The organism is Shimazuella sp. NTD248, assembly GCF_059510395.1.
The window spans coordinates 230,687-287,516 of sequence record NZ_JCAJZT010000004.1 but is presented as its reverse complement, the minus strand read 5'-3'; the positions used below and the strand labels follow the sequence as shown (position 1 = coordinate 287,516).

The following is a 56,830-nucleotide window of genomic DNA, read 5'->3' as shown; positions in this document are numbered from 1 at the left end:
ATTAACACTAAGCGGCTTAAGCGGAAGAGATTATCCGGGAACAATCATATCTACTACAGAGGTCGAAGTTTTATTTGTTCGCAAAGCCAGTTTTCTAAAATGGGTTCTCCAGTATGAATCCATACGTCATCACATATTCGGTGATTTGTTGACAGGAATGCTTCGCATGGGAGAAAGAAAACAACAAGAGGAAGAGTCTATTGATAAAAGACTAATGAGAACACTATTACAACTAGATACAATCCATAATGGAATTATTCCAATAACACATCTTGAATTAGCAAAGGAAATAGGAACTGCTAGAGAAGTGGTGAGTCGATATCTCACGCAATATAAACGGAAAGGATGGATTGAAACAGGGCGGGGAAAAATAATAATTTTACACAGAGAACAATTAGAAACCTCTGTTATGTAACTAAGTTACAGAGAGAATATGTTCACCTTAGTTAGAATGATAAAAAACATAACAGGAGGATGAAAATGAAAACTCTTATATCTGGTGCAATTGCTCCCGATTTTCAATGTGTGGATCAAAATGGAAAACCTGTCTCGTTAAAAGCTTTTCGTGGAAAAAAAGTATTGGTATCTTTCTTTCGCTTTTCTGCTTGCGCTTTATGTAACTTACATGTACACCAGCTTATTCAACGTTATCCAAATTGGAACAAACAAGGCTTCGAAATCATTGCGTTTTTTGAATCCCCAAAGGAAAACGTACAAGCACACGTCGGAACACAACAAGCTCCCTTTTCTCTGATCGCAGACCCGAAAGCCGAAATTTATAATCGATACTACGTAGAGACTTCCATAGAAAAAATAGAAGCAACCTTAAAAGACAAACAAAAAGTTCAATCTTTAACTACAAAAGCAGAGGCCGCTGGATTCCCACTTATTCATGAAGAAGGTTCTAACTTCTACCGTCTCCCTGCTGAGTTTCTCATCAACGAAAATGGCATTATTGATACTGCTCATTACAATCACTCTATTGAAGACCATCTACCATTTGAAGTAATAGATCAATTTGTAATAAGTAAATGATTAATTGAAGAAGTAGACCTAGATGTATCCTTGTATGCGACACTGCAAGATAAAGCCTCTTGCTACTTGTAAGAGGCTTTACTTTAAAACAACCAAAAAGCTACACCAAAACCAAACGCAAACAAAAGTAGAAAAATGATAAACAAACCAATAATTAGACCAGCAAACCAAATACCCAATCCAGGGATAGAGATACTCTGTGTGCGATAAGTACGTTTTAAACCGACATACAACAACTTTCCAAATAAAAATGCCAATATTGGCAAAAGAAAAAGTAGTATTTTTAGAATAATCATTATCTTCTCTTACCTCTATCCTCTTTCAAAATAACCTTCTTCCCTCTTATTTTACAATGAAAATGGAGATGAAATCATATATCATTTCAGAATAACATGATAATAATTACATTTTCCTTTATTGACTATTTTCATATGGCAATAGACGGTTTATCGCTACAAAAAAAGCCCTTTATAAAAAGGACTTTTTCCATAACATTTCTTTCTACTATGTCACTCGCTTTAACTCTTCCAAATCTCCACTAATAATCTTATCAATGTTTGCAGTTATAAGATCGACATCCCAATCCCACCACTTTAAAGTTAACCACTCATCAATTTTTTCTTTCGAAAATCGTTTTTTTATCTCCTTTGCAGGATTCCCACCAACAATCGAATAGGCTTCTACATCTCTGGTAACAACTGCATTGGAAGCGATAATTGCTCCATCACCAATTTTTAATCCTGGCATAACAGTCACGTTTCTTCCAATCCAAACATCATTGCCAACAGTGGTATCACCTTTATATGGAAGATCGTCCAATGACGGCACATACTTTTCCCATCCATTTCCAAATAAATGAAATGGATATGTTGAACCATCCATTTGATGATTGGCCCCATTCATAATAAAAGTTGTACCTGCTGCGATCGAGCAAAACTTTCCTATAATCAATTTATCCCCATAAATTTCATAATGGTACAACACTTGACCCTCGAATGATTCCCTATTATTGGAATGGTAATAAGAGTAGTCCCCTACTTGTATATTGGGACTAGTAACGACGTTTTTTATGAACTGTACGTTTGGATTTTGCTCCATTGGGTATTTTGTATTTGGATTAGGTCCCTGCATTATGATTCCTCCAGTAATCGTTGCAAAAATCAGATGAAAATATATGTTACAATAATAACACTCATTACGTTTGGAGGGATGAATATAAATACCGATTTTATTCACATCAAACGATTTTCTGGAGAATTAGTTATTTCTCAGGTGAAATATCCTTATCGATTTACTCTGACAAAAAAAGAATTTATCTTTCAAAAACCGAACATGACCTATCATCTCATGCTCTCTGATATCATTGGGATGATTCCTTATACACTTCCCAAAAATGAACTCCAACACCCTACATGGAAACATTATCAGATTCGTGCCAAAGCATTACATGTACTAAATCGTAATGGTACATTTGAAAAAGAATCTGCTGATTTGATCCTTCCACTTCATCCTCGAATGGTTCAAGCCTTAGCAGAAACGGATAACTTTGTACAAATTGGCGATTAATGTGTTGATAAAAAATCCCCATCTACTAAAGATGGGGATTTCTGCATTATGATATCCAGGTACTCAAGCTTTGTAAGACAAAACTTGGCATAATTCCAAATAAAAATGTCCCTATAAGCGTTATTGCAATTACAATTCCTGTTGACCAATGAATCTCATCCAGCGATACTTTGTCATCCTCTTTCCAGTACATCTGACGAATTAATCGGAAGTAGTAGTAATAGGAAATGACAGTCGTGAGCAGCATAGTGCCAGCGAGCCAAAACAAACTATTGCCAAATGCGTTGATGAGTATGGTAAATTTTCCAATAAAACCTGCCGTAAAAGGAATTCCTGCTAGTGACAATAAAAATACGGTCAGACAAAAGGCAAGCCATGGTGATCTCTTATACAGACCACTCAACATTTTTTGATCAGGACTACGATCTTTGGCGATTACTTGCAAAGTAGCAAAAGCACCTGCACTAGCCAATAAATAAGCTACAAAATAATAATATAAGCTGAAAAATGCTTCTTTCTCTTTACTCAATAATAAACTTATGATCGCAACAAGCATATAACCTGCATGCCCGATACTAGAGTATGCCAATAACCGTTTTAAGTTCGATTGTTTAAGCGCCACAACATTTCCAACGATCATAGACAACATAGCAATGACCAGCATTGCGGGGATAACCACCATATGTACAATTGGCTTTAGTCCATCCGAAGGAAACAATCCACTAAACAATCGAAGAGCAAAGACAAAACCAGCGATCTTAGAAACTACGGCTAAAAAAGTAGTGATTGTCATAGGCGCACCTTGGTAAACGTCAGGTGCCCACATATGAAATGGAACGGCAGTGATCTTAAATCCAATCCCAATGAACAGAAGAACTAGTCCCAAATATAGTAACAACTCGTGTTCATTATTGTAGGCAGTAGTAAGCGAATCAGTCATACCCACTAACTTTGTGGTACCTGTTAAGCCATAAAAAAATGACATTCCATAGAGCAAAAAGGCAGAAGATGCTCCACCATAAACTACATATTTCCAAGCCGCTTCACTTGAAATCATTCGATCCTGATGCATGCCTACCAGTACATAGGAAGAGAGACTGAGTAGTTCCAAACTGACAAATAACGAAATTAACTCAGAAGAGCTTACTAGTGTCATAGCACCTAATAAAGCGGATAAAAGAAGTAAATAATATTCTCCTTTGGCAGAAACGATTTCGGCAAAGGAGAGAATGAGCACAAGCAATGTCCCCACAATCAGCAGAATTTTAATAGATCGAATAGTGGGATCACTCATGAAACTCCCACTAAATATGTTGATAACTTCTTTGTCTTGTAGTAACACAAACAGCCCTGAAGCAATCACCGTTAAAATAGAAATAACACCTAGAACAAACCGTGAACTATCTTTCTTTAGCAAAATCTCCCCAACTAACACTAAGGCAATCCCTACTAGTAATATCCACTCTGGAGAGAGTTGCATGATCATTTCATTCATCTTTAACCCCTCCATCCAGATGCTATAGTATTGAGCGCACCATTTAATGTGCTGCTTATTAGTTCAGGATAGATTCCTATTGCAATGATAAGCAGGACCAATACAAACATAGGAACCCATTCTTTCCAATCGATGTCCCTTGTTTTAAAAGCTTTTTGTTGCTCTCCAAAAGTGACTGACATCAAAGCCCGCAGCGTATACACAGCTGCTAAAATCAAGCCTAATGTCGCTACAGCAGCATAAATTGGATGTTTTTCAAACAATCCCAATAAGGAAAAAAACTCACTTATAAATCCTGATAAACCAGGAAGTCCTAATAACCCCAAGCTCGCTACCATCAAAATACCTGAAAAAATCGGCATTGACTTTGCAAGCCCTCCAAGATCCTCAAATTGAGTTGATTTGGTTCGCTGATAGAGAGAACCAACTAAGAAAAAGAATAGAGCCGATAACAATCCATGGGAGATAGATTGAAAAACAGCACCTTGCAATCCAACTTGATTTACTGCTGCTATCCCTAATAGCACGATTCCCATATGACTGATACTTGAATATGCTAACAAACTCTTTAGTTCCTGCTGAGCAAAAGCTAAAATAGCTCCATATAGCAAATTGATAAGTCCTAACACAGCTAAGACAGTAGAAAGGTACTCCATATAGTTTGGAAACATACTAACACCAAATCTAAGCATCCCATAAGCACCCATTTTTAATAAAATCCCTGCGTGAATCATGACAATAGAAGGCGGTGCTTCTACATGGACAAGTAACATCCAACGATGAAAAGGGAAAATTGGCAGCTTGATCGCAAAAGCTATCAATAAAAATGCCAGCAATGTCCAAATAATTCCAGAAGGGGGAACAACAGCTATTTCGTTCTTCAAAACTTCGTAATCTACTGACCCAAAAATTACATATATCCCCACAATACCAATGAGTAAAAACGCTGAACCTAATCCGTTGTAAATCAAAAAATGATATGCTGCTTTTTCTTTTTGAGAATATCCCCAAATTCCAATCAAGAAAAACATGGTTACTAACGTAACTTCAAAAAATAAGAAAAACAAAAACAGGTTGGAAGCTAGAAAAACACCCATCATCCCTAATTCAAGTAATAAAAAAAGTGAAAAATAGGTCTTTGTGCGTTCCTTCATATAGATAGAAGCCATGGACGCGATAAAACTAACTAATGTAGTGAGGACAAGTAATGGCAGAGATAACCCATCTAAACCAAGACTATAGAAAAAACCATCTGTTGATCCAAAATGAAACCAAGGTATATTTTCTTTAAACTGCAACCCTTGACTCGCTTGGAAAGGAAAGTATAAGTAGAGGCTAAAAACAAAAGCGATAAAAGTAAAGACAATAGCTAAACCACGATGTGCGCTAACTGCTGTTTTAGATAAAAATTGAAGTACTACCACACCTAAAAGTGGAATACATAGCAAAAATGAAAGAAGTCCCATCAGAAGATCAACCTCCCCGCTGTGATGGTTAGGAGAAGAATCAGAAAACCAAAGACACTTATCAAAAGATAGCGTTGAACTTGACCATTTTGTACATAAGAACCAATCGTACCAAGCTCATATGGTAATGATTTGATGAAACGAGCGATACCTCCAATAATAAAACGATCCCAACCCGTCAATAACCAGCCTAATCCTTGAAGAGACCATACAAATAACGCTTGGTAGCACTCGTCTATATAAAACTTACGATAAGAAAGTCGATAGCCAAAACTACTAAACTTCATGAGAGATGCGGCAGATATCCATTGTTTTTGGTACACCGCATAAGCCAAAAATATTCCTGACAGAGACACGAATGTGGCTAGAAGAGCTATCCACCATAAAGTTCCACTTTCTGCTCCCTTCAACCAGTGTCCTAAAATAGGTTTGGGAAATTGCAGGAAACCCGAAATTACAGAAAAAACGGCTAATACCCATATAGGTACTTGATAATGCCAAGAGAAGGTCTTGGCTTGCTTAACCGCTCCTCTTCCAGTAAAAACGAGAAAATAGACTCGAAATATATAAAAAGCGGTACAAAAAGCGGTTAGCAATGCTGCTACAAACAAGTCATATTTACCGCTTTGATATACTACTGCAAAAATTTCATCTTTTGAAAAGAAACCGGAAAATGGAGGAATGCCGGATATACTAAGCCCACCGATCAGAAATGTAATTCCTAGGCATTTCTGTTCTCTTCCTAATCCACCCATTTTTCGAATATCTTGTTCCTTGTTATATGCAACAATGACTGCACCAACAACCAAAAATAACAAAGCTTTAAAGAATGCATGGGTAAATAAGTGAAATAAGCCTGCCGTTAAGCCTAACGAACCGAGCCCCAACATCATATATCCTAGCTGACTTACAGTAGAATACGCGAGCACTCGCTTGATATCCGTTTGAGTCAAAGCGATAAGAGCTGCAAATAATGCTGTAAATGCCCCTATGTACGATACAACAGCTAAAGCAGTAGAAGATGCTTCAAAAAACCAAAAAGTTTCCGCCACAAGAAAAACACCTGCTGCTACCATTGTCGCTGCATGGATTAAAGCACTCACCGGTGTAGGCCCTTCCATAGCATCAGGCAGCCATGTATGGAGCGGAAATTGACCAGATTTTCCGGCCGCTCCTGCAAAGATCAAAATAGCGATAAGGGTAATCATACTAGCAGATATCTGATTGGTATCTACTGCTTCTTTTATGATGGAAAAATCGAAACTACCAACTTCCCAAAACAATAGGCAAATCGCGATAAATAAACCAACATCACCGATTCGGGTTACAATAAATGCTTTCTTGGCAGCTTGTTTTGCTGATTCTTTATAAAAATAAAACCCAACTAGCAAGAAGGAGCACACACCAACTAGTTCCCAGAAAAAGTAAAGTTCCAAAAAGTTCGGTGCAATTACTAAGCCGAGCATAGAAAACGTAAATAACGATAAATAAGCAAAAAAGGTATTACTCCGCCCATCATCCTTCATATAGCCGATCGAGTAAATTTGAACCAAACAACTAACGAAAGACACAATAAAAAGCATGAGCACTTGTAGAGGAGCAAAACTAGCTCCAACAGTAACGACTTTTGAACCAATATGTAGCCAGTTAATTTTCCATGCTGGGATGTCGTGATTCCAAAAGAAGCTCTGTGCAACGAGATAAACAGCAAACACAAAAGACAAAAACGTCAGCCCAACTCCAATGAAAGATACGAGTTTTTTCGTCCCTTTTGTTCGCAGTAACAATTGCACAACAAAAGCAAACAGTGGGAGCAAGGGAACTGCCCATGCGAAACCTGTCATTGTCATCAGCCTCCTAACCTTTCAAGGAATTATATTGATCCGCTTCTGCTGTTTCTTTTTTACGATATAAGGAAATAAGGATTGCTAGCCCAACCGCAGCTTCAGCTGCCGCAACGGTGATGGTGAAAAAGGTAAAGATTTGCCCATCTATACTCGGAAATAACCCTAAACGCGAAAATGCAACCAGATTTAAATTAACAGCGTTTAGCATCAACTCCACGCTAAACAGCAACATCACTGCATTCCTTTTGCTCAATACTCCATAAAGACCAATACAAAATAAAATAGCTGCCAAAGCCAAGTAAGAAGTCAAATACATATCACTTTTGCTCCTTTCTGGCTAGTACAATAGCCCCGATTAATGCAACCAGCAATAAAATAGAAGCTAACTCAAATGGAATAGCAAATTGTTTAAATAAAATACTGCCTATCTTTTGCACACTTGGACTAGATACCTTTTCGGAAGGAGTAAAGATCGGTGATTGATAAATAATGACCATGATAATAACAAAAAAACTTGTTACTGTAGCAAGACTAATCCATTGATGGTACTGAAAAGATCGACTAGGACTTCCTTCTTCCGGCTTTGTCAGCATAATTCCAAATATCATCAAAATCGATATTCCACCTGCATAGATCAACACCTGTACAACAGCTAAAAACTCTGCTTGTAACAACAAATAGATTCCGGCAAGACTAAAGAATGTAAATGCAAGAGAAATAGCCATATGCATCACGCGGACTGAGTTAAGAAAAAAAACTGCGCCTCCTATAGCAAAAACCGACAAAATGGAAAAAGCGAAGAACTCAGCATTCATGAAGGAGATCCTCCTTTTGGCTTTTTTGCTGGCAGAGGATTCAATGTGTTTTCAGAACGGATATTTTCATTGTTAGCAAATAACCATTCACTATTTTTAAACAATTCATCACGGGAATACGTCGATAACTCAAAATTATTGGTCATCACCACTGCTTCTGTAGGGCAAACTTCTGTACATAAGTCACAGAGGATGCATATTTCAAAATTGATATCGTACGTATCAATCACTTTCCCTTTTTGCTCAGGATCAGGATTTTTTTTACCAGTTAAAGAAATGCAATCAGTTGGACAGACACGAACACATTGATTGCAAACGATACATTTATCTGGATCAAAATATTGTATCCCGCGAAATCGATCAGGCATCTTTAGGGGTTCCTTGGGATAGTTGTAGGTTACTTTTGGTTTCACCATATTTTTCAAAGTAACATTTAAACCTTTCATCAAACCCAGCATTTTTAAGACCCTCCTTTTAGTAGTATGGAGCAAAAAAAGGAACTTCTTTTAAGATAGTAGTGATCACAATATTTGCTAATGCTATAGGAAGCAGTACTTTCCACGCAAACTGCATCAATTGATCGACGCGAATCCGAGGCATCGTCGCTCGTACCCAGTATAAAAAGAAAACGACCAAGCAAAATTTTATGATAAACCAAACAATTCCCGGCACAAATGTCAGGCCAAAAGGGGCATTCCAGCCTCCTAAAAATAAAACCGTAGTGAGGGAAGACATAGCAAAAATATATACATATTCTGACAACATAAAGAAAGCAAAACGAAAACCACTGTACTCCACATGGTAACCTGCTACCAGCTCTGATTCTGCTTCAGGCAGATCAAACGGCGTACGATTTAATTCTGAGACAGAAGCAATGATAAACACAACAAATCCAATTATTTGAGGAAATACAAACCATGTCTTCTGTTGCGCCGCGACGATTTCATTTAAATTAAGGGAACCAACTGTTAATACGATTCCAACTACAGATAAAACAAGCGGAATCTCATAACTAATCATTTGAGCCGCTGAGCGCATACCTCCTAATAGAGCATATTTATTATTGGAGGCCCATCCGCCTATCAATATGCCGATAGTAGTAATACTAGAAATCGCCATATAGTAAAGCAGACCAACACCGATATTCGCAAACTGTATCTGAGAACTAAATGGCATCACTGCAAGCACGGCAAAAGAGGGCACAAATGCAAGGATAGGAGCGAGTTTAAACAGGCTGTGATCTGCATTTTTTGGAATGGTATCTTCTTTGATCAACAGTTTTAAAATATCCGCCACTGTCTGTAAAAGTCCCCAAGGTCCTACTTGGTTAGGGCCTATTCTTCCCTGTATCCAGCCGATCACTTTTCGCTCTGCTAAAATGGCATAAGTGACAAAACCGAGCACGACGAACAATAAAATAACAGGACCTAAGTATAGGAGCAATGTATTCATCAACCATCCACCTCTCCCAATACAATATCGATTCCACCCAAGATAGCTACTAAATTAGAGATGTTCTCATCTTTCAGCAATACAGGGAGGATTTGCAAATTATAAAAAGATGGCCGACGAAACTTGAGCCGCCAAGGTTTATCCTTCCCTTTACTAACGATGTGACATCCTAATTCTCCGCGTGGAGATTCAATTCCAACATACACTTCTCCTTCTGGTACGCGCAGAACACGCGGAACTTTTCCCATGATCTTTCCTTCAGCCGGAAAGTCAGCAACTGCTTGAGCTACTATTTTTAGTGATTCATCTATCTCTCTCATTCTACAGAGATACTTTTGATAGAGATCACCTGCTTCACCTACAGGGACTTCAAAAGTAAATTTTTCGTAGATGGAATAGGGTGAATCCTTGCGTAAATCCCAACTCAAACCGGTAACTCTCAGATTAGCTCCTGAAAGAGCAAAGCTTATAGCAGTCTCTTGGTCATAAACGCCAATTCCCTTCGTTCGCTGCATGAATATTTCATTCCCTGTTACCAGTTGATGATACTCTTTCATTTGCTTTTGCAAGTAGGTAACAAAATGTTCCACTTTGCCTATCCAACCGCTTGGCGCATCCCATTTTACCCCGCCAACACGCATATAGTTGTATGTCAGCCTCGCTCCACATAACTCGTTAAATAAGTCCAAAATTTGCTCGCGATCTCGAAAAGCGTAGAGAAAGGGACTCATTGCTCCAATATCGAGTAGGTATGTACCCATCCAAACCAAATGACTCGCAATCCGATTTAGTTCCATTACGATTACTCGTAAAAACTCAGCTCGTTCTGGGATTTCCAACCCCATCATCTTTTCTGTTGCATGTACAATGGCATAATTGTTGGTCATTGCAGATAGATAATCCATTCGGTCTGTATACGGGATGATTTGCGTATAGGTTAAATCTTCGGCTAATTTTTCGGTACCACGATGTAAGTAGCCGATTACTGGTTCAGCTTCTACAATACGTTCTCCATCCACTTTTACTAATAAGCGAAGTACACCATGTGTACTAGGATGCTGCGGTCCAACATTTAAAATCATTTCTTCTGTTCGAATCAAGGCTACACCTCCTTATCCAATGCTACATAATCTTTTCGCAGTGGATGGCCTACCCATTCATCTGGCAATAAAATTCGTTTGAGTTCAGGATGACCCGTAAATTGAATCCCCATTAAATCGTACATTTCCCGTTCATTCCAATTTGCAGCTGCAAATAAATGGGATGCACTCGAAAGAACAGCTTGCTCACGGTCGAGTTTTACTTTTACTGCGATTCGCTCTTTACGATTTAAATCATAAAGGTGAAAAACTACTTCTAAATGTGTTTCATAGTCAATGGCCGAGGCATTTTGTAGATAGGTAAAATGCAGACTAGGCTCATTTTTTAAAAAGGATAAAACATCACTCCACATTTCCTGGGAAATAAGGAGAGTAGGTAAATGATCATTTGGCTGGTTAATATAACCCTCTAAGACTGCCCGTTCTCCGAACTTCCTTTTCAGCTGAGTGACGAGCTCATCCACAACAGGTTGTTTTGGGGAAGGTGGCAACGCTTTCTCTTCTACTGCTTTTTTGGCGGCTGGCCTTGGTCGAACAGGTGGCTTTTTTTCTTCCTCACTCACTGACTCGTCACCCTCTTTCCTGTTTTTGCTTCATAACGTATTTTCTCTTGCAGTTTATGGATGCCATAGATAAGAGCGGCAGGATTTGGTGGACATCCAGGAATATAAACATCCACAGGTACGATCTGGTCGACACCTTTCACGACTGAATATGATTTGATATATGGTCCGCCCGCAGTCGCACACGATCCCATTGCAATGACCCATTTTGGCTCGGGCATCTGATCATATAACCGACGTAACAATGGAGCCATTTTCTTCGTCACAGTACCAGCGACAATCATCAAGTCAGATTGTCTGGGAGAAGCTCGGAAAATCACACCAAATCGATCGAGATCATAATGTGAACCTCCCGTTCCCATCATTTCAATCGCACAGCATGCAAGTCCAAATGTCAGAGGCCACATCGAGTTACTTCTTGCCCATGCCTTTACTTGATCTAAGGTTGTAGTGAGAACATTTCTATCCATCGTTTGACGTGTCAAAGGGTCTATATTTTCAAAATTCACTTCCACTCTAACACCTTCTTTTTCCAAGCATAAATAAGTCCCAATACAAGAAAGCCTATAAACAACCCCATCTCCAACAAGATGGCTAATCCTATATCAGACCGCAAAACATCATAAGCTGCTGCCCAAGGGAAAAGATATATCGCTTCCACATCAAACACAACAAAAAGGAGAGCATACAAATAATACCGAACATGAAACTGCACCCAACTGCTTCCAACCGATTCAACACCACTCTCATAAGTTGTCGCTTTTTCATCTGTTGGTCTTGATGCTCTCAAAATACGAGCTAATATAAGCGCAGCTATCGGCAGTAAGATTGCGATAATAAAAAAGATAGAAATGATCAGAAATGCTTTGGTTATCGGCATAAAAAGAATCCCCCTTTGCATTTATCCTCTGTTAAAATAAAACGCTTCCAGTTTTTCCGATGGTTTTTCTTAGAAGGTAAATTCTTTATTACCCTTCATCTTTATTCAATTACATATTCAACTTGCTAGACAATACTAGACAAAATTTTATGAAAAGACCCTTCTTTTGACCTGATTATAGCAAAAAAAGAAGAGTTGTGTCTAATTATGCACAAATAATAGAATATACTGTTACAATTATATAGTATTTTTTTCCTTATATGTTGGCATGTCTATATAAACAAATTAAGTTCTATTGCCTGCATATAGAAACAGAACGAAACGGTTTCCTAAAAATCCCGTTCCTCAGTACATAAGAAAAAATAAATTACTAGAGTTATGGATATTTATGATCTGATTTTCGTCTATATTTTGAAACTAATTCCATTTATAAAGGAAAAGATTGCTTTATCTCTAAGAGATATACAGGGGGTGTTTCTGTGAAAAAAATAAAAGCCTATTCCTTATCTCTTGTCCTTTTATTCTCTTGTTTTTCTATAGTCGGAATAAGTCCTGAGCAAAGCTATGCTGCTCCTGCCTTTCAAATGCCTTTTCCATGTGGACAAACGTGGAAGGGAGAAACTCGGAAAGACCATAATCCAATGCTATCCATCGATCTTAGTCGAAAAAATGGCTATGGAGATTCTGTCATCGCTTCTGCCTCTGGAAAAGTGAAAAAGATTGGTAACCTCGGTAATAGAAGTTATGGAAATTACGTCTACATCGATCATGGAAATGGGTGGGAAACTCGTTACGCACACCTGAGTAATATCAATGTTAAGAAAGGACAGACAGTCGAAGCAGGTCAAAAGATTGGCAATGTAGGCACCTCAGGAAATTCCACTGCTCCCCATCTACACTTTGAAGAGAAGCATAATGGAGCTGTAAAACCTGTCTATTTTAACTCTAAAAAAGTTTATTACTTTGGAAAAAGAAACTATCAAAGCGCAAATAAATGCTCAGCTCAAAAGAAATAGCAATAACTAGAAACGAAATTACCAAAATATCCTTTGACTTGGACAATATTTCGAATTTAAATATATCAATATAAAAAAAAGGGGATAGGAGGTATACATATGAGGAAATTTATTTTCACTTACTTATCTCTGATGCTTTTTTTTAGTTGTTTTACTATCATGCCGAACGAAAGCTTAGCTGCACCAAACTTTCAAATGCCATTTCCTTGTAATCAAACATGGTATGGACAAACTCGAAAGAACCACAATCCACATCTGTCGATTGACTTTAGTCAAAAAAACGGAAAAGGATATGGGAAAACAGTAGTGGCTTCTGCATCTGGCAAGGTCATGCGGACTGAAAATTTAGGCAAGAAAAGCTATGGAAAATTTATCTTCATCGATCATGGCGGCGGCTGGGTAACTGTGTATGCTCACTTGAGCAAAATTACAGTACAAAAAGGCCAAGTGGTCCAAGCAGGACAACAAATCGGTAATGTAGGGAGTACAGGTAATTCCACTGGTCCACACCTGCACTTTGAACAAAGAAAAAACAATGTTGTACAACCGATTTACTTTGGATCAAGCAAAGTGACCTACTATAGCAAGAAAATATACAAAAGCTCGAATACATGTTCTTCCAAGTATCACACAGGGATCGTCAAAACATACCACGGCAGCAAATTAGCCGTTCATGAGCAACCAAAAACGTCATCAAAAGTTGTGCAAAAATTAGCGAATAAAAAAACAGTGACCATCTATTGCCAAGTAAAAGGTTCTACCGTCAAAGGCCCTTATGGCACCAGTAAACTGTGGGACAAAATTGGCGAGAACAAATACGTGCCGGACTCATTTATCTACACAGGCACAGACGATCAAATAGCACCGACATGTAAGTGAAACTTTCTCCGAAAAGAAAGAACCTCTCCATAAAAATGGGAAGGTTCTTTTCATTTAACCGTCCATTGATACTCAGAGAAAAAATAAGGAAAAAACATCCAAATCCTATCGACTAATGCTGTCTGTTTCTTATATTCACCAACTATATCACTGGTCTAATAGGTATATTACTGCTGAACCCGAGGTAAAAACTCGGGTTATTTTAATTTTAGTAAACTACTTTATCCTTTGTTCACTTGTTCTGACCACGAGTTTTCTAAACAATGATAAAAAATTGTTGACAACAAAATTTTCATCTTGTATGGTTGGTTACATAAGTAATTAACTAATTTGGTGGTGAAGGGAATGGATAGTTTAATCGATGACAGTCGTCCGATTTTCGTACAAATTGCTGAACGGATAGAGGACGACATCATCAAAGGAGGGCTAGCCGAAGAATCGCAAGTCCCCTCCACGAATCAATTCGCTTCCTTTTATCGGATCAATCCGGCAACGGCCGCAAAAGGTGTCAATTTGTTAGTGGATCAAGGGATTTTATACAAAAAACGCGGGATCGGCATGTTTGTTATGAAAGGGGCACACGCAAAGTTGATGGAGAAACGAAAAGAACAGTTCTTCGAACAGTATATCGTGAAGATGATTCAAGAGGCAGATAAGTTGGGTATCACGTCGGATGAATTGGCAGACATGATTAAGAGAGGGGTAAAAACGAGATGAGTCATAATGCAGTTGAAGTCCATAGACTGACAAAGTCGTATGGAAATGTAACAGCAGTCTATGATGTCAGTTTCTCCATCGAAGTAAATAAAATTTACGGGCTGCTCGGAAGAAATGGTGCCGGCAAAACGACGCTCATGAAAATGATAACTGCTCAAATATTTGCAACAAAGGGGGAGATAAAAGTTTTCGATGAAACCCCTTATGAAAACAGTCATGCGCTCAGTCAAATTTGTTTCATCAAAGAAAGCCAAAAATATCCGGAAAACTTTCGCATTATGGATGTAATGGATGTGGCCGCTTCACTTTTTCCAAACTGGGATATGGAGTATGCCTATACATTGATTGAAGATTTCCAGCTTCCACTAAAACGAAGAATGGAGAAGCTTTCCCGAGGAATGATCTCCACTGTCGGAATCATTATCGGCCTTGCCAGCCGTGCATCGCTTACCATATTCGACGAACCTTATTTGGGACTTGACGCTGTGGCTAGAAGCTTGTTCTATGAACGATTGATTGAGGATTACGGAGCATACCCGCGAACCATTATTTTATCCACGCACTTGATCGACGAGGTAAGTCGGATCTTGGAGCATGTCCTCGTCATCGACAACGGCAAAATACTCATCGACGAAGATAGCGACACCCTTCGCGAACGCGCTTTTACCGTCACAGGGCAGACACCAAATGTAGAAAGCTTTACAGCAGAAAAAGATGTGATTGATTGTACTCCGCTCGGTGGATTTCTTTCAGCCCATATCATGGGAGGACTAAGCTCAGAGGATCGTAAACAGGCAGAAGAGCTTGGGCTGGAGCTTACTCCAATATCATTGCAACAACTGATCGTTCATCTGACAAGTGCAAAAACTCGTAAAAAGGAGGAAGAAGTACAATGAACCACATAACAGGTGTCATGAATATGCACTTTAAAGCGAAATGGTGGTTTTTCATCCCATGGATAATTACCTTTCTTATCTTTGGTACCAATCTTGTCATCGGCTTTCTCATCGGTGTACCGATCTCTTATCCCGGCAGTGTCGCCCCTACCTATATTAGTATGCTGGTTGTGGCGATCGTCATTGTCGTTCGCATGTTTCCATTTGCACTTGGACTAAGCGTGCGAAGAACGGATTTCTTTTTAGGTACCACAGGCATTTTCGCTGTGATAAGTGCTGGCTTTGCGATTGTATGGTTTCTGCTTTCACTTGTAGAGCAGTGGACAGGTGGATGGGGTACGAAATTAAACTTTTTCCATCTTTCGTATTTAAATGACGGGTCAGTTATGGAGCAACTGTTAACGAGTTTTGTGTTCATGCTGCATATGTGTTTTCTTGGAGTTGTTATAGGGAGCATCTTTCAACGATTTGGTCGTACCGGACTGCTTATTTTCTTCAGCACCGTCTTCGTTGTTTCCACCATCGGTTCGTTAATTTATGGATGGTGGGTAGATATTTTTCATTGGTTCATCCAGCATTCCGCATTCGAACTTGCGATCGGATCAATGCCATTGGTTGTCATCTATATCCTTTCATCATATGTATTGCTTCGCAAAGCGACCATTTGACCATGTGTGTGCATCATGCAGATTTTAAACATCTTTAGAAAAGGAGACATAGAATTTACCATGAATACAATAAAAAACATTCCTATAGGGAAATCGTCGTCTCAAAAAGCCGGCCGGTTATTCTTTATTGATAACCTAAGGTCAACACTCACCATGTTGGTAGTACTGCATCACTTAGTTTTCTTTTCCATTGCTACGAATGTGTTCAAACCCGGATCAATTGAAGCTACTATTGGAAACCTATTCCTCTCTATTAATCAAAGCTTTTTCATGGGGCTGTTCTTCCTGATTTCCGGTTATTTCGTTCCATCTTCTTTGGAGCGTAAAGGAGCCAGACGTTTTCTCCAAGATAGATTCGTTCGACTGTTTATCCCTATCATCTTTTACGATTTCGTCCTTAGCCAAGTCCAAGCAATCGATGCGTATATTATCAATCGAGAACCATTGACATGGAAAACTTATTTTTCACATGTGACATACGGGCCCATATGGTTTGTCGGAGTACTTCTGATATTCATTTATTTCTATGTATTCTGGGTACAAGTTATTAAAAAACATGCAAAGTCAAATGATCACCAGCATATTGCCCTTACCTACACCAAAATCATTATCTTCACCATCGTATTAGCAGCAGCAAATTTCATTGTTAGACTATGGATTCCGGCTTTTGGCCTACCTGGAGGCTCAGCTCCCGTTCAATCCGTTGTTCTATTGTTTACACCATCCGGATATGACCTTGCACAATATATACTACTATTCATCGTTGGTACTATTGCTTACAAACACAATTGGTTACAAACGATCTCTGACAGGATGGGCAGAACAGGATTCATAACAGCGATTGTTGGTCTCTTCTTATCTTTATACCTTGCTATGAGTGGACTACCGTTTGCAGGCGGCTGGAACTGGGTATCTTTCGTTTACTCCCTGTGCGAATCCATATTCTGCATTGGAATTTGTATTGGCTTGATCACTCTCTTTCGTAAGAGGTTTCCCAGCAGAGGTAATTTTTCAGGGCTATTGGCAGATAATGCCTTTACTGTTTACATCATTCACATTCCGATTATCACAACTGTCATTGTTTTCTGGAAAGTACTTCACCTCACACCTGCATTCATATTCCCAGCAACAGTGGTAGTCACGATACCTCTTTGTTACTTATTGGCTAATTTGATTCGGAAAATTCCCTTTATGTCAAAAGTCTTATAACTGATTTCCAATCAGAGGGGTAATCAATAAATTTTAATACGTAATTTGATTACTCCTTCATTTTAACGGTTCTTCTTTTCACCTCTCCTTCCATTTATCTCTTTTTGTCTATAATGAATCTCATCTTCAAATTTATCCACAATCTCAAGTGACCCTCATTCCTAAAATCCACTAGCGTTGAATTTCGATATATAAGACTTCGTAAAAAACGCGCTAAACCTCAATGTTTATAAAGGTAATTGACTCTTTACTTTCGGTCGGCCTAAGGTCTAATATTCATTTCAATATCTAATTCGGTTTCTATCTTAACAGAAATCTCCTTCTAAAATAAAATTAATTTAGTACCTTGCAATGTATAATAGTGCGTGATATTATTCTATCAGCAGGTACAATACATTGCACAGTACCTTTAGATAATTGGATGTGATCAGATGAATGTACAGTTCAAAAAAGGGGTTCTCACTTTATGTGTTCTGGTATTAACGCTAAATAAAGATAGATATGGTTATGAATTGGTTCATACGATTTCCGAAAAATTCCTTATTGCAGAGGGCACGATCTATCCACTGCTCAGAAGGTTGACCAAAGAAGGTTACTTTACAACCTACTTAGTAGAATCCACAGAGGGACCGCCACGAAAATATTATCAATTAACAGATCTCGGACAAACGTATGCAGATGAGCTAATCAACGAATGGAAACAATTTTCAACCGGAGTAAATCAGTTGATCAAGGAAGGGATTTTAAATGAACAAAAATGAGTTTCTGGCAGAATTAAAAAGACACTTGCATCGACTACCAAAAGAGGAACAAGAAACAACCATTGCTGATTATGAGGAACACTTTGAACATGGTGTCTTTGAAGGTAGAACAGAAGAAGATATTGCAAAGAATTTGGGAAGTCCTAAGAAGATTGCAAGAGAATTACTTACTGAATACCATCTGGAACATGCAGAGCAACATCGCTCATACTCTAGTATTACAAGAGCGGTCTTCACTTCACTCGGGCTTGGATTTATCAATCTTGTTTTTGTACTAGCCCCTTTCCTCGCTATTGTAGCAGTAGTAATCTCTTTGTATGCTGTATCTTTTGCATTTGTTATCTCACCTCTCTCCGTCCTAGTCATGCTCTTTGGCGATGATAGTTGGCAGTCTATCTTATTACTATTTTTTATGACGATGGGATTATTAGGGATTGGGTTAGTTCTTGGAACTATAAATACGTATTTTTCCAAAAAGTTTTTTTACATCTTTACCCGTTATTTAAAATCCAATCAGCGAATCATCCGAGGTGAAAGCAGATGAAAAAAATTATTGTAACCGGCATTATCCTTTTTCTTATTGGTTTAGTAGGCGCATCTGTTTTGGTATATAAAAATGTAGGACTTGAGTCAGAAACCCCTTTTAAACATCAGAAACAAGTAGAGGCGAGCAACACAAAAAAAGTAATTGTAAAAAGTAATTCTATTGATATTGAGGTATATCAAAGTCAAAATAATCTAATATCTGCAATTTTCACTGGAAACAAACGAAAAAATGTCACCACTGATTTACTACTTTCGAATAAAGGCGATACAATTGAAATAGAGGCAAAACGCGAAGAAAATGCCAGATCATGGATTCATTTCGATCTAGGATCGATCAAACAACCTACTAAAGTTAGAGTATATTTGCCAAAAAAACAATATGAATCATTAGCTTTACAATCTAAGCATGGGGATATAATGTTGGAAGATTTTCAAGGAAATACAGTAAAAGCAAGTACAAATAATGGGGACGTAAAATTTCAAAACGTTAATGCAGCACTGACAGTTCAAACTAGTCATGGAGACATTGACTTGTCGGAAGTCGCTTTTCATGCTAAAAATTCGATCTCTACTTCATCAGGAGACATTCACATTCAATCCGCTTCCAATCCAGATGCATCAAAAAAAGCACCCCAAGACCACTTGATTTTACAGACCTCTTTTGGAAATATTGATGTAGATGGATACCAAGGAAATATATTACAAGCAACTACCAATTCAGGTGATGTCACCTTACAAAATATTGATTCCACCTTTACTGCTCAATCTGAAAATGGCGATGTCCATATTCAATCTATCCAAAACTTCTATGCACAAAATAAAGTAATTACAAGCAATGGAGACATCAATGTTTCTGTCGGACATGATCCAAAATCATTAAATGTAAACTTTACAGGCAGCGATGTTCAATCTGATTTCCCAATTCAAACCCAAGGAACGACTTTGACATCAACAAATGAAGGTGATAATCGACAGCTCAAAGGGGTTATTGGTACAAGTAATACAAATTCCCCTTCACTAGTACTGCAAACTCACAATGGGGATGTTTCTTTTAGCCGGTAATAATCTAGAAGTAATCATGAGCACTCTCTATTTAGAAGAAGAGTGCTTTCTCATTTCTCTTTTATATTCAGTCGTTTACCGTTCTTTCAGGAGTATTGGTTCTTAGAGATGACTATCCGATTCCAAAATTTGAATTATTGTTACGAATCATTTTAAGCCTTAACTTTTCCTATTTATAACTATGACAATATGCTGCCTGTTCTACAAATGAAACATCCTTGGCATGATCCATGTTATCTTTATTGTTATTGGCCCCAGCAAGGTATCAATGACATCTTGCTGGGTACCTAGAGAATTCCCTTCAGAGGCTAGATCGGTGACTTCTTTCCCGGCTCCTCTTTATTCCAGAGCTCTACATCCGGGAAGTTCTGTTGTAGCTTTTTCGCTCGATCCACAGCAACTGTAACTGCTGAACCCTTATCAGAAAATGGAAATCCATCCGTCTTGCAGAGGACCTGAACATCTTTCCCTGGTACCTCTACCCTCACGACCCAACCTTCGGAATAACGTGGGGAAGGAGCGCATTCCAAGATCCTGACATTGGCAATTACTGTTTCTTTGTCCATGAACTTCTCTCTAGGCAGGGACATTAAAAGCTATTATAACAAAAATAGAATTGTAATAGATATACAAAAATTATCATTTCGAATATTAAAACTTTTAATAGGACTAAATTTTACATTTCAGAATCGAGCATTTATGCTGATATTCATATAAAAAACACTTCCCTACAAATAAGGAAGTGTTTTCTTTGATGTATTATTATCTCCACTTAGCTACTTCTAAACGATTCACTGCACGTTTAAGTGCTAGTTCCGCCCGTGCTAAGTCACCTTCGTGTTCTGACATCCGTCCTTGGGCTCTCTCTACAGCAGCTTCAGCTCGTTCTACATCAATATCAGTAGAGAGCTCTGCTGTTTCTGCAAGAATGGTCACACCACTTGGACGAACTTCCAAAAATCCTCCGCTTATCGCAATCCGCTCTTCGTTACCTTCGTTTTTCACTCTCACAACGGTAACAGATAAGGGGCTGACAAGTGGAGCATGGTGAGGAAGAATTCCAATATCCCCATTTGCAGCACGAGTGATTACCATTTCTACATCTTTGGAGTAAACTTTTCTTTCTGGGGTCACGATGTCCAGTTGCATTTTACTCATTTGACAACACTCCCACTAGGCGGTAACGCCAAGGGATTTTGCTTTTTCAATGGCTTCGTCAATGTTTCCGACCATGTAAAAAGCATCTTCAGGAAGATCATCATGTTTACCTTCCAAGATCTCTTTGAAACCACGAACGGTTTCTTTTACTGGTACATACACCCCAGGTTGTCCGGTAAACTGTTCTGCAACGTGCATATTTTGGGAAAGGAACTTCTCGATCCTACGCGCACGAGCAACCAATTGTTTGTCATCTTCCGATAGTTCATCAAAACCAAGAATTGCAATGATATCTTGTAATTCATTGTAACGTTGCAAGATTTGTTGTACACCACGAGCTACATTGTAATGTTCTTCTCCAACAATCGCAGGAGATAAGATACGTGAAGAAGAAGCTAGTGGATCAACCGCTGGGAAAATACCTTTTTGTGTTAGGCGACGTTCCAAGTTGGTGGTTGCATCCAAGTGTGCAAACGCAGTTGCTGGTGCTGGGTCTGTATAGTCGTCCGCAGGAACGTAAATCGCCTGAATAGATGTTACAGAACCAGTCTTTGTCGAGGTAATACGCTCTTGCAATTGACCCATTTCCGTTGCGAGCGTTGGCTGATAACCTACCGCTGATGGCAGACGACCAAGAAGTGCGGACACTTCAGAACCTGCTTGGGTAAAACGGAAAATGTTATCAACGAAGAACAATACATCTTGACCTTCATTGTCACGGAAATATTCAGCCATAGTAAGACCAGTTAACGCAACACGCATACGTGCACCTGGCGGCTCGTTCATCTGACCGAATACCATTGCTGTTTTGCTGATAACACCAGAGTCTTTCATCTCATGGTAAAGGTCGTTCCCTTCACGGGTACGCTCTCCAACACCTGAAAATACGGAAAGACCACCGTGTTCTTGCGCGATATTATGAATCAATTCCTGAATCAAAACGGTTTTCCCTACACCTGCACCACCAAAGAGTCCGATTTTCCCACCTTTTGCATATGGTGCTAGCAAGTCTACTACTTTGATTCCGGTTTCTAGCATTTCTTGTTCAGTTGATTGTTCTTCAAAATTCGGAGCAGAACGGTGAATTGGAAGTGTTTCCTTCGCATCTACAGGACCTGCTTCATCGATTGGTTCACCCAACACATTAAAAATCCGGCCAAGTGATGGACGACCAACTGGAACAGAAATCGGAGCACCTGTATCTTCTACATCCATTCCCCGAACTAAGCCATCAGTAGATGACATAGCAATTGTACGTACGTTGTTATCTCCAAGATGAAGAGCTGTTTCCAATGTGAGCGATGTTCCATCGCTTTTCTTAATCACAAGAGCATTATTGATTTCAGGTAGTTGTCCACGTTCAAACTCAACGTCAACGATAGGACCCATTACCTGTAAAACTCGCCCTAGACCCATCTTATTCCCTCCTTAACAAAAACTATAATGCTGCGGCGCCACCGACAATTTCGGCAATCTCTTGTGTAATTGCTGCTTGACGAGCCCGGTTAAACTCAAGGGTTAAATTACCGATAATTTCCGTCGCATTTTCCGTCGCATTTTCCATTGCATTCATCTGTGCTGCATGTTCACTTGCTTTACCTTCTAAAAGTGCACTATAAATCAAAGTCTCCGCATATCGAGGTAACAACTCCGCTAATACCTCTTCTTCCGATGGCTCATATTCATAAGCGGTATTTTGACTTTTTTCTTCTTGTACCAACTCATCGGATGCTAATGGTAAGAGCCTTTTTTCCATTGGACGCTGAACAACAGGGTTTACAAACTCGTTATACAGCAAATATAGTTCATCATAATTACCATCTGCATAGTTGCCCACAGCATCTTTGGCAATATTGATTACTTCTGAAAACTGAGGAATAGCAGATATCCCTGTCGTTTGACCGATTATGGGAAGATTGCGTTTTTGCAGCACTTCCAAACCTTTGCGTCCAATAACAAAAACTACATATTCATCTTTTGAACTATGCCGTTCTTCCAACTTCTGCATGAGCAGACGGATCAAATTACTGTTATAACCACCCACAAGCCCACGATCTGAAGTTACGATCAAATATCCGGTTTTAGAGACTGTTCGTGACTGTAGCATGGGATGTTTTACACTTGATCCACTATGTGCTAAACCTGTGATAACTTCTTTTAGTTTTTCTGCATAAGGACGGCTTGCTTCCGCCTGTTCTTGTGCTTTACGGAGATAAGAAGCAGCTACCATTTTCATCGCTTTGGTGATCTGCTTGGTTTTCTCAAAAGAATTTATCTTTAATTTAATCTCTCGCATCGTTGCCATCGTTGATTCACCCGCCTTTCCTCTCAGGCTTCATCAGTCTTTACGCTGTTACAGAAAAACCTTTTTTAAAGCTTGCAACCGCAGATTTTAATTTCTCATCATTTTCATCTTCCATCTTCTTATGTTCCCGAATACTAGCCAAAATATCTTCATGGTTTGCATCCAAGAAAGAATGGAATTCTTTTTCAAAACGGCGTACATCGGCAACTGGAATGTCATCCAAATGACCTTTGGTTGCCAAGTAAATAGATATAACTTGTTTTTCTACTGCCATTGGTTCATTTTCATCTTGTTTCAAAATCTCAATGACTCGCTCACCACGTGCAAGTTTTGCTCTTGTAATAGGGTCTAGATCAGAACCAAACTGAGCAAATGCCGCAAGTTCGTTATATTGGGAGAGGTCTAGTTTCAAGCTGCCCGCTACTTTGCTCATTGCTTTGATCTGAGCAGAACCTCCTACACGGGATACGGAAAAACCTACGTTTACTGCTGGGCGAACACCTGAGTAAAACAAGTTAGACTCTAAGAAAATTTGACCGTCTGTAATCGAAATTACGTTGGTAGGAATATAAGCGGAAATATCGCCCGCTTGTGTCTCGATAAATGGCAATGCGGTAAGGGAGCCGCCACCACGCTCATCGGATAATTTTGCAGCTCGCTCTAATAAGCGGGAGTGCAAGTAGAATACATCCCCTGGGTATGCTTCACGACCTGGCGGACGGCGAAGAAGAAGGGATAATTCACGGTATGCAGCCGCTTGTTTGGATAGATCATCATATACACATAGCACATGTCCGCCATTGTACATGAAAAATTCACCCATCGAACATCCAGCATATGGCGCCAAGAATAGAAGAGGAGCTGGATCAGATGCGCTTGCAGCTACAATGATGGTATATTCTAATGCACCATGGCGACGTAGTTTCTCTACTACTTGTGCAATGGTTGATTGTTTTTGTCCGATTGCTACATATACACAGACCACATTTTTGCCTTTTTGGTTGATGATCGTGTCGATTGCAATCGTCGTTTTTCCTGTTTGACGGTCTCCAATGATTAACTCCCGTTGTCCACGACCAATTGGTACCATTGAGTCAATCGCTTTAATACCAGTCTGCATTGGCTCATGAACAGATTTCCGATCGATAACCCCAGGTGCAGGGGACTCAATAGCACGAAATGCAGTAGTGTTAATTGGGCCTTTTCCATCTAATGGTTGCCCAAGAGGATTTACTACGCGTCCAAGTAATTCTTCTCCTACAGGTACTTCCATCAAACGACCCGTACGTTTTACTTGATCGCCTTCTCGAATTTCACTGTAAGGACCTAAAATAACAACCCCGACGTGATTTTCTTCTAAGTTTAAAACCATCCCCATAATGCCGCCTTTGAACTCTAAAAGTTCACCAGCCATTGCATTTTGGAGACCGTGAACGCGGGCAATACCGTCCCCAACTTGGATAACGGTACCGACATCGCTAACTTCAAGGTCCGCTTGATAATTTTCGATTCGTTCTTTAATCAGCGAACTGATCTCTTCTGCACGAATGCTCATACCGATTTTCACCCCTATGCTTTAAGCATTTAGACGTTCTTGAAAACGGAGCAATTTAGTTTTGAGGCTGCCATCATAGAGGCGATCGCCTACTTGCACAATTACTCCACCTAATATATCTGAATCCACTCGTTCTTCGATAACTAGTTTCTTGCCGATTATTTCCGCAAAAGTAGTCACTAGTTCTGCTTTTTCACTAGCAGTCAACGGATATGCAGCTGTTACAACTGCTTCTGCCATACCAGTTGCCTCTAAAGCCAGTCTTTTATACTCAGCAGCAATCCCGGTAAGTTCATTTTCCCGTCCCTCATCTACCAACAAATATAAAAAGTTTTTGGTAAGAGGTTGAACTTCTGCAAAACTATTTTCTAAAATAGCTTTCTTCCGCTCTAAGGAAGTTGCCGGATGAGATAACCACTTTGAAATATCCGAACGTGCAATTGATTCGAGTATAAGTTTCAAATCAGCCCCTATTTCTTGGAGCAAGCCATGTTCTTGGGCGACTTCAAACAAAGCTTTTCCATATCGTTTTGCTACTAACGATATATTCATTGCATTCTTCCTACTTGTTCAAGATAACGGTGTACCAACTTTGATTGATTGGTTTGATCCAATTCTTGACCAATCAATTTTGTAGCTAGTTGTACACTCAATTCTCCCACTTCCAGACGAAGAGCAGATAATGCTTTTTCTTTCTCACGGTTAATTTCGTTTGTCGCCTCTTGTATCAACCGTTCTGCTCTTTCGTTAGCTAAACGGATAATTTCTTCCGCTTCACGCTCTTTTTGAACTTTTGCTCGCTCAATAATTTCTTTTGCTTCTTCTCTTGCTTGTTGCAAAGCTTCTTTTTGATCCTTGACTAGTTTTTCTGCATCTGCACGTTGTTGTTCTGCCGACTTGATTTGTCCATCAATATAATCTTGTCTTGTACGCATTGTTGTAAGCATAGGGCGAAGTGCAAATCGAGAAACCAAAAGCATCAGAATAAGGAAAATCACCAACTGAGCTAACATTGTCCCCAAATTTAAGCTTAACAAAGGAGGTCACTCCTTTCGGTTATAGTGGATAAACCAATACATATATTTTCATTACTCTTCTTTCAGAGAAACTGTATCTTCTAAAGTTAAAACAATAGCGGGAGATTTTGTGCCCCCGCCCATTTTCCTAAATCCCGCAAAATTCCCCTGCGGTTGGACTAGCACATTACCTGACTTAAATAACTCCAAACAGAAGAAGAATACCAAGAGCCACACCAATAATTGGCAGAGCCTCGATCAATCCGAACAAAATCATGGTTTGACCAAATAGTTTGCTTTGAGATTCAGGCTGGCGTGCGATCCCTTCGATATATTTTGCGAAAAGATTACTGTTACCGATTGCAGCTCCGAGTGCTGCGAAAGCGATCATGATTGCACCTGCAAGAATATTTAAATCCATTTATATGTTCCTCCCAAAAAAGTTTAGTGATCTGATGTCATCTTTTGTGCGATATACACATTTGCTAGTACAGTAAAAATATAAGCTTGGATTGCCCCGACGAATACAGAGAATCCCATCCACGCTAACATTGGTATTCCAGTCAAGTAGATTGGACCTTTTGTAAGCATAATAACGATCAAAACTTCCCCAGCAAAAATGTTTGCCCATAAACGCATAGCATGAGTTGCTGGTTTAGAAAACTCTTCGATTACATGAAGTATACCTAGCGGGCTTAAGAAGTGTTTAAAATATCCCTTTACACTTTTTCGAAGTCCCATATAGTTTGCAAACAAGGCAATAGCAACAGCCATCGAAATCGTTACATTTAGATCAGCAGTAGGAGATTTTAACCATGAAACTTCATGAGACTTTTGCAAAAGTTCCTCTGTAATCCCTAGTGCTGGTACTGCATGATGGGCTTCAGCTGATACCATCATGATAACTCCAAGCTGGTTTGCTATCAAAATAAACAAAAAGAGAGTGAAGGTAAACCCAAGATATTTTTCTGCTGTCCGGTCATCAAAACTCATCCGCGCTATTCCACGGCTAAAGTCGATCACCATCTCTACTATATTTTGAAGTTTACCGGGTCTCATTTGACGTCCGCGGGTAGCTAAAATAGTAATGATGAGTACGATAACAGCAGTTAGCAACGAACCGATTATAACAGCTAAATCAAAAGTTAAACCGAGAAAAGTAACCTTTGGTGATAATTCCATTCTGATAAGTCACCCCCTTTGTGCTTTAGGAGTTGTAAAGTAGGAGAAAATAGATAGGATATAGCAAAGTGGCAGCCCAATAAGTACACTCTTTACATCAAATGCAGCAGGATATTTGGCCGCAATTAGCATAGCGAAAGCTACCACAAAGAAACGATTGATCATTCCTGTTCCTCTGATTTTGTTTCCTGTTAGGGCATTTTTGAGTACAAGCTCCAGCTTCCAAGACAAGTACCAAAAATTATACAGGCTCACAGATGTCCCCAAGAGGAGTCCGCCAAAAAAAGCACGGTACGGGGTCAGAAAAACCATGATCAGAAACACGCTGAGGAGTCCAGTAGTGAGGACCATAACGCGACGGCGAGTGGTTAGTTTTGATTCCATGAGGGAAGTCATTCCTTTAAAAAAGCTTTTAGCGTGAAGGCAGCACTGACAAAACCGATTGAAAGACCTAAAACTAGGCCGATAAGAAGCCACAAAGGCTTGGTATGCCAAGTATCGTCTGCCAGTTTCCCTAACCAAGCGCCACCAACAGATAGGATTATCACTTCCGTACCCATTGAACCAACCATCGCTACCAGACGTAACGCACTTTTATCTTGATTCACACGGAAAACCCCCTATTGAAAGTAAGTTAATGGGGTATTGGTGAAAAATTTGTTGGTTCGAGGGTAATTGTCTCAATTAGTCGTTTCCCCTGCTAATACTACCGGATGCCTTCTTTCATTGTCAACGCTTTCGTACCCCAGAATGTGAATAATTCGTCACACATTTGCAATATCCTTGAATTATGCTTGTAAAAACAATGTAATTTCCGTGAAAAAATTATTTTGTTCCAAACAACCTATCCCCTGCATCTCCCAAACCTGGTACAATATAGCTCTTTTGGTTTAATTTTTCATCTACTGCTGCAACATAAATGTCAACATCAGGATGATCTTCTTGCAAACGGGCAATTCCTTCAGGTGCAGCAATTAAGCACATAAACTTCATGCTTGTCGCCCCAATTTTTTTCAATTGATCAATTGCAACCGATGCTGATCCGCCTGTGGCAAGCATAGGATCGATCACAATCAACTCACGCTCTCCAATATCAGATGGCATTTTGGCATAATATTGTACGGCTTCCAATGTCGCTGGATCACGATACAATCCAATATGACCCACTTTTGCTGCTGGAATTAATTTTAATACGCCATCTACCATCCCAAGTCCTGCACGTAAAATGGGAACCAAGCCGATTTTTTTTCCTTCAATCATTTTACATGTCATGGTAGTCACAGGTGTCTCAATCTCTACTTCTTTAAGAGGTAAATCTCGAGTAATTTCGTATGCCATCAAGGTCGCTACCTCATCTACTAGCTCCCGAAATTCCTTTGTACCTGTATTTTTATCCCGAATATACGTCAATTTGTGTTGAATCAAAGGGTGATCAAAAACGTATACATTGCTCATCTTCTCATTCCTCTTTTCTTGTATCCATTATCGACGATGTACTTTTTTCCATACCTAAAAAAAGCCCCTTATTGAATATAGATGTTCTGAAAAGAAATTACTAGCTTTAAGGATGGATCAACACCATCTCTCGATTAAAAATCTCTTCCTTTTTAAAGTGGCTCCCAAAACTTCTGTTATAATAATAATATTCCGACTATAGACAAGGAAAGATAGTGATTCGGAAATCCCTGAAAAACCAGATGATCCAAACAGCTGGATGGGCAGGTATTGGACAGCTTTCAAAGACAGTAACTGGTTTCATCAGCATGTTACTCGTAGCTCATCTTGGCATTCCAGCCATCCTGATTGTTACATCAACCTTTATGGTTACGCTCATTTATCTGGCGATCGATCAGCAATTGCGAAGTGTGACAACGCACCTGATCAGCCAGTGCACCAGTCAAAAGAAAGAACATCTTCCAAAAAGCTTGGCAGCCTTGAAAGAGCAACGCAAAGAGACAGAAAAACAGATGGTACTCGTACAAACGATCACTGTCCAAGCATTGCAGTTTTCCATGGCATTTGGATTCCTTGTAGGAGGGCTATCACTTGTCTTTCCCAGTGAAATCCTCCAATTGACGGGTGCTAGCGATTCAGTAGCACTTGAAGGCGCGACTTACTGTCAAGTTATGATGGGCTCAATCTGCCTGCTTTCCCTTTACAGCACAGTGGAGGGAACATTGCAGGGAATCGGACAAACCGATCGTTCAACCCAAGCTGGAATGATTTGGAACGGGACTCACCTGCTGCTCGGATTTGTTGGAGCTTATTTCCTCAACTTCGGAGTAGTAGGCATTGCTTGGGCATCGATTATTGGACAAGTAGCAGGACTGATCTATATGACCTTTTTTCTGCGGAAAATGGTGTTTCAGAAAAAGCTCTTCTCTCTTCATCCTAATTGGGGTGTCCAAAAAGATGTTCTCCGTAACGCAGTTCCACTAATGGCCGACATGTTGTTCTACCAAATGAACGCAGCGTTTCTGTGGTACATTTTGCGAAGTTACGGCGATGTAGTGTTTGCCTCGCAACGAATTGCAGCGGAAATTATGGCGGTTCCTTCCGCCATTTTCTGGGGGTTCTACGTATCCGTAAGTCGCTTTGTACCTCAGGCTTATGGTGATTCCAAATACAAACGAGTCAAGCAGTACACCACTAGCATTCTGAAAGTGGGCATTCTCACTGCCATTATTATTCTCAGCTCGGTTTTCCTCTTCGGAAAATGGATTACAAAGCTCTTCACCAATGATCCCAAGATGATCACCACCACCAATCAATGGATCTTCATCTATCTATTGGTAGGCGTAGCTGGCGTCATCTACAATGTGGTCGCACGTGCCCTTAAAGCGATCCAAAAAAATACGATCATCATGGTGAGCAGCTTCATCAGTAATGCCGTTTGGTGTAGTTGCATGATCATCGCTTGGAAACACATGAACCTTTGGGTTGTCGCAGCAACGTATGTCCTGTACCAATCGATGGAAGCTGCAATCGTGGGTTGGTACTTCTATACACAAAAATGGAGGCCACCTGTGATAGTAACGAAGTAAAAATCGATGTACTAGCGTCATAAAAGCACCCTTCTTTCTCCATAAAGAGGGGTGCAGTCATATATTTTTATATCTTCTATGTTCTCTTCTATTCTTGAGATGCAAACTGTACATAAATCGAGCTTAAAAATCTATACTTCTTATGACAAAAAAGTTAACCACAACTCGTTATGCTGGTTAGCTTTTTTCATTTGTTTGGAACAAATGAAAAATTCCCCCTTGTTGTGCCACGAAAGTTCTGTTATATTCTCAAACGTAAACTAATATATTAATTAGGTTTACAATCGGAGTGTGAGTTTTGGGAAAATACGAAGAGTTATTACAAAAAAACCGACAATACCTATGGAACCCATTTACGCAAATGAAGGAGTATTTGCAAGAAGAACCACTGATTATCGAGCGAGGGGAGGGAGTAAAGCTTATCGATGTCAGAGGCAAAGTGTACTACGACGGAAATGCCTCCGTATGGCTAAATGTATTTGGGCACAACCGCAAAGAGTTAAATAATGCGCTCCATAAGCAAATAAATCAGATTGCTCATTCTACTCTGCTGGGAATGTCCAATGTACCTGCGATTTTATTGGCAGAACGACTAGTTCAGATAACTCCTGATCGTGTACAAAAAGTATTTTTTTCTGATAGTGGAGCGGAAGCAGTGGAAATCGCATTAAAGATGGCCTTTCTCTACTGGAAACACCGGGGAAAACCAGAGAAACACATTTTCCTCAGTATGCGAAACGCCTATCACGGGGATACAGTCGGCGCTGTGAGTGTTGGTGGAATTCCTACTTTCCATCATGCATTTGACCGATTGTTATTTCAAACGGAAAAAGTTCCCTATCCATATCCCTATCGGTTCACTGGCACAGAACAGGAATGTGCAGAATCATGTTTAGCTGAACTTCAAAGAAAGTTGGAAGAGAAAGCGGATCAGATTGCCGGATTAATTGTTGAACCGATGGTACAAGGTGCAAGTGGAATTATCGTAGCTCCAAAAGGTTATATGGCGGAAGTAGAAAAACTGTGTCGCCAGTATGATATTTTGCTATTGGTTGATGAAGTAGCTACTGGATTTGGGAGAACAGGAAAAATGTTCGCTTGTGAACATGATGGAATAGAACCTGACATTCTGACGGTTGGAAAAAAATTAACCGGTGGTTATTTACCTGTAGCTGCTACACTAACCTCCGATGAAATTTACCAAGCCTTTTATGGAGATTATGTAGACCAAAAAACTTTTTATCATGGACATTCCTATACAGGAAACCAATTGGGCTGTGCGGTTGCATTAGCAAACTTAGATCTATATGAACAGGAAAATATAATCGAACATGTTCAAGAAATGAGTGAGCAGGTCGCCCAATGGTTAAAAGAATTCTACCAACTCTCGCATGTTGGTGAAGTACGTCAACTAGGATTGATGATTGGGATTGAGTTAGTAAAAGAAAAAGAGAGCAAAAAACCATATCTTCTTCAGGACACAATCGGACAACGAGTATGCAATCGGGCAAGAGAACTCGGTTTAATCACTCGTCCTTTGGATTCTGTGATAACTTTTCTTCCACCGCTTATCGCTGCAAAAGAAGAACTGCGCGAGATGCTCCATATTCTCTATCAAGCAATTCAAGAGGGGACAGAAAGTGAGTAAAGGCATTTTTATAACTGCTACTGGAACCGAGATCGGTAAAACCGTCATAACTGCTGGACTTGCGGTAGCGCTTAAAGAGAATGGCTATCGAGTAGGTATCATGAAACCTGTTCAAAGCGGTCATCTGATCCATGCAGATGAAAGTGATGGAATGCGTCTGAAATGCTGGGCGAAAGTAGATGATCCCATCGAACAGATTGTAACGTATAGTTTTCCTGAACCTGTTGCACCTCAATTAGCAGCAGAAACCCATCAAGTGCAAATTGAGCCCTCTTTCATTTTAAACCAATTGGCACAGTTGACGAACAAATATGATTTGGTACTGGTTGAAGGAGCAGGGGGGCTAATGACACCTTTAAGTACACAATACTGCATAGCTGACCTAGCACGAGATATCGGCTTTCCTCTTCTCATCGTAGCACAGCCTTTGCTCGGAACAGTAAACCATTCTGCCTTGACAGCCCTCGTCGCACATCAATATGGGCTATCTCTAACAGGTGTTATGTTAAATGGATTAAAAGAAACAGAAAAAGACCTCAGTGTACAGCATAACCCTCGGCTCATTGAACAGGTAGCAAAAGTTCCAGTGTTAGGAACATTACCATGGTTAGGAGATTTCTTCACACCTGAAAAATTACAACAAGCCATTCAAGCTAACATCAATATTCCAAAACTTATAAGCCGTCTAGGCTGGGAGGAATAAAAAATGACTTTAAAACCAAACACCAGAAACTGGGAGATTTATGCCGACAAAGCTTTGACAGGTGATGTACTATCGTCGGATGAAGCAATGTCCGTGTTAGAAGCAGATGATATGGAGCTCCTGTCCTTGCTGCAAGCTGCTTTTCGTGTCCGCCACCATTACTTTGGAAAAAAGGTAAAACTGAACATGATCATCAATGCGAAGAGCGGTTATTGCTCAGAAGATTGCGGTTACTGCTCTCAATCTATCATCTCCAAAGCCCCTATCGAAAAATATACCATGCTAGAAAAAGATGTCATCGTTGCTGGAGCTAAGGAAGCAGTTAACCGGAAAGCTGGTACTTATTGTATCGTTGCTAGCGGTTATGGACCCACTGCCTCTGAACTGGAAGAAGTGATAGAAGCAGTGAAAGAAATAAAAAAAGATACGAAATTGAAAGTTTGTGCCTGCCTTGGGATATTGCGTAATGATCAAGCTTTGAAATTAAAAGAAGCTGGAGTAGATCGTTACAATCACAATTTAAATACAAGCAGCGATCATTTTGCCAATATTACAACTACTCATACTTATGACCACCGTATACAAACAGTAGAAATGGCAAAAGAAGCAGGAATTTCTCCCTGTTCTGGATGCATTGTTGGAATGGGGGAAACAAAAGAACAAGTTATTCAAATCGCCGCCGCATTACGTGAACTGGATGCAGATTCCATCCCAGTTAATTTCCTTAATCCTATCAAAGGAACACCATTGGAACATACAAAAGAGTTAAACCCTCGTTATTGCTTGAAAGTTCTTGCTCTCATGCGATTTATGAATCCAAGCAAAGAGATTCGTGTATCCGGAGGAAGAGAGGTAAACCTTGGACAATTGCAAGCCCTCGCTCTGTATCCAGCCAATGCCATATTTGTGGGAGATTACTTGACAACAGAAGGCCAAGCAGCAAATCTCGATCATCAAATGATCGAAGATCTTGGATTTGAAATCGAACTTTGCGCACTATGAATAACTGGGAACTAACAATAAAAACTGAATTAAACCAACTGGCTGATAAAGACTTAATACGCGAACTGAAACCTACCACTCATGGTGCTGAGCCTGTCTGTATTCGAGATGGAAAAAAATTGCTGAACTTCTCCTCCAATAATTATTTGGGACTATCAGGTCAACCTCTGCTGATCCAAGCGATGCAAACGGCCGAAGAAGCAGGTTCACCTTCCTCCCGGCTGCTTGCAGGACATGAAGAGGCAACACATTATTTAGAGGAACAACTGGCAAAATGGCAGCAAGCAGAATCCGCGCTCGTATTTAGCAATGGATATATGGCCAATCTTGGTGTTTTATCTGCTTTTTTAAACAAGACAGACGCTGTTTTTAGCGATCAATACAATCATGCCAGCATTGCCGACGGTATTCGTTTAAGTGGTGCGAAGTCATTTCGATATCGGCATAACAACATAAATCATCTTGAAAGCCTGCTTCAAAAAGCGACTAGCAAAAACTATAGGCGAAAACTTATTGTCACAGATGCTGTTTTCAGTATGGATGGAGATGTTGCACCTCTCTGCGAACTCATCGCATTGAAAGAGAAATATGGGGCGGCTTTGTTAATCGATGAAGCACACAGTGTCGGGGCAATGGGGCCTCTTGGAAGAGGTTTAGCCCATCATTTGGGAGTTGCAGAACAAGTAGACTTGCACATGGGTACATTCAGCAAAGCATTTGGTGTATATGGAGCATATGTAACAGCTAAAAAAGATTGGATTCAATATCTCATCAACACTTCTCGGAGCTTTATTTATACCACAGCTTTGCCGCCCGGCATCATAGCAGCAATTACTCAGGCTTTAAAGGTAATCCAAAAAAGCGACAGCTCTCGTCATCTATTGAAACGCAAAAGTATGGAATTTCGTTCTGAGCTTACAAAGCATGGATTCGATACAGCAAATTCCTCTACCCAAATTATTCCAATTGTCATTGGAGACAGTTCAAAGTCACTAGCTTTCAGTCAAAAACTCATGGAACAAGGAATCTTGGCTGTAGCCATCCGTCCGCCAACCGTACCGGTTGGTGGTGCAAGAATTCGATTCTCCTTGATGTCCAACCACCGAGAGGAAGATATACAAAAAGCAATAGAATCCATTATTCAAATTGGAAACGAATGGGCTGTAATCCGATGAAACAACAGTATTCTTTTTTGTGGATTTCGGGCTGGTCTCTACCTTCAGCTATTTGGAAGCCTTTTATCAAGAAATGGACAGATGCACACCATTACAGCCTATCCTTTGAAAATTGCAAAACGGTTGAACAAATCGATGAACATGCAATCCAGACCTTGCAACAAATCGAACATAAACCAGTAATCATCATAGGTTGGTCACTAGGAGCAATGATAGCTCTTCAACTTGCTCTTCAATATCCAAAACAAATAAATCATCTATTCTTAATTGCAGCTGCCTCTTCATTCATCCGAAACAAACAAAATAAAACGGGATGGAGTGGATTGGTGATCAAACGAATGAAAAAACAGATAGAGATGGATGCTCATCAAACCATTCAGCTATTTGATCAAAAAATGTTCACTCATCATGAAAAACTCAGTGGCGTTGAAGACAAATGGAACAAGGAAATAAGGGGAAATATTCCTTCTGTGTTATCCCTGCAAGCTGGTTTGGATTTCTTACAGCAATTTTCTTTTGACGAACACACAAAATTTATTCATACCCCTGTTTCATTACTCTCTGGTGAAAATGACGAGATTTGCTCTTTAAAATCAACACAATACTTAGCAAATCAACTATCCTCTTTTACCCATTCCGTCTGGCAAGAGACGGGACATGCTTGTTTTTGGACAAATCAAGAGAAATTTCATCAGTGGCTACAGGAGGGATTGCACCATGCTAGTAAATAAATCATTGGTTGCACGCAGATTTGATCGATCATCCTCCACTTATGACCAACATGCAGTGATCCAAAAGCAAATGGCACATCAGTTACTCCAAACTTTGGACAGATGTACTCAACCGATGAGACGCATCTGCGAAATAGGTTGCGGAACGGGGTATTTGACAAATCTACTCATGCAAAAGTATCCAGATGCAGAGTTATCAGCAATGGATCTTGCGCCAAAAATGATAGAAACAGCGAAAAGAAATAATCCAAACCCAAATATCAATTGGCACATAGGCGACGCAGAAGATGTCCATTCTTATTTATCAGGTAAATACGATCTGATCATTTCCAATGCAACGATTCAGTGGTTATCCAATCCGAAAGAGACCATCACATCTTGGGCAAAAGCACTCCAGCCAGACGGGGTGCTACTGGCCTCCACGTTCGGAATAGATACTTTCCAAGAGCTTACAGCTCTGTTTCAGAAGTTAGAAAGAAGGCGAGGACTTGAGCCTGACCAACACCACTTAATCATGCACTCCTCTTCCTATTGGAAACAACTTTGGACACGATCCGGGCTTACTTCTGTAAATGTACAAGAAAACTGGGAAAGAGTTTCTTATCCTAACTGCCGGTCTTTTCTACGAGGAATCAAAGCAACTGGAGCAAATTATTCCGTATCGCAATCCTCTTCATTGGCAAATCATCTGCTCCTAAAAAATGTGCTGGAAGAATATGATCAATCGTATTGTGAAGGGACTGGGGTGTACGCTACCTATCATGTCATCCATTTATATGGCCAGAAAACCAGTGTGTAATCAGTCATCTGTTATTACTGAGGAAGTAGAGAAATTTACCCTTTTGGGGTTTTGTACACCATGTGATAAATGAATCAAATTCAAAGAAGGTTCCGAGTGGCGGAACCTTCTTTCTACTTATAATTGGTATAATTTGTATCATTACTTCTCTATTAAAATAAGTTCATTCCCAATAAATAAACATGTATACATACATTTCTTCTTATGCAATACTGTTAAAATACTAAACTATCTAAACTATCTAATAAAGAGAGGACTTCAGATAAATTATATGCAAAACGAGAATGAAATCGCATCATCAGTAGACAAAAGATCATGGAATTGGAAACATATTATCCAAAACGTAATTGCAGCTGAGTTAGTCATGGGAATATTTATTGTTTTTTGGTATCTTGTTACCTACTATCACTATCGGTCCATCCTAGACTGGTATCGTGCTCCCGATATCTATATTGAGATCACAATCGAGAAAATGATGCAGCCTGAATTAATCGGACGAGCATTGCTAATTGTTCTAGCAGGAATCATTATCCTCGTAATTTTATATTTCGCTTATATAGGAATAATCCGTATTGGAAGAAAAATGCTTCATCTAAAAATGGAAAAGACAACAAATTCAAAACAACGAATTGTCCTTATCACTCTTATTGTATTAATTGTTGTGATCGTAATCCTTTCTATGAATCAACTTGCCAATTTCCTAGGGGAAACTGAGAGCAAACTAGCTTTGAAAGAAGCGGAGTATCATAATGTACTCTATCAAAACGGAAAGATGGAAGGTATAATTATAGACACCTTTCGCGATTTTTATATTGTTGCCCCTTGCCAAAACAATACCGTCATTCCTGTATACGAACTAGTTCCCATGCAAATAGATACGGGCCAATCTTCTTTGCAAATCGTTGATGGATCGGTGCAAAGTGTACCAAATGAACCCGATACGCTTCAAGTAAAGCTTTTACATACTGGCAGGCTTCATGTAATGGAAAACTATGGGCAGTGAAAACATACTCATACGCTCAACAACAAAAGGGACATCGATAATAGATGTCCTTTTTTGTTCTACTTCATTATAGGTTCATCTTCGTTTAATTTATTTGCCAATCGACGTATAGGCATTTCCTTTAAAGACAACCATGTATAATCGGTAACTTCTTCTTCCTGTAAAATAATACTTTGAGAAGAATCCAAACGAAATACAAAGCTGAAATCGGCATGCCAATCGCGCGGTTCATCCTTATTAATTTTATCTGAGGGAATTACGTTAACGGGCAGCAAAGTTCAATGGAATAGCTATTATTTATTTTGTCATGATACGATATATGGAAGGAATTCAAGAAGCAACAGTTCAAGACTTTTTCCCAAATGCTCCGATTTTAGCATGAAAAAGACCGATTAGAAGAACTCCAAGCGAACCTGGGATCAACGAGGCAAAAAAATATTGTTTAACATCTGCAAGGTAAACAAGCAACACTGTAACGATTAAGCCGGCCCAACCAGCTACGAGATTAGGTACAGATGAGTTTCCAAAGACACAAGGATAAGATTCCTTTGTAATTCCTTTTACAAAATGAGGAATAGCATTAGCGCCAAACACACCGGCCAAAAAACTCAGAATTATATTGGGTAACATCAAATTGCTCCTTTCGCTAATGAACTAATACGTAAAATTATTATGCCACTAGGATTACTGTGGTACATGGTGTTAATAGTAACAGGATAATTATTGAAGGGTGGATACTTCAAAAATGAATGAAAATGAGCATCGATTAAAAGCTCTGGGAAATTTTATAAAATCATGCCGCGCAAAGCTTACTCCAGATAGAGTAGAACTGCCGCCTGGTTACAATCGACGACGGGTACCAGGATTAAGGCGGGAAGAGGTCGCGCAGTTGGCGGGAGTCAGCACAACATGGTATACATGGCTTGAGCAAGGTAGAGATATCCATGTTTCTAAACAAATTCTTGACTGTATTGGCAAGGCTCTTCGGTTAAACCCTGATGAATATATTCATATGATGAAATTGGCACAATTACCGGTCGATCCTTCTATCACGAAAAGAAGTCAAACAATTTCCTCTGGCTTGAAAAAAATAATCGATGATCTCACATATCCAGCTATGGTAATGAACGATCGGGCAGATGTACTTATATGGAATACAGCCGCTTGCAACTATTTTGTTGATTTCTCCACCTTACTTGAATCGGAAAGAAACATGATCTGGCAGTGGTTTACGAACAAATCGTTGCGGGATCGAATTGCCAATTGGGAAGAGCGCTCACCCTATGCTGTTGCTTTGTTTAGAGGACTTTGTGATCGATACGCTGGAGATCCTTGGGTTCCTCATTTTTTGGATAATTTAATGCAAGCAAGTCCATATTTTGCAGAACATTGGAATCGTCATGAGGTTAGACAAAAATCAGGAGGTGTCCTCGAATTTTTAACATCCGGTTTGGATAAAGAATCGTTTGAAGTGACATCATTCTTAAATGTCAATGGAAATGAGGATATACATTTTTATGTTTTCACACCTTGCATATAAGAAATCCTAAAGAAACACATCCCATTTAAAATTCGTATTTTAACCAAAGTGGCTAAGGTGAAATATCATCCACCAGATCTGATTAATATCAATCGAAGAGCGTATAAGAATCGCTGTGAGTCACCTAGATTTCATGTTTTAGATGAGCTGGCAGGCGAAAGACAACTTTCCAAGACTTCTTCTACATCTTTACTTATTCTGGTACGTTACAGAGAGATGTTTCTAAAATATTTCGTAAGTGTCCCATTTTTCAAAACAAAAGCATTTTGTCTACAATTCGTTTAATTTGTTTGCCAATCGACGCATAGGCATTTCCTCACATGATAACCATGCATAATCAGTAACTTCATCTTCCTGTAAAATAATACTTTGAGAAGAATCCAAACGAAATACAAAGCGGAAATCAGCGTGCCAATGACGAGGTTCATTCTTTTGAGGATTAGGTGGTATCTCATGTAGATCGATATCAATTGGTACGTTTCCTTCGTTTATTCGGTTGAGACAATTCAAAGGAATGCCAGTTTCCTCCACAGCTTCTCGTAAACTAGCATCGATCAGCGAATGATCTGTATCCTCACAATGCCCTCCAGGCAGGAGCCACTTCTTTAAAATCTTATGTTTGATGTGCAGCACCCTATTATTTTGATCAACAATCACAGCACTAGTAGTAACATGTCCAGGTAAGTTTGTACGTGAGGTTATGTATGGACTTAAGGATTCACATAGCGGTTGTAGTGATGCTGTGTTATCACTTGGAAATTGGACGGAATAGGAATGAATCGCTTGCTTAATTTCATCTAGCATTATCATGGGAACACATCCTGTCAATCGTTAGTGAAAAATTAACAAAAAACCTTAGGAGTAAAGAGTTCCTATTGTTCTTTGTTTACTTTCTCGAGTTTTAGGTAGTGTGGTTTTATTTCTGTTTCTACAACTTTGTTACTCTCTTTTTCTACATGGTAAGCTTTGGCGTTTGGTCTAGAGCTTACAATACGAAATAATTTCTCATCTATAAAATGAAGAGCTGCACCATCGTCTGCAGCGTATCCGGGCATGATTCCTCCTTTTCTAACTAATTCATGATAGCGCGGGCGTCTGCTGGTTTCGCTGTCGTAGTGTGGACAGTTGCTACCCTTTAGGATACCTAAACAGTTTAGTGCGGATAATTTGCTGGGTATACTATCAGTTAATCCTTGCTCAAACCAACAAATACTACCAGCACTTAGCCCCGTGAGAATGGCACCGTTTTCATATGCTTTCCGTATTAGGCGGTCTAGTCCCCACTCTTTCCATAGTACTAGTAAATTTCTTGTATTACCTCCACCAACATAAAAAATATCCTGCTCATTTACAAATTCCTTCAAATTAACCGGTGCCCCACGAAATAAGGGTAGGTGCGATGTTTTACACCCTAGCTTTTCCATACATCTATAGAACTTTTCTACATAACCCTCGGCGTCTCCACTTGCTGTTGGTACAAAGCATACACGTGGTGTATCGTTTTTACTTTGTGCAAGTATGTATTCGTCTAAAAGGGGGTTATCTTCTTCCATGGAAAACCCGCCACCACCCATTCCAATAATTTGCCGCATATGATATCATCCTTTTAAGAAAGTTTAAAAAAAGGGAGAGATAAGGCCCCTCCCTAAAATTATAGGTAAATGCTTCCAACAAGTAAACTTAGTTTTTTGTTCCAGAATTAGAAGCTTTGACAGTAGTTACTTTACGCACATTTAACATCTATATCACCTCCTTTACAGGAGGTACCGAACATAAAGGGCAATCCGCTTTTTGTTTAAATGATTCTTCTAAACTCTCGTAGTTTTGTGAATCGATAACAAGGCGTTTGCCCTTTGTTCTAACTTCTAATCCTAAAAAATACCGTATGATCTCATTAGCTTGCATAGAGGAAACTAGCGAATTAAGCGGACCATAACTAGGTGTTTGATAACCGTGGTTTAGATTTTCGTTCATTTTATCCACATCTTCTACATAATTATCGCCTACATACTTGTAACACTCATAACAAGCCGTTTCCCTTGGTATTACAAGCGGCCCTATTATACCCATTGTTTCAATATACCCAGCGTTACTATGTGCGAAATTGTACCGTATGGATGCCTCATTCACCCATGTGTGTATTCGAGCCGGGGAATCCGCAGAGAGTACTACAAAATCGCAGTCAGAGAATAACCTAGAAAAGATATCTTTATGATTCTCATCGGTTATATGCTCTGATACTGGAAGTATTTCCGTAGATGAATTTAGTTCTTTGATTTTCTTAGAAGCAGAAGTTACTTTTAAATCACCTATGGATGTCTCAGTAAATAAGAATTGTCTAGTTAAGTTAGATTCCTCTATTCTGTCTGCATCTAATAATACTAATTTCCCAATTCCTGCACCGGCGAGATTCATAGCTACATTTGTACCAATCCCGCCAACACCAATAAGACCAACTTTTTTCTTTGATAAGATTTGTTGTGGGCTTACTTCTTTACTTCCTACATATTCATAATAAAGTTCATGCCTAGAAAAACGGTTGTTTAAATCAATTATATGACTTGAAATTATGTTATTTTCTATTAGGTCGGAAAACAGTAGATTTGATTCTTGACTAGATAGGTGTACATCATGTTGTAAAAATACATCAATTTGTTGTTTGCTTCTTGGCTTAGAAAGGAAAAGGAGAACTTTCTTTAAATATGTCGGAGGTTCATCGATGATGAGTCCCCGTGGTGGCATATGCCCAATCTGTATTTTGTCCTGTTCTTCCCTGATGGTAAAATACTGTTTTACTTGGTATTTATCCAAGATCAACATCACACCTTTAAGGATTTCCTTTGTTAACGATATTTTATTTGACAACATAAATATTGTAAATATTAATATTTTTTAGATATTTTATAACATTTAGTTTCGTTTTTTTGTAAAAAAACATAACATGATGATTTTCTATAATAGTTCCTCCCTATAATTATCATAAAAAAAGCACCCTTTTAGGTGCTCAATTCAGCTTGCCCCATCGGATCTCCGTCGGTTCCACCACCAATTAGCTTTATCATCGTAAACCCCTCCTTAACTTTTCGTGGATCAAGTCTTTATAAAATTTATATTTTTGTACCTCTCCAATTCTCTCATAAAAATCGCATATATTTAAGTAGATATCAACCGAAAAAGCATTGTTTTCTTCTGTTGATAATATAATTTCTGCATTCTTGAAGGTTTCTTTTGCTTGCTCTTTTTTATTTCGTGCTAACTGTAGATGCCCAAGCTCTAGGTAGATGCTTAATTGCACATTAGCATCTTTCACTTCTTTAACATATTCTAACGCATTAAGTAGTTGTTTTTCAGATTCATACGTAGATCCTAATTTATTTAGTATTAATGCATACTCTAGATGAGTCTTGCCAATTAAATTCGGATTATCCGCTATATGACTAGTCAAATTTAACGCTTTACGGTATCTTGTTTCGGCTTCTTTAAAGTTATCCATTATAGAATAAATATTACCGATGATTACCCATAAAGAAAACAATCGACGATACTGTCGGTTATCCCAAGCAATTTGCAAGCCTTGTTTTGCATACTCAAGAGCTTTAATTGGCGTCCCCAGTTTAGTTAATAAATTCGCATACCGTTCATAAATCTGAATTACTAGGTACGAATTAGTTTTAAAACTTTCTATTTGAGTATGTAAATACTCTAGTACTAGACATGCTTCTTCCTCTCTACCAAGCTTCTCAAGATAGATCACTTTGTTCAAATAGAGTAGAGGTTTAATATAAGATCGTTCCCCAGTCTCGTCAAATAACTGTATAGCTTGCTCCGTATTTTCTAAAGCTTTATCATACTCACCATCATAGAAATAAATTCGACCTAAATCATTCAGACATATTGTATGTTGATTAGACCGTTCTAAACTAGGGCAGTCATAAAGCCCTTCTATTGTCTTTAACAGACATTCTCGTGACTTATCCCATTGCCGAAGCTCAAAATATGTTCGTCCCTTTAAAAAGGTTGAAAAAACTTTCAGTTCAGGGAATACATTTACCTCTTCAATTTGATTTATCTGTTTAATGATAGACTTTGGATTGCCTGTTAAAACATCTTCTATATGCAATAGCTCTTTCATCTTTTCATTTTTCCTCTTAGTGGCTTCGCTCACTAGTCCTAATAAATCCTCTGCCCTTCCCAACGACTTGGCATATTCTTTATACATCTCATCCGAGACGTTTGATAAACCTCTGTCCATACTAGAAATTGTAGAGGGACTAATACCTAATTCTGTAGAAATACCTTGTATTGTTTTTCCTTGTTTCTTCCTTTCATTTCGAAGAATTGGCCCAATTATATCTTTGCGCATTAACATCACCTCTTTTATGATAATTCTGTATCTATATTATCATAAATATTTGGTAATTCGCATTAATCATATTTATAAATCATCAAATACAACAATTTAACCAGATAATATTAATGTTGATCGAATTTTCGATAGTAGATAAACTTAAATTACGAAAAGGAAAAATATTAAGGAAATGGTGGGATTCTTAATGTCGTTAAAACTGATGGTGGAAGGCGATAAAAATAAAGTAAGTAAATTCATTAAGGTAATACGTAAAACAAGTATCTATAGGTTTTACGACCAATTTAAATACAATTTAAATCCACTAGAATCAAGGGAAGAGTATTATTTCGACGAACGAAACCAATTAAAAGAAAAGAAGGATTCTGATCTTACAGTCATCACTTTAGAGACACTAGATGGACAACAAATTACAATAGATTTAATAGACACTAGGATCGTAGATATGGCTGTTGGTACCACGTTAATTATCGGAAAGAATTTCGACATTTTCGCTATACCCGAAGATAAATAAACAAAAGTCAAGGATCACATCTTAGTATCCTTGACTTCTTTCCTTTAAAACAATTATTCTGATGAATTGAACAAAATGCAAATCGGAAATCAGCATGTTATAGTTTATACTGCTTTCCCCTTAACAATTTCTTACATAGATATACCCATTAACTCAATCCCAAAATGATAGTAAGAGACATTAGAGTGTAATACAAACTCTCAATTGTGTATAAACAGTTTTCCACCCTGTTACTTCAAGTGCCAATCCACCCCATGCCAATACAAACAAGTACCAAACCCATCAATTGGGATTCTTTCATCTTTCCCTTCTTTTGAAATCAAAAAAATTACCAGTATGATGAAAGCCAAGAAGCGAAAACATGATGGGGATAATTGTTCCCATTATCATCTCGTCTCTTTCTATTTCAAATGTTGACTACGACCCACACAAACTTTAAAAATTCCAATTGTTAGACTATCAAACATATAAACACAGCTAGTTGACTAGGATGAGTATGGCTAGCAGCTTTCATCATCATTTCCCCACTTCTCTATAAGGCTGAATGAGAGCGTCATCGACTCCCTTCAACCCATTTCAAAAAAATAAATCAAACTATTGACACTGTCATCTACTTAGTATTATTATATAGAAGTACTAAGTGATACAAAATAGAAGACAAAACAAAATCAATACCAAACCTTTTGGCGTAAATGGGATTTTATCACATCAAAAATAAATGAATTAAAGGAGAATCAAAATGGAAAATAATATTTTTCAAACTTTAACGAAATGGAAGCAAGGTAAAGCCGAGTATAAAGATTATAAAAGACGGACGAAGGCTCTACCAAGGAATTATCAGATTGTGATGGAAGAGACGGAACGCTATTTATGGAATATTGGGTCTAGTGCTGGCGATGGCATGGGCATAATAAAGATCTTGACGGATGTAGTGAAACTATTTGCATCAAGTGCACAAGCAGGAAAGAATGTACTTGATGTAGTTGGAGAGGATATCAGCGGTTTTTGGGATAATCTTTTGAAAGACGTTCAGACTGAAACATGGGAGGATCATATAAAAGAACAACTGAACCAAAACATATACAAAAAGCTTAGAATAGGAAAATAACGATATCACCTGCTGCAACCCTTCCAGAAAAAAATAAATTAGACTATTGACACTGTCGTCTACTAAGTATTACTATATAGAAGTACCTAGCGATACAAAGTAGAAGACACATTGAAAATTGAACCGTTACGAAATTCTACACACTGAAACTTATGGGATGAAATCACTTCAAGTCTTTTGGCCTAAATGAGATTTTTATCTCATCAAAATTAAGTAAATTAAAGGAGAATCAAGATGGAGAAAAATATTTTTATGAATTTAATAGATTTGGCTATTGGAGCGAAATGGAAACAAGAGAAAGAGGAATATAAACTTTACAAAAAACGGATTAATGATCTGCCAACGGATTATCAGATTGTGATAAAAGAGATGGAGAATTACTTATTGACTTTTGCATCCGACACGGACTCTACCATGGCCATATTTAAAGCCTTACGAGATGTACTAGAACTTTTTGAATCAAGTGCACAAGAGGGAAAAGATGTGCTTGGTGTAGTCGGGCAGGATGTCGGTGGCTTTTGTGATGACTTGTTACAGGAGCTTCAAGTACAGACTTGGACCGAAAAAAGAAAAAAACAATGGAGCGAAAACATTCACAAAAAGCTCGGTTAAGGTAAATAACAATGTCACTTCATGCAACCCTTTCTAGAAAAAAATAAATCAGATATTGACACGTCATCTACTATGTATAACTATATAGAAGTACTTGGTTATACTGAGTAGAAACATTGGAAAATCGGAACGTCACGGAAATCTATACACTGAACACTGCTGAATGAAATCAACTCCAAACTTTTTGGCGTAAATGGGATTCTATCTCATCAAAAATGAATGAATAAAAGGAGAATCAGAATGGAAATTAATATTTTTCCGATTTTAAAAAGATGGAAACAAGAAAAAGCGGAATATAAACTTTACAAAAAACGGATCGAAGCTTTACCAAAGGGTTATCAGATCGTGATGAATAAAATAGAGAATTTCTTATGGAATTCCGCATCCAACCACGACTCTGCCATGACCATGTTTAAAATGCTGCAAGATGTACTAGAATTTTTTGAATCAAACGCACAAGAAGGAATGGATGTGCTGGATGTAGTGGGTCAGGATATCGGTGGTTTTTGCGATGATCTGTTACATGAGCTTCAAGGGCAAACTTGGATTGGGAAAAGAAAAGAACAAGTGAGCGAAAACATTCGTAAAAAGCTCGGGAGAAAATAACAACAGCACTAAACCATAAAAAAGTAAAGAGAGAATACCAAATTCATCAGAAGATAGGAAAAAAAGGAGAGATTCATAATGGGACAAAACAACAAAGGCTTCTCCGAAACAGGGCTGCGCAGACTGCATAAGGTACTGGCACGACATGTCGATTCCGGGAAGATTCCTGGGCTTGTCGCCCTAGTCAGCCGGAACGGCAAGACACACGTCGAATCACTTGGAACGATGCGCCATGATGGCGGCGCGCCGATGCGCCGGGACACGATCTTTCGGTTAGCGTCCACGACCAAACCAATCACGATGGCGGCGACGATGATTTTGCTCGATGAGTGTAGGCTGCGGATGGATGACCCAGTAGATCTCTGGCTGCCCGAACTCGCCAACCGGCAGGTTCTGAAACGGGCTGACAGCCCGCTGAACGACACCGTACCAGCGCGACGGCCGATCACCGTACGGGACCTGTTGACCTCCACGTTTGGGCTCGGAGCGGATTTGACGTCGCTGGGCACTCCGATCATGAACGCAGTTTTTGAGCAGGGGATATTCCCCCAGACAATGACAGAATATCCTGATCCGGACGAATGGATGCGCCGCCTTGGCTCGCTTCCACTGATGCACCACCCGGGAGAGCGCTGGCAGTACCAGATCAGCAACGATATACTCGGCGTGCTCGTCGCCAGGGTCACGGGTCAGCCGTTTGGGACGTTTCTGCGCGAACGCATTCTCGATCCACTGGGGATGAAAGACACAGGCTTCCATGTGCCTGCCGACAAGATCGACCGGCTGCCGATCAGCTACAATCCCGACCCACAGACTGGTGAGTTCATCGTATGGGATGAGGCCGCAGGGGGACAGTACAGCCAGCCTTTGGCGTTTCAGTCAGGCGGCGGTGGGCTGGTCTCCACCGTCGACGACTTCCACGCCTACTTCCGGATGCTGCTGAATCAGGGGATGCATGGGACCAAACAGATCCTGTCCCGGCCTGCCGTCCAGCTGATGACCACCGACCACCTCACGCCCGAACAGCAAGCCATCCGAAACGCCATGGCCAGGAACAACGTCCATTTGTCGTACGGCCAAGGGCAGCAAGGCGGCTGGGGATTTGGGATGGCGGTGCGAACCTACCGCGGCGACTACGCGTCCATCGGCCAGTTCGGCTGGGACGGCGGAACCGGTACTTCGGCGTATGCCGACCCGAACAAACAGCTCACTGGAATCGTGCTCACCAATGTTGGGATGTCCACACCGGATTCAATGCGAGTTATCCACGACTTTTGGACCACTGTCTATCAGGCAATCGAAGACTAATACTTTTATCCGTCAAGCCTCAGGTATTGTTTTAAAAAACGCCAAGCCGTGAAGCATACTCATAGGCTTGGCGTATATTTTTGTTGATATGAGATTCTAATATTAGAAATTACATATATACCCATCTGTTTCGAGAAGTACTCTTTTTCGGGGATATGCAAAAGCTGCGTATGCTAATCTGGTAGTTTATTTAATAAAATCATGAAAATTTCCATCTAAATGAGAATAATCGATTGTTTGGCTGTATGAAAGATGTCATCCTGTTTTATTACAATTGCAACAGACCCAAATTTTAACAGTTCCAAATTTAACAACAATCTTGCTGTTCTTCTATTCCAAATTGACTTGACATTGAAGGTAGATCCAATAAGAATGAAGGAAAGAAAGTTCGAAGATCAGTCGCTCCAATCCAATATAGGAGAGTGAAATTAACCTATTCGGAATCACAAGAGCTGCATGACAAATATTATTATTAATCATTAACCATAATTAGTAATGATTAATGAAAGAGGGAATGAAATGTTAAATGTACCTAGGTGGAGAGATCTGTTATCTATGATATTGCTTTTATTATGTGCAGTCGGTGCGTTAGCATCTTTTTTTCTAAATTTAACAACTACATCCGAAGCAGAAACAATTAGAAAAGTGGTAGAAATCTGGCGTCTTTATGGTTTTCTTGTATTTACCGGTCTTTTTCTACTTTTAGCATTTTTCCCTCGGCGCTATGCTGGGATTTGGGAATTGGTCATTTTTCATAAAGCAGCAGTAGCTATTACTGTTCCTTTGTTGATAAGCAAAATCACATCTGATATTCAATCTGTATTTCTAACTGATGGAATCGTCGCAGTTATCCTTTTGATTTCTTACCTTTTATCGAAAGGATATACAGCATGGAAATTAATAAGTAAATAGTTAATTTCAAAGAAAATTCAAGATCAAGAATATATAGTAATATTTAATATTATAGAATTTATTTTTATTATCATATATTTACATTTAACTAGGTTACAAGAACGAGGGTTAAGGGAGCAGTGAACAACAAAGCTTTTCCCTTTTTTCTGGGCCTATGATGCGGGCCTGGTCGGAAATAAAGTTGTTTAAAAGCATTGAACTAATGTTCTTCGTTAGAATTACTGTAAAACGAATAATTTGGCATATAAACAAAAACGAACGCCTCGGTACGATGGGATTGCACACGAGGTCATGGCCTCAAAAAGCCCATCAGGAGGACGCTCTACCATGAAGTTTAAGGCACAGAATAAGATAAATCAACTCATAGAAAAGTGTAACAACCAGCATAAAACTTATGCTGGGTATTTTAAATACGGGGCCTTTTGGACATCAACACTTACTCATGCGAGTCGATCTTCGCTGAGCCCGAAAGTGGTGTGGTGTCAAGGTATCTGATCTCGTAGACGCGCTCGGCGAACTTCCAGCCGTCCTCTGTACGCTGGTAGCGATCATGGTACACGGCGTAGTTCAGCCCGCCCCTGCCGTCGAGCAGGCGCACGAGCTCTGAGATATAGGTACGGCCGACTGCGGTATCGCCCTCGATCTGGATCGATCCTTGGTGCGTATTTTGCACGAAAAAGTCCCACTGACTCTGTAGCCGTTTGCTCCCAGCGCGAATCTGCTCCCGACCGGTGAGTTCGACGACTCCAGGAATTCGCCACACGCCGTCCTCCGTGAACAGCGACGCAAAGCGGTCAGGGTCGCGCATCATCACCGTATCAGTGAATTCGTTGCGCAGTGCTTCAATCTCAAAACGATCAACAATACTTTGATAGTTACTCATTTGGTTTCCTCCTCAGTATGTGCGGTTTACTACTTTCTCCGCTTTGTTGTATGATTCCGTAAATGGCCTGCAGATGGGCAGCCAGTCTGTCAGATTGTGTTAAAAGATGATACCTCTTCCACTGAGAAGCGAAACTTGCGCTGCTTCGTCTCCACTGGGGAAGGGCCGACGGCGATAATTAAAATGGGCTTCAAGTGAGCCGGGATGCCGAACACCTCGGAAACTGCAGCCGGATTAAATCCGCCAATGGGAGCTGCCCCGTAACCGTGTTCAAATGCGGCGAGTTGAAAGCCGTATGCAGCAAAAGAAGCCGCAATGATTACTTCCTCTTTATACCTGTCAGGAAATTTCACATTATAGGAGCGAATATTATTGATCGCTCCTTCCTTGTACGTTTCCGAAAGATACTGCTTTGTTACGAGATCGTTCACCATTTGCTCAGCACGCTCATCAGCCTGCAAATTCGCCAACACAATTACAGATGCCGCAGCATCCGCAATTTTTTGTTGTCCAGGAGCGGCTGTACACAAGGCTTCCTTCTTATCTTTTTCGTCTACGATAAGAAAGTGCCAAGGCTGAAGGTTAAAGCCTGAAGGAGCTTTACTGGCAAGTTCGACAAAAGCAATCAAATCTTCTCGGGCAATCCGGCCTTCGGAATCGAAAGAACTAGCGGAAATGCGATTCTGTAATGTTGAAGTTGTTCTCACTAAGATCAGCTCCTGTTCATTTTTAACGTGATTGCATGCCTGCTAACCTTGTTCAAATCAACTACTTCCATCTTCTTCGTGCTGTCCTCGAGCACAGCTTGAGCCACAGGGCGGCGCTCCTCATGGTACGTATGAACAGCCAGGAGGCATCCGTGAGCCGAACACGTCCGGCATCGGCCCGTCGGTCAAACATAGTTTGGTACACTTCTAACGATGGTTTCTCTGGTTTCTCGATTTCTGCCGGAATTGTAGCCTGCAGTTGCCAAAAGTCGGTTTCAGGCAACGGTGTCACCCCAACCATACCCTCCGGATGTCCAGATATGGTTATGATCACGATCCAGTCCTTCCAATCTCACATCGCCAAGATACCATCGCTCATGATCGTGTGTTTCCCCAATCAGCGGCAAATGAATAACTTGCGAATATTACTTTTGCCCCCATCAGCACCGACTACATAACGAGCCCGAATTTGCTCTTCTCCTTGTGGTGTATTCACGGTTACCGTTACACCATCCAAATCCTGAACAAGCCCTTCGGCTTCCACTCCCAACTCAACTTGACCGCCAAGCACTGCATATCGGTCGCGCAATGCTTTTTGCACATCAAATTGAGCAATCCAGACCGGATCTCGATAGGGTGTCTCAAGTTCGGCGCTGGCTGCAACGGTAATAGCCGGCTTGTCTACACTCCTGCCATCTGCGGTATAATAATGAACAGGCAAATTCACGTCACCTGTGTCAATAATGTAGCGAACAGCCTCCAAATCATCGACGACTTCAAGCGAGCGAGGCAGGATTCCTTTGGCGCGAGATGCTACGTTATATAAGGTGCATCGTTCAATAATGCGATGGTTGACGTTTCAACGGGCAAGATCACAGGCAAGTGTAAGCCCTGTGGGCCCGGCCCCGACAATGAGAATATCAACAAAAGACAACTTGGTGTTTATGGATAGAATCTTCCTTGATGGGGTGTCAGGTAACAGGGGTGTGTTACCCGACACCCTCTTGATCATTGATTGGATATGTTACATTAATCATACTACACCGTGCAGTGTAATTTGTAAAGTGGAACTCTTTTCGATTTCTGATAGTACCCATAAGGAGGAAACGTAAGAATGGATAATACGGAAAACAAGAAAATTCGCAAAGGCTCTTTAGACAAACGAACTAAAATTATTGCGGCGGCACGAGACCTGTTTCTTTCGGATGGGTTTGATCGTTCCAGCGTCGATGCGGTCGCAGCTAAAGCGGGAGTCTCCAAACGGACAGTTTATGATTATTATGGCGACAAACAGAACTTACTGCTTGCCGTTGTGGAAGAAACCAGTTGGGCGGTCCTGGACATGATTAAGCAAGCGATTTCAGACCACCTCTGGGAATTCGAGGATCTGGAGCAGGCGCTCATCTTATTTTGCGAACAAATCGTAGCTTTTACAAACGGTTCGTCCGATTACACCGCTTTGATCCGTCTGGCTATGATGGAAGCCGCCAACCTACCAGCCTCGTTTTTAGAAAAGCTGGATAACGCGATGGAAGAGGGGATTATCAGGAGGTTTACCGAGTTTGGACAAACCGGATTGCTCTATGTGCCCGATCCTGAAATGGCTACAAAGCACTTCGCTGCATTAACGTTTTTATTGGTATTTAATCAACCGAGAAAAACAGGGGCTTTGGAAGAGGAACAAACCAAACGTATCATCACTGATGGCGTACGCGTCTTTCTTTGCGCTTATGGACAGCGCACTGTTCAAAACGAAAATTAAACAAAGTACTGATCGTCGATTTTACCGCCAATTTAACGTAATTATACGCTAAGGATATGTAGACGTTTCAAAACTGATTTCCAACAAGTAAATATCCGCTAATGTTTATTAGCAGATATTATTGTGAAATATTTAGGCTCTTGATGTCCGATAAGGTAAATCAACAGAAAGAGGTGGAATCATGCGATTGTCGTTTGGAACACCCGTTGGCCGCATTGACTCTTAATGAAAGAATAATTCAAAGAGTCGGACGTTCAATGCCTCTCTCCTCTTGGTTATGAACATATTAATATCGTAGGTAGATATTCCTTTGTATTACCAGAGGAAGTAGCGAAAGGGCTATTGCGTAAATGGATACACAAGGATTCATGATTTTTATCTCATGAATCCTTGTGTATCCGATAAGGCTTATTCCGATTTCTTGTTCCACTGCTCCCCTAAACCCCTAGTTCAGTACAAAAATGTTTCTTTTGGTTTAGATTTAAAAAGGCATGAGTTCGGTTCCATACCGAATTCATGCCTTTTAGCAAACTGCATACCATTCCCAAAATGCTTACGCATAAAGAGGATATTTACTTGTCAACTTCGCTACACGTGTACTAGCTTCTTCTACTGTTGATGCATCATCTCGTTTTTGCAAGGTGAGCGCGATAATAGCTGCAATTTCCACCATAGCCTCTTCATCCATGCCGCGGCTGGTGACAGCAGGAGTTCCGATGCGAATTCCACTTGTGACAAATGGACTTTCCGGATCAAATGGGATAGTATTTTTGTTCGTGGTAATGCCAACTTGATCGAGCAAATGCTCTGCTTCTTTCCCAGTTAATCCAAGGTTACGAACATCGATGAGCAATAAGTGATTGTCGGTTCCGCCTGAAATAAGCTCCAAACCATGTTCCACTAGTTGACCTCCGAGTACTTTTGCATTTTTTACTACTTGTGCACCATATGCTTGAAAAGACTCGCTAAGTGCTTCCCCAAATGCTACCGCTTTTGCAGCGATCACATGCATCAATGGACCGCCTTGAATACCAGGGAAAATGGATTTATCGATTGCCTTGGCATATTTTTCTTTGCACAAGATCATACCGCCACGCGGACCGCGAAGGGTTTTATGTGTAGTGGTGGTAACAAAATCAGCATAAGGAACTGGGCTTTGATGCTGACCTGTAGCCACAAGGCCGGCGATATGTGCCATATCGACCATGAACAAAGCTCCAGCCTCATCAGCGATTTCCTTTAACTTCGCAAAATCAAATTCACGAGGATATGCACTTGCCCCAGCTACTAACAGCTTCGGTTTATGTTCTAAAGCCAATTGGCGTACTTCTTCATAGTTGATGCGATGTGTTTCTGAATCGACACCATAAGCTACAAAATTATATAAAATTCCAGAAAAGTTAACAGGACTTCCATGTGTCAAGTGCCCACCATGAGCAAGATTCATCCCCAATACCGTGTCACCAGGTTCCAACACAGTGTGGTATACAGCCATATTTGCTTGTGCACCTGAGTGAGGCTGCACATTGGCATGTTCTGCGCCAAAAAGTTCTTTTGCACGGTCACGAGCTAAGTCTTCTACGATATCTACATGCTCACAGCCGCCATAGTATCTTTTACCAGGATAGCCTTCTGCATATTTATTAGTAAGAACAGAGCCTTGTGCCTCCATGACTTCGGGACTTACGAAATTTTCGGAAGCAATCAATTCAATATTGTTTTGTTGTCTTTTTAATTCAAGCTGAATTGCTTCAAAAACTTGTGAATCTTGATCTTTTAACATGGGTTTTCCCCCTATTTCCGAATATTTTCCTCTATCATCATAACAAATGTTAATGTTTTTTGCTACCGTCCCATTACATTAATTTCATTTCCATTTCACCAGTTACTTATTTCCTTATTTTTCGTATATCTTGCTTGCTTCATACAACGATCTCATTTTACTATTATGCCTGATACATGTCGATTTTCAGAACAAAAAAATATAAAAGTATTTATATACTGTATAATCCAAACAATTTATACAATTTTTTCAGATTTTCGTTCTCCACTCATACAATAAAGTGATACGATTTTAATATTTGAAACGAGGTGTTCACAATAGCTAAGGTATTAGTGGTCAATTACTTAGGGGAAGGTCATGTCAATCCTTCTATCGCTCTTATAAAAGAACTAGTCCAGCGTGGAGAACAAGTCACTTATTACACCAGTGATCTGTATAAAGAAAAGTTACAGCATACAGGGGCAGAATTTCGTCCGGTCTCTATGAAAGCACAAGCTTTGATGAAAGAGGTTGTAGCAAATTTCCATGACAATAAAGAAACAAGTCCCATGATTGGAAATATGGATAAAATGATGCAGTCCATGGAATGGATTACGGATGAAATTTTAACAGATATCCAAAATGAAGTTTATGATTATGTCATATTTGATGCACAAAGTTTTCCTGGAAAATGGGTTGCGGACATAAAGAAATTACCATCATATGCACTCTGGTCTACATTCGCTTCCAATGAAAAGTCGAGCATTTTCAAAAGAGTGATGGAAAAGTGGTCACCTGAAATGAAAGAACAATTTCTAGCAAAACAACACGAAATGGAACTAATCACAAAACGATTAGAACAAAAGTATGGTGTTCCCGTCCCTAGTTTTCTAACTGGAATGGTCGTCGACTCAGAACTGCACATCATCTTTACGTCTCACTTGTTCCAACCAGAGTCAGAACATTATGATGAAAGCTATGTATTTGTGGGGCCGTCTATTGTTGATCGACAAGAGCAACTTGATTTCCCAATCGACGCATTACAAGATGAACGTGTTGTCTATATGGCTCTTGGTACCATTGTCAATAAACGTGTAGATTTGTACCAGATGTGTATAGAAGCTTTAAAAGATCTCAATGGAAAAGTTGTTCTCAGTATTGGAAATCAGTTAACACCAGATGACATTGGTCCGATCCCTGATAACTTTATCGTGCGCAACTATGTTCCTCAATTGGAAGTTTTAAAACACAGCGATGTCTTTATCACCCACTGTGGAATGAACAGCACAAACGAAGGATTATATTTTGGAAATGCGCTTGTCATGTTACCACTTGTAAACGATCAACCAATTGTGGCAGAGCAGGTAGAGAAACTAGGGGCCGGCCTCTTGCTTGATCCACAGAGCTTAGATGCAGATATATTGCGAAAGTCGGTTCTAGAAGCTTTAAATAATCCTGTCTACAAAGAAAACAGCTTGAAAATAAGCAGTTCTTTTCAAGCAGCTGGCGGATATAGAAAAGCTGCTGATGAATTGTTAAAAAAAACCAAGGAAAAGCTAGTACTTAACACCCCATAATGCTAAAACGAACTGAAGTATCTAAGCTTGAACTAATCTGGATTTAATATCATACAGTGATCGTTTTCCTAGGTATGCATGGATATAATCTAGACACAAATTAACCAACTGTTTAACGTACAACAGTTGGTTTCTATTCTTGATGGACACTATTGCTTCTAGTTCTTAAATAAAGAGGAAATTCCCATTCGCATTTTTACCCTTTTCGAATACCATCACGTCCTTAAAATAAAAAGTGTATCAACTATTCTTTTCTGGAGGTAATGGTTAGCATAAAACTATCGGACACTACACTTATTGTTAGAACATTATTAACTGCTCCAGACACGATCCTGTCTATTAACCTAGGAACAGCTAATGTAAGTAATTTGCAGGTCTTAAAAACACCTAATATGTAGTGAGGAAACTACATTGTTCTATGTTGTCGGGCTATTTGCCTGTTTTAAAATACAGATAAATATGATTTATCACAGCACATGATTGTGTTACGGTGTATGAACTCAAAAATTTCAAAGGGAAATCAGCAACGTTTTGTTACGATGTGAAGGATCTAAAGACCTTTAATTTTGATAATAAAATATCTTCCATCAAGTTTAAGTCTAATTCAAATACTTTCGCGATAACATTCTGTACAGATGCTAAATACCGGGGAGAATGTTTTTCGGCAAATGATGACAAAAGTATCGCTAATTTACCTAGTGAATATGATAACAAAATTTCATCCTTTGTGTTTAGAGAAGAGCCCTAATTTGACCAACAAAATTTGGGGAATTAACACATGGTAATGAAAGTCAGAGTTCCTAGAAACTCCTGTCACTACGCCGTATAGAACTAAGAACAAGGGAAAACTGATTATAATGAAAAATTCTGTTTGGGTCATTTTTGCGCCATGTTTACTCATTTTGGGGCTGGTAATAAGTCTAGTAATATCTCAGGAGCCTACAATTAAAAATCTTTACCTTCCGTCACAAAATTCAAAAATACGGACGAAAGAAGTCACTCATGTTTTGATTCATTTCACCTCAAATGCCGCAATCAAACCTACAAATCCATACAATATACAAGATATTTATCGTATTTTCGTTAGCACTGGGACTTCCGCACATTATATGATTGCAAGAGACGGGACGATCTATCGTCTGGTCGGTGAAAATCGAGTTGCTTTTCATGCAGGAAAAGGAGAGCTGCCAGGATTACCAACTTATAAAAATAAAATGAATGAATATTCTATCGGAATAGAATTATTAGCAATTGGAACCCACGATGAGATGCTACCTATTATGTCAGAAAAAACATATAATATGATCTCATCTAAAAATATAGGATTTACAGATGCTCAATACAATTCACTTAATATTTTGTTGAATGGGATTTTTAAACGTCATCCATCGATTAAAAGGGACAGAAAGCATATTGTAGGACATGCTGAATACGCACCTAACAGAAAACAAGACCCTGGAAAATTGTTTGACTGGTCACGTCTGAAGTTTGTTCGAGGTTAATACAAAACAAAATAACTCCAAACTTTTTTAAAGGGTGAATTGTGATCCCTTTCCTTTGCAAAATGCTATATTAGTGTTGATAATAAGCTTAGAAAACAAACAAAAATCCCAACTTATATTCCTGTTAAGAGGAGTATAAGTTGGGATTTTATATTTTTTTGTAATTTCTTCATGGTTCTAACCCTGTAAAGGGTAAACCATATCTCTTGTAACATGTTATTTCCTCATTCGAATTACATTTTATACTTCTTCTTTACTTCCTAATGAGACGAAATAAATTTTGAAATAAACAGTTAAACCAAATAGTTTTTCAAAAAATATTCAAGTCAATCTAGCCCCTTCCCTAGCACTTCACCTGCCACTATCCCTTTAATACA

General features: G+C 39.5%; 65 protein-coding genes (1 of these 65 only partly in view). 31 read left to right on the top strand and 34 right to left on the bottom strand.

Translation table 11 applies throughout. The features are described 5' to 3' along the window. Positions 1–415: the 3' portion of a Crp/Fnr family transcriptional regulator gene (locus AC5WOE_RS11105; protein WP_496050256.1), read on the top strand. It extends 251 nt beyond the left edge of the window; only the last 415 of its 666 coding nucleotides appear in the window; the start codon falls outside the window, past its left edge; it ends in the stop codon at positions 413–415. A 65-nt stretch (positions 416–480) separates the two neighbouring features. After that, complete coding sequence (locus tag AC5WOE_RS11100; RefSeq protein ID WP_496052604.1) at positions 481–1,035, top strand: peroxiredoxin family protein; 555 nt, start codon at positions 481–483, stop codon at positions 1,033–1,035. A gap of 83 nt (positions 1,036–1,118) precedes the next feature. On the opposite strand, the gene AC5WOE_RS11095 is transcribed toward AC5WOE_RS11100, so the two are convergent. Then, positions 1,119–1,331 carry a hypothetical protein gene (locus AC5WOE_RS11095; RefSeq protein ID WP_496050254.1) on the bottom strand — a complete coding sequence of 71 codons (213 nt, stop codon included), beginning with the start codon at positions 1,329–1,331 and terminating at the stop codon, positions 1,119–1,121. 208 nt (positions 1,332–1,539) lie between these two features. Continuing rightward, a complete protein-coding gene (locus tag AC5WOE_RS11090) occupies positions 1,540–2,166 on the bottom strand; it encodes a Vat family streptogramin A O-acetyltransferase (protein ID WP_496050253.1) in 627 nt (208 codons plus the stop codon). Positions 2,167–2,244: 78 nt separating this feature from the next. Here AC5WOE_RS11090 and AC5WOE_RS11085 point away from each other — a divergent pair, with 78 nt between their 5' ends. Next, positions 2,245–2,601, top strand: a complete 357-nt coding sequence (locus AC5WOE_RS11085; RefSeq protein ID WP_496050252.1) for a hypothetical protein — start codon at positions 2,245–2,247, stop codon at positions 2,599–2,601. 46 nt (positions 2,602–2,647) lie between these two features. On the opposite strand, the gene AC5WOE_RS11080 is transcribed toward AC5WOE_RS11085, so the two are convergent. From AC5WOE_RS11080 to AC5WOE_RS11030, 11 genes are read right to left on the bottom strand one after another with little or no spacing between them, the layout of a single operon-like run. After that, positions 2,648–4,096, bottom strand: coding sequence for an NADH-quinone oxidoreductase subunit N (locus AC5WOE_RS11080; protein WP_496052603.1), 1,449 nt, complete (start codon positions 4,094–4,096; stop codon positions 2,648–2,650). A 2-nt stretch (positions 4,097–4,098) separates the two neighbouring features. Further along, positions 4,099–5,562 (bottom strand): complex I subunit 4 family protein, encoded by a 1,464-nt coding sequence (locus AC5WOE_RS11075; protein ID WP_496050250.1) that lies wholly within the window; start codon positions 5,560–5,562, stop codon positions 4,099–4,101. Next, on the bottom strand, positions 5,562–7,406 hold the full coding sequence (nuoL, locus tag AC5WOE_RS11070) for an NADH-quinone oxidoreductase subunit L (protein ID WP_496052602.1): 1,845 nt from the start codon (positions 7,404–7,406) through the stop codon (positions 5,562–5,564). Before nuoL ends, AC5WOE_RS11075 begins: the two co-directional genes overlap by 1 nt. A 13-nt stretch (positions 7,407–7,419) precedes the next feature. Then, positions 7,420–7,725 carry an NADH-quinone oxidoreductase subunit NuoK gene (gene nuoK / locus AC5WOE_RS11065; RefSeq protein WP_496052601.1) on the bottom strand — a complete coding sequence of 102 codons (306 nt, stop codon included), beginning with the start codon at positions 7,723–7,725 and terminating at the stop codon, positions 7,420–7,422. A gap of 1 nt (position 7,726) precedes the next feature. Then, on the bottom strand, positions 7,727–8,224 hold the full coding sequence (locus AC5WOE_RS11060; RefSeq protein WP_496052600.1) for an NADH-quinone oxidoreductase subunit J: 498 nt from the start codon (positions 8,222–8,224) through the stop codon (positions 7,727–7,729). Next, positions 8,221–8,682 (bottom strand): NADH-quinone oxidoreductase subunit NuoI, encoded by a 462-nt coding sequence (gene nuoI, locus AC5WOE_RS11055; protein ID WP_496050246.1) that lies wholly within the window; start codon positions 8,680–8,682, stop codon positions 8,221–8,223. Before nuoI ends, AC5WOE_RS11060 begins: the two co-directional genes overlap by 4 nt. A gap of 16 nt (positions 8,683–8,698) precedes the next feature. Continuing rightward, a complete protein-coding gene (gene nuoH, locus AC5WOE_RS11050; protein WP_496052599.1) occupies positions 8,699–9,676 on the bottom strand; it encodes an NADH-quinone oxidoreductase subunit NuoH in 978 nt (325 codons plus the stop codon). After that, positions 9,676–10,776, bottom strand: coding sequence for an NADH-quinone oxidoreductase subunit D (locus tag AC5WOE_RS11045; protein ID WP_496052598.1), 1,101 nt, complete (start codon positions 10,774–10,776; stop codon positions 9,676–9,678). Before AC5WOE_RS11045 ends, nuoH begins: the two co-directional genes overlap by 1 nt. 2 nt (positions 10,777–10,778) lie before the next feature. Next, on the bottom strand, positions 10,779–11,339 hold the full coding sequence (locus AC5WOE_RS11040; RefSeq protein WP_496050243.1) for an NADH-quinone oxidoreductase subunit C: 561 nt from the start codon (positions 11,337–11,339) through the stop codon (positions 10,779–10,781). Then, entirely contained in the window at positions 11,336–11,809 is a 474-nt protein-coding gene (locus AC5WOE_RS11035; RefSeq protein ID WP_496052676.1) for a NuoB/complex I 20 kDa subunit family protein, read from the bottom strand. The genes AC5WOE_RS11040 and AC5WOE_RS11035 overlap by 4 nt, the downstream gene beginning before the upstream one ends. A 35-nt stretch (positions 11,810–11,844) precedes the next feature. Beyond that, positions 11,845–12,219: an NADH-quinone oxidoreductase subunit A gene (locus AC5WOE_RS11030; RefSeq protein ID WP_496050242.1), complete on the bottom strand. Its 375-nt coding sequence runs from the start codon at positions 12,217–12,219 to the stop codon at positions 11,845–11,847. A gap of 479 nt (positions 12,220–12,698) precedes the next feature. Here AC5WOE_RS11030 and AC5WOE_RS11025 point away from each other — a divergent pair, with 479 nt between their 5' ends. The 9 genes from AC5WOE_RS11025 to AC5WOE_RS10985 all read left to right on the top strand — a co-directional run bounded on the left by AC5WOE_RS11025 (position 12,699) and on the right by AC5WOE_RS10985 (position 19,973). After that, positions 12,699–13,235 (top strand): M23 family metallopeptidase, encoded by a 537-nt coding sequence (locus tag AC5WOE_RS11025; RefSeq protein ID WP_496050241.1) that lies wholly within the window; start codon positions 12,699–12,701, stop codon positions 13,233–13,235. Between the two features lie 99 nt (positions 13,236–13,334). Beyond that, positions 13,335–14,114, top strand: coding sequence for a M23 family metallopeptidase (locus AC5WOE_RS11020; RefSeq protein WP_496052597.1), 780 nt, complete (start codon positions 13,335–13,337; stop codon positions 14,112–14,114). 345 nt (positions 14,115–14,459) lie between these two features. Then, positions 14,460–14,831, top strand: coding sequence for a GntR family transcriptional regulator (locus AC5WOE_RS11015; protein WP_496052596.1), 372 nt, complete (start codon positions 14,460–14,462; stop codon positions 14,829–14,831). Further along, positions 14,828–15,727, top strand: a complete 900-nt coding sequence (locus AC5WOE_RS11010) for an ABC transporter ATP-binding protein (RefSeq protein ID WP_496050238.1) — start codon at positions 14,828–14,830, stop codon at positions 15,725–15,727. The genes AC5WOE_RS11015 and AC5WOE_RS11010 overlap by 4 nt, the downstream gene beginning before the upstream one ends. Continuing rightward, entirely contained in the window at positions 15,724–16,395 is a 672-nt protein-coding gene (locus tag AC5WOE_RS11005) for a hypothetical protein (RefSeq protein WP_496050237.1), read from the top strand. Before AC5WOE_RS11010 ends, AC5WOE_RS11005 begins: the two co-directional genes overlap by 4 nt. A 60-nt stretch (positions 16,396–16,455) precedes the next feature. Then, the gene (locus tag AC5WOE_RS11000; RefSeq protein WP_496052595.1) at positions 16,456–17,604 is read left to right on the top strand and encodes an acyltransferase family protein; all 1,149 of its coding nucleotides are present in this window, start codon (positions 16,456–16,458) and stop codon (positions 17,602–17,604) included. 431 nt (positions 17,605–18,035) lie between these two features. After that, on the top strand, positions 18,036–18,365 hold the full coding sequence (locus AC5WOE_RS10995) for a PadR family transcriptional regulator (protein WP_496050235.1): 330 nt from the start codon (positions 18,036–18,038) through the stop codon (positions 18,363–18,365). Then, positions 18,352–18,909 (top strand): DUF1700 domain-containing protein, encoded by a 558-nt coding sequence (locus AC5WOE_RS10990; RefSeq protein WP_496050234.1) that lies wholly within the window; start codon positions 18,352–18,354, stop codon positions 18,907–18,909. The genes AC5WOE_RS10995 and AC5WOE_RS10990 overlap by 14 nt, the downstream gene beginning before the upstream one ends. After that, on the top strand, positions 18,906–19,973 hold the full coding sequence (locus AC5WOE_RS10985; RefSeq protein WP_496052594.1) for a DUF4097 family beta strand repeat-containing protein: 1,068 nt from the start codon (positions 18,906–18,908) through the stop codon (positions 19,971–19,973). Before AC5WOE_RS10990 ends, AC5WOE_RS10985 begins: the two co-directional genes overlap by 4 nt. Before the next feature lie 308 nt (positions 19,974–20,281). Here AC5WOE_RS10985 and AC5WOE_RS10980 read toward each other — a convergent pair whose 3' ends face one another. From AC5WOE_RS10980 to upp, 12 genes are all read right to left on the bottom strand, one after another. Then, positions 20,282–20,539 carry a hypothetical protein gene (locus AC5WOE_RS10980; RefSeq protein ID WP_496052593.1) on the bottom strand — a complete coding sequence of 86 codons (258 nt, stop codon included), beginning with the start codon at positions 20,537–20,539 and terminating at the stop codon, positions 20,282–20,284. A 196-nt stretch (positions 20,540–20,735) separates the two neighbouring features. After that, positions 20,736–21,131 (bottom strand): F0F1 ATP synthase subunit epsilon, encoded by a 396-nt coding sequence (locus AC5WOE_RS10975; RefSeq protein ID WP_496050231.1) that lies wholly within the window; start codon positions 21,129–21,131, stop codon positions 20,736–20,738. 15 nt (positions 21,132–21,146) lie between these two features. Beyond that, entirely contained in the window at positions 21,147–22,547 is a 1,401-nt protein-coding gene (gene atpD / locus AC5WOE_RS10970; protein WP_496050230.1) for a F0F1 ATP synthase subunit beta, read from the bottom strand. A 22-nt stretch (positions 22,548–22,569) separates the two neighbouring features. Further along, entirely contained in the window at positions 22,570–23,436 is an 867-nt protein-coding gene (gene atpG / locus AC5WOE_RS10965) for an ATP synthase F1 subunit gamma (protein WP_496050229.1), read from the bottom strand. Between the two features lie 40 nt (positions 23,437–23,476). Further along, positions 23,477–24,991: a F0F1 ATP synthase subunit alpha gene (gene atpA / locus AC5WOE_RS10960; protein ID WP_496052592.1), complete on the bottom strand. Its 1,515-nt coding sequence runs from the start codon at positions 24,989–24,991 to the stop codon at positions 23,477–23,479. Between the two features lie 21 nt (positions 24,992–25,012). Beyond that, positions 25,013–25,543: a F0F1 ATP synthase subunit delta gene (locus tag AC5WOE_RS10955; protein ID WP_496050227.1), complete on the bottom strand. Its 531-nt coding sequence runs from the start codon at positions 25,541–25,543 to the stop codon at positions 25,013–25,015. Continuing rightward, positions 25,540–26,028: a F0F1 ATP synthase subunit B gene (atpF, locus tag AC5WOE_RS10950; RefSeq protein ID WP_496050226.1), complete on the bottom strand. Its 489-nt coding sequence runs from the start codon at positions 26,026–26,028 to the stop codon at positions 25,540–25,542. The genes AC5WOE_RS10955 and atpF overlap by 4 nt, the downstream gene beginning before the upstream one ends. Before the next feature lie 175 nt (positions 26,029–26,203). Then, positions 26,204–26,428, bottom strand: a complete 225-nt coding sequence (atpE, locus tag AC5WOE_RS10945; RefSeq protein ID WP_160800256.1) for a F0F1 ATP synthase subunit C — start codon at positions 26,426–26,428, stop codon at positions 26,204–26,206. Between the two features lie 23 nt (positions 26,429–26,451). Further along, on the bottom strand, positions 26,452–27,189 hold the full coding sequence (atpB, locus tag AC5WOE_RS10940; RefSeq protein ID WP_496050225.1) for a F0F1 ATP synthase subunit A: 738 nt from the start codon (positions 27,187–27,189) through the stop codon (positions 26,452–26,454). A gap of 9 nt (positions 27,190–27,198) precedes the next feature. Further along, positions 27,199–27,573, bottom strand: a complete 375-nt coding sequence (locus AC5WOE_RS10935; protein ID WP_496050224.1) for an ATP synthase subunit I — start codon at positions 27,571–27,573, stop codon at positions 27,199–27,201. Positions 27,574–27,581: 8 nt separating this feature from the next. Beyond that, complete coding sequence (locus tag AC5WOE_RS10930; RefSeq protein WP_240875542.1) at positions 27,582–27,797, bottom strand: AtpZ/AtpI family protein; 216 nt, start codon at positions 27,795–27,797, stop codon at positions 27,582–27,584. Positions 27,798–28,014: 217 nt separating this feature from the next. Further along, positions 28,015–28,644 carry a uracil phosphoribosyltransferase gene (gene upp / locus AC5WOE_RS10925; RefSeq protein WP_496050223.1) on the bottom strand — a complete coding sequence of 210 codons (630 nt, stop codon included), beginning with the start codon at positions 28,642–28,644 and terminating at the stop codon, positions 28,015–28,017. A gap of 215 nt (positions 28,645–28,859) precedes the next feature. Here upp and AC5WOE_RS10920 point away from each other — a divergent pair, with 215 nt between their 5' ends. From AC5WOE_RS10920 to AC5WOE_RS10885, 8 genes are all read left to right on the top strand, one after another. Beyond that, positions 28,860–30,233 carry an MATE family efflux transporter gene (locus tag AC5WOE_RS10920; protein WP_496052591.1) on the top strand — a complete coding sequence of 458 codons (1,374 nt, stop codon included), beginning with the start codon at positions 28,860–28,862 and terminating at the stop codon, positions 30,231–30,233. A 298-nt stretch (positions 30,234–30,531) separates the two neighbouring features. Further along, on the top strand, positions 30,532–31,881 hold the full coding sequence (gene bioA, locus AC5WOE_RS10915; RefSeq protein WP_496052590.1) for an adenosylmethionine--8-amino-7-oxononanoate transaminase: 1,350 nt from the start codon (positions 30,532–30,534) through the stop codon (positions 31,879–31,881). Further along, entirely contained in the window at positions 31,874–32,584 is a 711-nt protein-coding gene (bioD, locus tag AC5WOE_RS10910; RefSeq protein ID WP_496052589.1) for a dethiobiotin synthase, read from the top strand. The genes bioA and bioD overlap by 8 nt, the downstream gene beginning before the upstream one ends. 3 nt (positions 32,585–32,587) lie before the next feature. Next, positions 32,588–33,586, top strand: coding sequence for a biotin synthase BioB (gene bioB / locus AC5WOE_RS10905; protein ID WP_496052588.1), 999 nt, complete (start codon positions 32,588–32,590; stop codon positions 33,584–33,586). Beyond that, positions 33,583–34,761 carry an 8-amino-7-oxononanoate synthase gene (bioF, locus tag AC5WOE_RS10900; RefSeq protein WP_496052587.1) on the top strand — a complete coding sequence of 393 codons (1,179 nt, stop codon included), beginning with the start codon at positions 33,583–33,585 and terminating at the stop codon, positions 34,759–34,761. The genes bioB and bioF overlap by 4 nt, the downstream gene beginning before the upstream one ends. Beyond that, positions 34,758–35,492 (top strand): alpha/beta fold hydrolase, encoded by a 735-nt coding sequence (locus AC5WOE_RS10895; RefSeq protein ID WP_496052586.1) that lies wholly within the window; start codon positions 34,758–34,760, stop codon positions 35,490–35,492. The genes bioF and AC5WOE_RS10895 overlap by 4 nt, the downstream gene beginning before the upstream one ends. Beyond that, entirely contained in the window at positions 35,479–36,291 is an 813-nt protein-coding gene (gene bioC, locus AC5WOE_RS10890; protein ID WP_496050217.1) for a malonyl-ACP O-methyltransferase BioC, read from the top strand. Before AC5WOE_RS10895 ends, bioC begins: the two co-directional genes overlap by 14 nt. A gap of 271 nt (positions 36,292–36,562) precedes the next feature. Then, complete coding sequence (locus AC5WOE_RS10885) at positions 36,563–37,294, top strand: hypothetical protein (RefSeq protein WP_496050216.1); 732 nt, start codon at positions 36,563–36,565, stop codon at positions 37,292–37,294. A gap of 345 nt (positions 37,295–37,639) precedes the next feature. Here AC5WOE_RS10885 and AC5WOE_RS10880 read toward each other — a convergent pair whose 3' ends face one another. Next, positions 37,640–37,924, bottom strand: a complete 285-nt coding sequence (locus tag AC5WOE_RS10880; protein ID WP_496050215.1) for a hypothetical protein — start codon at positions 37,922–37,924, stop codon at positions 37,640–37,642. Between the two features lie 115 nt (positions 37,925–38,039). On the opposite strand from AC5WOE_RS10880, the gene AC5WOE_RS10875 reads away from it, so the two are divergent. Further along, positions 38,040–38,834, top strand: a complete 795-nt coding sequence (locus tag AC5WOE_RS10875) for a helix-turn-helix transcriptional regulator (RefSeq protein ID WP_496052585.1) — start codon at positions 38,040–38,042, stop codon at positions 38,832–38,834. A 270-nt stretch (positions 38,835–39,104) separates the two neighbouring features. On the opposite strand, the gene AC5WOE_RS10870 is transcribed toward AC5WOE_RS10875, so the two are convergent. The 4 genes from AC5WOE_RS10870 to AC5WOE_RS10855 form a co-directional block, all read right to left on the bottom strand. After that, positions 39,105–39,644, bottom strand: coding sequence for an NUDIX hydrolase (locus AC5WOE_RS10870; RefSeq protein ID WP_496050213.1), 540 nt, complete (start codon positions 39,642–39,644; stop codon positions 39,105–39,107). A 62-nt stretch (positions 39,645–39,706) separates the two neighbouring features. Next, positions 39,707–40,426 carry a Type 1 glutamine amidotransferase-like domain-containing protein gene (locus AC5WOE_RS10865; protein WP_496052584.1) on the bottom strand — a complete coding sequence of 240 codons (720 nt, stop codon included), beginning with the start codon at positions 40,424–40,426 and terminating at the stop codon, positions 39,707–39,709. Positions 40,427–40,574: 148 nt separating this feature from the next. Further along, entirely contained in the window at positions 40,575–41,645 is a 1,071-nt protein-coding gene (locus AC5WOE_RS10860; RefSeq protein WP_496052583.1) for a HesA/MoeB/ThiF family protein, read from the bottom strand. Positions 41,646–41,892: 247 nt separating this feature from the next. Beyond that, positions 41,893–43,197, bottom strand: a complete 1,305-nt coding sequence (locus AC5WOE_RS10855; protein ID WP_496052582.1) for a helix-turn-helix domain-containing protein — start codon at positions 43,195–43,197, stop codon at positions 41,893–41,895. 190 nt (positions 43,198–43,387) lie between these two features. On the opposite strand from AC5WOE_RS10855, the gene AC5WOE_RS10850 reads away from it, so the two are divergent. From AC5WOE_RS10850 to AC5WOE_RS10825, 6 genes are all read left to right on the top strand, one after another. Then, positions 43,388–43,714 (top strand): hypothetical protein, encoded by a 327-nt coding sequence (locus tag AC5WOE_RS10850; RefSeq protein WP_496052581.1) that lies wholly within the window; start codon positions 43,388–43,390, stop codon positions 43,712–43,714. 739 nt (positions 43,715–44,453) lie between these two features. Continuing rightward, on the top strand, positions 44,454–44,822 hold the full coding sequence (locus AC5WOE_RS10845) for a DUF1048 domain-containing protein (RefSeq protein WP_496052580.1): 369 nt from the start codon (positions 44,454–44,456) through the stop codon (positions 44,820–44,822). Between the two features lie 234 nt (positions 44,823–45,056). Then, entirely contained in the window at positions 45,057–45,434 is a 378-nt protein-coding gene (locus AC5WOE_RS10840; protein WP_496052579.1) for a DUF1048 domain-containing protein, read from the top strand. Positions 45,435–45,674: 240 nt separating this feature from the next. Then, positions 45,675–46,040 carry a DUF1048 domain-containing protein gene (locus AC5WOE_RS10835; RefSeq protein ID WP_496050205.1) on the top strand — a complete coding sequence of 122 codons (366 nt, stop codon included), beginning with the start codon at positions 45,675–45,677 and terminating at the stop codon, positions 46,038–46,040. Between the two features lie 78 nt (positions 46,041–46,118). Then, positions 46,119–47,348, top strand: coding sequence for a serine hydrolase domain-containing protein (locus tag AC5WOE_RS10830; RefSeq protein WP_496052578.1), 1,230 nt, complete (start codon positions 46,119–46,121; stop codon positions 47,346–47,348). Positions 47,349–47,867: 519 nt separating this feature from the next. Continuing rightward, on the top strand, positions 47,868–48,260 hold the full coding sequence (locus AC5WOE_RS10825; RefSeq protein WP_496052577.1) for a hypothetical protein: 393 nt from the start codon (positions 47,868–47,870) through the stop codon (positions 48,258–48,260). Between the two features lie 436 nt (positions 48,261–48,696). Here AC5WOE_RS10825 and AC5WOE_RS10820 read toward each other — a convergent pair whose 3' ends face one another. The 3 genes from AC5WOE_RS10820 to AC5WOE_RS10810 form a co-directional block, all read right to left on the bottom strand. Then, the gene (locus AC5WOE_RS10820) at positions 48,697–49,143 is read right to left on the bottom strand and encodes a nuclear transport factor 2 family protein (protein ID WP_496050202.1); all 447 of its coding nucleotides are present in this window, start codon (positions 49,141–49,143) and stop codon (positions 48,697–48,699) included. Positions 49,144–49,232: 89 nt separating this feature from the next. Then, positions 49,233–49,850, bottom strand: coding sequence for a nitroreductase family protein (locus AC5WOE_RS10815; RefSeq protein WP_496052576.1), 618 nt, complete (start codon positions 49,848–49,850; stop codon positions 49,233–49,235). A gap of 397 nt (positions 49,851–50,247) precedes the next feature. Further along, positions 50,248–50,646, bottom strand: a complete 399-nt coding sequence (locus AC5WOE_RS10810; protein WP_496052675.1) for an FAD-dependent monooxygenase — start codon at positions 50,644–50,646, stop codon at positions 50,248–50,250. 318 nt (positions 50,647–50,964) lie between these two features. On the opposite strand from AC5WOE_RS10810, the gene AC5WOE_RS10805 reads away from it, so the two are divergent. Beyond that, on the top strand, positions 50,965–51,612 hold the full coding sequence (locus AC5WOE_RS10805) for a TetR/AcrR family transcriptional regulator (RefSeq protein WP_496052575.1): 648 nt from the start codon (positions 50,965–50,967) through the stop codon (positions 51,610–51,612). Between the two features lie 553 nt (positions 51,613–52,165). On the opposite strand, the gene glyA is transcribed toward AC5WOE_RS10805, so the two are convergent. Continuing rightward, on the bottom strand, positions 52,166–53,395 hold the full coding sequence (gene glyA / locus AC5WOE_RS10800) for a serine hydroxymethyltransferase (RefSeq protein WP_496052574.1): 1,230 nt from the start codon (positions 53,393–53,395) through the stop codon (positions 52,166–52,168). A gap of 308 nt (positions 53,396–53,703) precedes the next feature. On the opposite strand from glyA, the gene AC5WOE_RS10795 reads away from it, so the two are divergent. The 3 genes from AC5WOE_RS10795 to AC5WOE_RS10785 all read left to right on the top strand — a co-directional run bounded on the left by AC5WOE_RS10795 (position 53,704) and on the right by AC5WOE_RS10785 (position 56,453). After that, the gene (locus AC5WOE_RS10795; protein WP_496052573.1) at positions 53,704–54,951 is read left to right on the top strand and encodes a macrolide family glycosyltransferase; all 1,248 of its coding nucleotides are present in this window, start codon (positions 53,704–53,706) and stop codon (positions 54,949–54,951) included. Between the two features lie 490 nt (positions 54,952–55,441). Then, positions 55,442–55,699, top strand: coding sequence for a beta/gamma crystallin-related protein (locus AC5WOE_RS10790; protein ID WP_496050197.1), 258 nt, complete (start codon positions 55,442–55,444; stop codon positions 55,697–55,699). 109 nt (positions 55,700–55,808) lie between these two features. Further along, positions 55,809–56,453, top strand: a complete 645-nt coding sequence (locus tag AC5WOE_RS10785) for an N-acetylmuramoyl-L-alanine amidase (protein WP_496052572.1) — start codon at positions 55,809–55,811, stop codon at positions 56,451–56,453. Positions 56,454–56,830 lie beyond the last annotated feature (377 nt).

Excerpts from the sequence above, each read along its gene's own strand:
- atpE (WP_160800256.1), bottom strand. The coding sequence starts at position 26,428 with ATGGATTTAAATATTCTTGCAGGTGCAATCATGATCGCTTTCGCAGCA.
- AC5WOE_RS10865 (WP_496052584.1), bottom strand. The coding sequence starts at position 40,426 with ATGCGGCAAATTATTGGAATGGGTGGTGGCGGGTTTTCCATGGAAGAA.
- atpG (WP_496050229.1), bottom strand. The coding sequence starts at position 23,436 with ATGGCAACGATGCGAGAGATTAAATTAAAGATAAATTCTTTTGAGAAA.
- AC5WOE_RS11020 (WP_496052597.1), top strand. The coding sequence starts at position 13,335 with ATGAGGAAATTTATTTTCACTTACTTATCTCTGATGCTTTTTTTTAGT.
- bioF (WP_496052587.1), top strand. The coding sequence starts at position 33,583 with ATGAATAACTGGGAACTAACAATAAAAACTGAATTAAACCAACTGGCT.
- AC5WOE_RS11100 (WP_496052604.1), top strand. The coding sequence starts at position 481 with ATGAAAACTCTTATATCTGGTGCAATTGCTCCCGATTTTCAATGTGTG.
- AC5WOE_RS11075 (WP_496050250.1), bottom strand. The coding sequence starts at position 5,562 with ATGGGACTTCTTTCATTTTTGCTATGTATTCCACTTTTAGGTGTGGTA.
- AC5WOE_RS10990 (WP_496050234.1), top strand. The coding sequence starts at position 18,352 with ATGAACAAAAATGAGTTTCTGGCAGAATTAAAAAGACACTTGCATCGA.
- bioC (WP_496050217.1), top strand. The coding sequence starts at position 35,479 with ATGCTAGTAAATAAATCATTGGTTGCACGCAGATTTGATCGATCATCC.
- AC5WOE_RS11030 (WP_496050242.1), bottom strand. The coding sequence starts at position 12,219 with ATGCCGATAACCAAAGCATTTCTGATCATTTCTATCTTTTTTATTATC.
- atpD (WP_496050230.1), bottom strand. The coding sequence starts at position 22,547 with ATGGGTCTAGGGCGAGTTTTACAGGTAATGGGTCCTATCGTTGACGTT.
- glyA (WP_496052574.1), bottom strand. The coding sequence starts at position 53,395 with ATGTTAAAAGATCAAGATTCACAAGTTTTTGAAGCAATTCAGCTTGAA.
- AC5WOE_RS10975 (WP_496050231.1), bottom strand. The coding sequence starts at position 21,131 with ATGAGTAAAATGCAACTGGACATCGTGACCCCAGAAAGAAAAGTTTAC.
- AC5WOE_RS10835 (WP_496050205.1), top strand. The coding sequence starts at position 45,675 with ATGGAAATTAATATTTTTCCGATTTTAAAAAGATGGAAACAAGAAAAA.
- AC5WOE_RS11010 (WP_496050238.1), top strand. The coding sequence starts at position 14,828 with ATGAGTCATAATGCAGTTGAAGTCCATAGACTGACAAAGTCGTATGGA.
- AC5WOE_RS10880 (WP_496050215.1), bottom strand. The coding sequence starts at position 37,924 with ATGTTACCCAATATAATTCTGAGTTTTTTGGCCGGTGTGTTTGGCGCT.
- AC5WOE_RS10875 (WP_496052585.1), top strand. The coding sequence starts at position 38,040 with ATGAATGAAAATGAGCATCGATTAAAAGCTCTGGGAAATTTTATAAAA.
- atpB (WP_496050225.1), bottom strand. The coding sequence starts at position 27,189 with ATGGAATTATCACCAAAGGTTACTTTTCTCGGTTTAACTTTTGATTTA.
- AC5WOE_RS11090 (WP_496050253.1), bottom strand. The coding sequence starts at position 2,166 with ATGCAGGGACCTAATCCAAATACAAAATACCCAATGGAGCAAAATCCA.
- AC5WOE_RS10955 (WP_496050227.1), bottom strand. The coding sequence starts at position 25,543 with ATGAATATATCGTTAGTAGCAAAACGATATGGAAAAGCTTTGTTTGAA.
- AC5WOE_RS11035 (WP_496052676.1), bottom strand. The coding sequence starts at position 11,809 with ATGGATAGAAATGTTCTCACTACAACCTTAGATCAAGTAAAGGCATGG.
- AC5WOE_RS10980 (WP_496052593.1), bottom strand. The coding sequence starts at position 20,539 with ATGGACAAAGAAACAGTAATTGCCAATGTCAGGATCTTGGAATGCGCT.
- bioB (WP_496052588.1), top strand. The coding sequence starts at position 32,588 with ATGACTTTAAAACCAAACACCAGAAACTGGGAGATTTATGCCGACAAA.
- AC5WOE_RS10985 (WP_496052594.1), top strand. The coding sequence starts at position 18,906 with ATGAAAAAAATTATTGTAACCGGCATTATCCTTTTTCTTATTGGTTTA.
- AC5WOE_RS10870 (WP_496050213.1), bottom strand. The coding sequence starts at position 39,644 with ATGATAATGCTAGATGAAATTAAGCAAGCGATTCATTCCTATTCCGTC.
- AC5WOE_RS10845 (WP_496052580.1), top strand. The coding sequence starts at position 44,454 with ATGGAAAATAATATTTTTCAAACTTTAACGAAATGGAAGCAAGGTAAA.
- upp (WP_496050223.1), bottom strand. The coding sequence starts at position 28,644 with ATGAGCAATGTATACGTTTTTGATCACCCTTTGATTCAACACAAATTG.
- AC5WOE_RS10840 (WP_496052579.1), top strand. The coding sequence starts at position 45,057 with ATGGAGAAAAATATTTTTATGAATTTAATAGATTTGGCTATTGGAGCG.
- AC5WOE_RS11060 (WP_496052600.1), bottom strand. The coding sequence starts at position 8,224 with ATGAATGCTGAGTTCTTCGCTTTTTCCATTTTGTCGGTTTTTGCTATA.
- nuoL (WP_496052602.1), bottom strand. The coding sequence starts at position 7,406 with ATGACAGGTTTCGCATGGGCAGTTCCCTTGCTCCCACTGTTTGCTTTT.
- AC5WOE_RS11000 (WP_496052595.1), top strand. The coding sequence starts at position 16,456 with ATGAATACAATAAAAAACATTCCTATAGGGAAATCGTCGTCTCAAAAA.
- nuoK (WP_496052601.1), bottom strand. The coding sequence starts at position 7,725 with ATGTATTTGACTTCTTACTTGGCTTTGGCAGCTATTTTATTTTGTATT.
- AC5WOE_RS10935 (WP_496050224.1), bottom strand. The coding sequence starts at position 27,573 with ATGGAATCAAAACTAACCACTCGCCGTCGCGTTATGGTCCTCACTACT.
- AC5WOE_RS10885 (WP_496050216.1), top strand. The coding sequence starts at position 36,563 with ATGCAAAACGAGAATGAAATCGCATCATCAGTAGACAAAAGATCATGG.
- AC5WOE_RS11085 (WP_496050252.1), top strand. The coding sequence starts at position 2,245 with ATGAATATAAATACCGATTTTATTCACATCAAACGATTTTCTGGAGAA.
- AC5WOE_RS11005 (WP_496050237.1), top strand. The coding sequence starts at position 15,724 with ATGAACCACATAACAGGTGTCATGAATATGCACTTTAAAGCGAAATGG.
- AC5WOE_RS10805 (WP_496052575.1), top strand. The coding sequence starts at position 50,965 with ATGGATAATACGGAAAACAAGAAAATTCGCAAAGGCTCTTTAGACAAA.
- AC5WOE_RS10855 (WP_496052582.1), bottom strand. The coding sequence starts at position 43,197 with ATGCGCAAAGATATAATTGGGCCAATTCTTCGAAATGAAAGGAAGAAA.
- AC5WOE_RS10785 (WP_496052572.1), top strand. The coding sequence starts at position 55,809 with ATGAAAAATTCTGTTTGGGTCATTTTTGCGCCATGTTTACTCATTTTG.
- AC5WOE_RS11015 (WP_496052596.1), top strand. The coding sequence starts at position 14,460 with ATGGATAGTTTAATCGATGACAGTCGTCCGATTTTCGTACAAATTGCT.
- nuoH (WP_496052599.1), bottom strand. The coding sequence starts at position 9,676 with ATGAATACATTGCTCCTATACTTAGGTCCTGTTATTTTATTGTTCGTC.
- AC5WOE_RS11095 (WP_496050254.1), bottom strand. The coding sequence starts at position 1,331 with ATGATTATTCTAAAAATACTACTTTTTCTTTTGCCAATATTGGCATTT.
- AC5WOE_RS10830 (WP_496052578.1), top strand. The coding sequence starts at position 46,119 with ATGGGACAAAACAACAAAGGCTTCTCCGAAACAGGGCTGCGCAGACTG.
- atpA (WP_496052592.1), bottom strand. The coding sequence starts at position 24,991 with ATGAGCATTCGTGCAGAAGAGATCAGTTCGCTGATTAAAGAACGAATC.
- AC5WOE_RS10995 (WP_496050235.1), top strand. The coding sequence starts at position 18,036 with ATGAATGTACAGTTCAAAAAAGGGGTTCTCACTTTATGTGTTCTGGTA.
- AC5WOE_RS10820 (WP_496050202.1), bottom strand. The coding sequence starts at position 49,143 with ATGAGTAACTATCAAAGTATTGTTGATCGTTTTGAGATTGAAGCACTG.
- AC5WOE_RS10825 (WP_496052577.1), top strand. The coding sequence starts at position 47,868 with ATGTTAAATGTACCTAGGTGGAGAGATCTGTTATCTATGATATTGCTT.
- AC5WOE_RS11080 (WP_496052603.1), bottom strand. The coding sequence starts at position 4,096 with ATGAATGAAATGATCATGCAACTCTCTCCAGAGTGGATATTACTAGTA.
- nuoI (WP_496050246.1), bottom strand. The coding sequence starts at position 8,682 with ATGCTGGGTTTGATGAAAGGTTTAAATGTTACTTTGAAAAATATGGTG.
- AC5WOE_RS10895 (WP_496052586.1), top strand. The coding sequence starts at position 34,758 with ATGAAACAACAGTATTCTTTTTTGTGGATTTCGGGCTGGTCTCTACCT.
- AC5WOE_RS10850 (WP_496052581.1), top strand. The coding sequence starts at position 43,388 with ATGTCGTTAAAACTGATGGTGGAAGGCGATAAAAATAAAGTAAGTAAA.